Below are 55,961 nucleotides of genomic sequence, written 5' to 3'. Positions count from 1 at the left end.
GCGTTGCCGTAGAACTGCATCAGGCTGCGCTTGAAGTTTTCCTCGAAGCGCAGCATCTGCGCAGGCGTGGCCTTGCGCGAGTACTTGACGGTCATGATGCTGCGGGAGATGCCATCTGCGTCGACCACTGGCCCCACAATCCCGTTGAGGGCATCGTAGAACGCGCTTGGGCTCTGCTTGTACTGCTCCTTGTTTGCCGCAAGGTCAGCCAGCAACTCCTTGGTGGTTCTATCAATAATGTCGTGCGCCGACGGCGCCGCCACGGCGTTAGCCATCAATGGCAAGGCTGCCAACAGCACCAACAGGCCACGTCGCAAGGTAGAGATCATGAACAAACTCCTCATTTGGCGTCTTTACTAACCGTATTAAGCAGGAATTTACCGATCAGGTCCTCCAATACCAGCGACGACTGTGTGTCATGAATGGTCGAACCATCCTTGAGCAAGGCTTCTTCCCCGCCCACGCTGATACCGATGTACTTTTCGCCCAGCAGACCCGCCGTGAGGATAGACGCCGTGGAGTCAGTCGGCAGGTTATCTACCTTCTTGTCCAGTTGCAGGGTCACTCGGCCGGTGAAGCTGTCGCGGTCCAGATCGATTGCCGTGACCTTGCCGATGGTCACACCGGCCATGGTCACTTTAGCTCTGACCGTCAAACCGGCGATATTGTCGAAGTAGGCGTAAAGTTTATAGGTATCGGCGGCCGGGCTGGCCGACAAGCCGCTGACTCGCAGGGCGAGCAACAGTAAAGCCAGGATGCCAGCCAGCAAGAAAAGGCCGACACCGATTTCCACAGTGCGGTTTTGCATCAGAAATCTCCAAACATCAAGGCGGTCAAAATGAAGTCAAGGCCCAGTACCGCCAGCGAGGCGTACACAACGGTCTTGGTGGTGGCTCGACTGATCCCTTCTGAAGTGGGCTCACAGTCATAGCCTTGGAATACGGCGATCCAAGTCACGACAAAGGCGAAGACGATGCTCTTGATAATGCCATTGAGCACGTCACCGCTGAAGGTCACGCTGTTTTGCATATTGGCCCAGTAGGAGCCGTCGTAGACTCCCAGCCAGTCCACCGCCACCCAGGAACCGCCCCAGATCCCGACCACGCTGAAAATCATCGCCAGCAGTGGCAAGGAGATGAAGCCGGCCCACAGGCGCGGGGCAACAATGTACTTGAGCGGGTCCACGCCGATCATTTCCAGGCTGGACAGCTGCTCGGTGGCCTTCATATTACCGATCTCGGCAGTCAAGGCAGAACCGGCGCGCCCGGCAAACAGCAATGCTGTGACTACCGGCCCCAGTTCACGCAGTAGCGTCAGCGCAACCATCTGCCCTACCGCCTGCTCTGAACCGTAGCTGGACAGGATATTGAACCCCTGCAACGCCAGCACCATGCCGATGAACACCCCGGAGACCACGATGATCACCAGGGACATCACGCCAACCGAATGCAACTGCTTGAGCAGCAAGCCAAAACCGCCGCCGATGCCGCCGCGGCCAAGCAAGGCGTGAAACAGGAAAATCGTCGAACGCCCGAGCACTTCGACGATGTCGATGCCCGAGCGACCGAAAAGGCGAACCTTCTCGATTAAAGATGTCTTGCGCATCAGCGCTTCCCCAGAAGATCTGAGCGGTAGTCCGCTGCCGGAAAATGAAAAGGCACCGGGCCATCAGGATCGCCGGTCATGAATTGGCGGATGCGCGGGTTATCAGCATTCATCAGCTCTTCAGGCGTGCCCTGCCCCAATACCTGGCCATCGCCGACGACATAGAGATAGTCGGCGATGCTCGCGGTTTCGGCCAGGTCATGGGAAACCACGATGCTGGTGATGCCCAGCGCATCGTTGAGCAGGCGGATCAGGCGCACCAGTACGCCCATGGCGATAGGGTCCTGACCGACAAACGGCTCGTCATACATCAGGATCTGCGGGTCGAGAGCAATCGCCCGTGCCAGGGCTACACGTCGTTTCATACCGCCGGAAAGCTCGTCAGGCATCAAGTCGATGGCACCGCGAAGCCCTACGGCCTGCAGTTTCAACAGCACGATGTCACGAATCATTTCTTCGGACAGCTGGGTATGCACCCGCAGCGGGAACGCGACGTTTTCGAAAACATCAAGATCGGTGAACAGAGCACCGCTCTGGAACAGCACTCCCATGTGCTTGCGCGCATCGAACAGGTCGCTGCGCGACAGGGTCGGCAGGTTCTGGCCATTGACCCAGACTTCGCCGGCAGTGGGACGCAGCTGCATGCCCATCAGGCGCAGCAGGGTCGTCTTGCCGCAACCGGACGGCCCCATGATGCCCGTCACCTTGCCGCGGGGAATGCGAATATCGACATTATTGAAGATGCTGCGCGTACCGCGCTTGAAGGAAAGGCCCTTCAGCTCGACCGCGTAGGCGTTATCGGCACTCATCTAAACTCCTTGGGATGCAGCTTCTCACTCAGACACCACGTTTGGGACAACTGCTTGCGACAGTTAGACACATGTGAGCTGCGCGGACCGAACTGGCGGCGAACTATATCACTGCTGACATAAAGCGCCCAAGGCCGCAGCAGCGCTTGTTCAGAAACATGACAGGTAAACGCGTATTTGAGAGTGTTCTCACATCCGAGGCGAACAAACCCTGACGAACTTGCGTGAGGGAATTGTTCATTACCGCTATAATCGCCGACTTTTCGTCAGGCTATACGATTTCAGACATGAGCCAATCCAGCGACCTTATTCAATCCGCACAACGCACCATCCGCCTCGAGCTTGAAGCCGTAGAAGGCTTGCTGGCCCATATCGACGCAGATTTCGTACGCGCCTGCGAGATGATCCTGGCCAGCAAAGGCCGGGTTGTCGTGGTCGGCATGGGCAAGTCTGGCCATGTCGGCAACAAGATTGCCGCCACCCTGGCCAGCACCGGCACCACGGCGTTTTTCGTGCACCCGGCCGAAGCCAGCCATGGCGACATGGGCATGATCACCCGTGATGACGTGATTGTGGCCCTGTCCAACTCCGGCACCACCAACGAAATCGTGACCCTGCTGCCGCTGATCAAACGCCTGGGCATCAAGCTGATCAGCATGACCGGCAACCCGGACTCGACGCTGGCCAAGGCCGCCGAAGTGAACCTGAACGTGCATGTGGCCCACGAGGCCTGCCCGCTCAACCTGGCGCCGACCTCTTCCACCACCGCCGCCCTGGTCATGGGCGACGCGCTGGCCGTGGCCCTGCTGGAAGCCCGCGGCTTTACCGCCGAAGACTTCGCCTTTTCCCACCCAGGTGGCGCCCTTGGCCGTCGCCTGTTGCTGAAAGTGGAAAATGTGATGCATGCCGGCGACGAACTGCCCCAGGTACAGCGCGGCACCCTGCTCAAGGACGCGCTGATGGAAATGACCCGCAAGGGCCTGGGCATGACCGTGATTCTGGAGGCCGACGGCCGCCTGGCCGGGGTCTTCACCGACGGCGACCTGCGCCGCACCCTGGATCGCGCCATTGATATCCATACCGCGACCATCGATCAGGTCATGACCCCTCATGGCAAGACCGCCCGCGCCGAAATGCTCGCCGCCGAAGCCCTGAAGATCATGGAAGACCACAAAATCGGCGCCCTGGTGGTGGTCGACGATGCCGATCATCCGATTGGCGCCCTGAATATGCACGATTTGCTGCGCGCAGGAGTGATGTAAATGAACACCGACCTGTTGCAACGGGGCAAGGCCATCAAGCTGGCGATTTTCGACGTCGACGGCGTACTGACTGACGGCCGCCTGTACTTCCTCGAAGATGGCAGCGAATTCAAGACGTTCAATACGCTGGACGGCCAGGGCATCAAGATGCTGATGGCCTCTGGCGTGCAGACTGCGATTATCAGTGGTCGCAAGACCCCGGTCGTGGAACGCCGCGCACAAAACCTGGGGATTCCTTACCTCTATCAGGGCCGCGAGGATAAACTGGTGGTTCTGGATGAGCTTCTTGGCAAACTCAACCTAAGCTATGAGCAAGTCGCCTATCTGGGCGATGACTTGCCTGACCTGCCGGTGATCCGGCGCGTGGGCCTGGGCATGGCCGTGGCCAATGCCGCATCGTTTGTTCGCGAACACGCCCACGGCATTACCCAGGCCCGTGGCGGCGAAGGTGCCGCCCGCGAGTTCTGCGAGCTGATCCTGCGCGCCCAGGGCAGCCTTGAAGCGGCCCACGCCGCCTACCTATAGAGCCTTCTATGCTGAGCAAAAAGATTCGCAACTTCCTGATATTCGGAGCCATTGCCGCACTGTTCCTCGCGGTGGGCTACTGGAATATCAGCCCGGAGCGCTTCCTCGATCAGCCTGTCGTGCAGGCCGACCAGGGCGCCATCGACTATTACGCCACCAACGCCTACAGCGTGCAGTTCCTGCCTGACGGCAAGGTGCAGTACGAAATGACGTCGGACAAGGTCGAACACTTGAAGGCTTCGGAGGTCACATTGCTGACCAATCCGGACCTGAATCTGTATCGCGGCACCGAATTCCCGTGGCACGTCACCAGCAAGCGTGGCGAGGTCAACCCGGACGGTACCGAAGTGGAACTGATCGACTCGGTGCGCGTTGCGCGTACTGACGCCCAGAACCGCGACACCATCATTACCAGCAGTCGCATGACCGTATTCCCACAGAAGCAATATGCGCAGACCGAGCAAGACGTTAGAATCGACGGCGCTGGCGGTGTATCGACTGGCAAGGGAATGAAAGCGTATTTGAAAGAAAGCAGGATACACCTGCTATCGAACGTAAGAGGACAGTATGAGGCTCGTTAAAACCCTCCCTATTTTGCTCGGTCTGGGCGCAGCACTGGGAAGCGTGAGCGCCTGGGCTCTGCCGAACGATAGCCAGCAACCGATCCACATTCAGGCTGACGATGCGCAACTGGATGACAAGCAAGGTATCGCGACCTACAAGGGCGACGTAATCATCACTCAAGGTTCGATGAAGATTACCGGCAATACCGTCACCCTGACCCGCACCCCGGCCGGCGACATCGACGTCGTGACCTCGGTGGGCAACCTTGCCTATTTCGAACAGAAACAAAACGCCGCCGATCCAGGCCCGATCAAAGGCTACGGCGTAACCATCCAGTACCACGCGCCGCAGAACCGCATCGTACTGACTGACCGCGCCAAAGTGATCAGCAGCGACGGTAACTCGACCGAAGGCGAGAAAATTGTCTACGACACCGTCAAGCAGGTCGCCACTGCTGGCCGCGCCAATGGCACCAAGGTCACCGCGCCACGTCCGCGCATTGACATGGTTATCCAGCCGAAGAAGAAGGCCCAGTAATGGCAACCCTGAAAGCCCAGCATCTGGCCAAGGCCTATAAAAGCCGTCAGGTCGTGCGCGACGTCAGCCTGTCGATCGACAGCGGCCAGATCGTCGGCCTGCTTGGCCCCAACGGTGCCGGCAAGACCACCTGTTTCTACATGATTGTCGGCCTGGTCCAGGCAGACCAGGGCCGTGTATTGATCGATGACCTGGACGTGAGCCACCAGCCAATGCACGGTCGTGCACGGGCCGGTATCGGCTATCTCCCCCAGGAGGCGTCGATCTTCCGCAAACTGTCAGTGTCCGACAACATCATGGCGATCCTTGAGACCCGCAAGGAACTGGATCGCGATGGGCGCCGCCAGGAGCTGGAAAGCCTGCTGCAGGAGTTCCACATCAACCACATTCGCGACAACCTCGGCATGAGCCTGTCCGGCGGCGAACGTCGCCGCGTGGAAATCGCCCGCGCCCTGGCCACTGCACCGAAGTTCATCCTGCTGGACGAACCCTTCGCCGGTGTCGACCCGATTTCGGTAGGCGACATCAAGCAGATCATCCATCACCTCAAGGCCAAGGGGATCGGCGTGCTGATCACCGACCACAACGTGCGTGAGACCCTGGATATCTGTGAAACCGCCTACATCGTAAACGACGGCCAACTGATTGCCGAAGGCGACTCCGCCACCATCCTGGCCAACGAACTGGTCAAGGAAGTGTATCTGGGGCACGAGTTCCGCCTGTAACCACTGTGATGTCAGGACATTCGCCATCGGGCGCGGGAGTCAATAAAAACCTCATTATTTTTATTGTTACCGCGCTCTAGGCAAAGCCCCCGATATCAGGCATATAATTTGCTTATGTTTGGCGCTCACGCGCCCTGTCGTGGATGGCGCATTGCGCCGGCGAATAAGGTGTTAAGCCCCTGCCATGAAACCATCGCTAGTCCTGAGAATGGGCCAGCAGCTGACGATGACACCGCAGCTGCAACAGGCCATCCGCCTGCTCCAATTGTCGACCCTGGACCTGCAACAGGAAATCCAGGAGGCCCTGGAGTCCAACCCGATGCTCGAACGCCAGGAAGAAGGCGACGACTTCGATAATGCCGACCCACTGGCCGACAACATAGAGCAAAAACCCAATCCCGACGTCCAGGAACCGTCCTACCAGGAAGCCGCCCCCACGGTGGATAACCTGGAAGAAGGCGAATGGAACGAACGCATTCCCAATGAACTGCCCGTGGACACGGCCTGGGAAGATGTCTACCAGACCAGCGCCAGCAGCCTGCCCAGCAACGACGATGACGAGTGGGACTTCACCACCCGCACCTCCGTTGGCGAGAGTCTGCAGAGCCATCTGCTGTGGCAACTGAACCTTGCCCCGATGTCCGACACCGATCGCCTGATCGCCGTGACCCTGATCGATTGCATCAATAATCAGGGCTACCTGGACGAGACCCTTGAGGAAATCCTCGAGGCCTTCGACCCGGAACTGGACATCGAGCTGGACGAAATCGAAGCGGTGCTGCACCGCATCCAGCAGTTCGAGCCTGCCGGCATTGGCGCGCGCAATCTCAGCGAGTGCCTGTTGCTGCAACTGCGCCAGCTACCCGCCAAGACCCCGTGGCTGACCGAGGCCCAACGCCTGGTCACCGACTACATCGACCTGCTGGGCAGCCGCGACTACAGCCAGTTGATGCGCCGGATGAAGCTCAAGGAAGATGACCTGCGCCAGATCATCGAGCTGGTACAGAGCCTCAACCCGCGCCCCGGCTCGCAGATCGAGTCCAGCGAAGCCGAATATGTCGTGCCTGACGTGATCGTGCGCAAGGACAACGAGCGCTGGCTGGTGGAACTGAACCAGGAATCGGTGCCACGCCTGCGGGTCAACCCGCAATACGCCGGGTTCGTGCGCCGGGCCGATACCAGTGCCGACAACACCTTCATGCGCAACCAGTTGCAGGAAGCGCGCTGGTTCATCAAGAGCCTGCAAAGCCGCAACGAGACCCTGATGAAGGTAGCCACCCAGATCGTCGAGCATCAGCGCGGCTTCCTGGAGTACGGCGACGAGGCGATGAAGCCGTTGGTACTGCATGATATTGCCGAAGCCGTTGGCATGCATGAGTCGACCATTTCCCGGGTAACCACCCAGAAATTCATGCATACCCCACGGGGTATATATGAGCTGAAATACTTTTTCTCCAGCCACGTCAGCACCTCCGAAGGCGGCGAATGCTCGTCCACGGCGATCCGCGCGATCATCAAAAAACTGGTTGCCGCGGAAAATCAGAAAAAGCCGTTGAGTGACAGCAAGATCGCTGGTTTACTGGAGGCACAAGGCATTCAGGTCGCCCGTCGAACCGTCGCCAAGTACCGCGAGTCCCTTGGGATCGCGCCTTCCAGCGAGCGTAAGCGGTTGATGTGACGGGCGGGCCACAGCGTTCCAGTGGCGGGTATTCCTACCCGCCGCTTTATGCACTGGCAACGAAGGAGAAGCTGTATGCAAGTCAACATCAGTGGACACCAACTGGAAGTGACCGAACCGCTGCGCGCCTACATCAGCGAGAAACTCAAACGAATTGAGGGGCATTTCGACAAGATCACCAATGTGCAAGTCATCATGTCTGTCGAAAAGCTGAAGCAGAAAATCGAAGCCACCTTGCGTATACCCGGCGGGGAAGTAGTCGCCAATGCAGAGCATGCAGATATGTATGCCGCTATTGACGACCTGACCGACAAGCTGGATCGCCAAATCAAAAAGCATAAGGAAAAGCAGCAGAGCCTTCTTCAAGGCACAGGCCGCTAACACTCCCCACCCATGATTCGACTTGAAACCATCCTGACCCCCGGCCGTTCCCTCGTGAACGCGCCGGGCGGCAGTAAAAAGAAAGCCCTCGAACAGATTGCCAACCTGATCAGCCGCGAAGTGCCTGAACTGGTGATGCAAGACGTGTACGAGGCTCTGATTGCCCGTGAAAAACTCGGCTCGACCGGTTTTGGCAACGGCATCGCTATTCCTCATTGCCGCCTCAAAGGCTGTGAAACTCCGGTAAGCGCCCTGTTACACCTGGACGCCCCCACTGATTTCGACGCCATCGATGGCGCCCCGGTTGACCTGCTGTTTGTCCTGCTGGTCCCGGAGGCCGCTACCGATGCGCACCTGGAACTGCTCCGGCAGATCGCCAGCATGCTCGACCGTGAAGAAGTACGTAAGAAACTGCGTAGCGCCAGCACCAATGAAGCGCTGTATCAGGTTGTCCTGGATGAGCAAAGCGGGCAGTAATCATGCGTTTGATCATCGTCAGCGGGCGTTCCGGCTCAGGTAAAAGTACTGCCCTCAACGTGCTTGAGGACAACGGTTTTTATTGCATCGACAACTTGCCGGCGGGCCTGTTGCCCGAGTTGGCCGAACGCGCGCTGATCCACACCGAGCTGGCGCAACCGCTGGTGGCGGTATCGATTGACGCCCGCAACCTGCCCAGCCACCTCACGCGATTCCCGGAATTGCTTGAAGAGGTACGCGCCAAGCATATCCATTGCGACGTGCTGTACCTGGATGCCGACGAAGAAACGCTGCTCAAGCGCTTCTCGGAAACCCGTCGCCGCCACCCGCTGAGTAGCTCGAACCGCTCGCTGGCGGAAGCCATCGAGGACGAGACCAAGCTGTTGGGGCCGATCATTGATTTGGCCGACCTCAAGATCAACACCACCAGCCTGAACCTTTACCAACTGCGTGACGCCATCAAGCTGCGCCTGCTGAACCAGCCAGAGCCCGGCACGGCATTCCTGGTTGAATCCTTTGGTTTCAAGCGGGGCATGCCGATAGACGCCGACCTGGTATTTGACGTGCGCTGCCTACCCAACCCTTACTGGAAGCCGGAACTGCGCGATCAGTCAGGGCTGGACCAACCAGTTGCCGAGTACCTGGCGGCTCAACCGGATGTCGAGGATATGTTCCAGGATATCTCCAGCTACCTGCTCAAGTGGCTACCGCGCTTTGCCGCCAGTAACCGGGCTTATGTCACCATCGCTATCGGCTGTACCGGCGGGCACCACCGCTCCGTCTACCTGACCGAGCGCCTGGGCCAGGTCTTGCAGAAAACCCTCAAGAATGTCCAGGTTCGCCACCGCGACCTTAGCTGAAAGGAACACCTTCGCGATGCCCGCTCTGGAAATTGAAATCATCAACAAACTGGGCTTGCACGCCCGCGCGTCGGCCAAATTTGTCGGGGTTGCGGGCAAGTATCCTTGCCAGGTCCGGGCCGGACGTACGCCAGAATCCATGGTCGACGGCAAAAGCATCATGGCGATGATGATGCTGGCTGCCGGCAAAGGCACCACGATTCATCTGAAGACCGAAGGTGAGCAGGAACAGGAAGCGCTGGATGCGCTGGTGAAGTTGATCAACAACTACTTCGATGAAGGCGAATAGCCCTTTGCCCAACATAAATCCCATGTGTACGGGCTTGTGTGGGAGCTGGCTTGCCTGCGATAGCTGTGGATCAGCCAACATTTTTATCGACTAATACACCGCTATCGCCGACAAGCCAGCGCCTACATTGGTTTTGCGCTAAAAGTCAGCCCAGCGCTGTATCCATCGCCATCATCAGGCAAAACCCGATGCATAGCCCCAGGCTCGCCAGCTTGTCATGGCCATTACGCCGCGACTCGGGAATGACCTCATGAGTCACCACCAATAACATCGCCCCAGCCGCCAGGGCGAGGCCCAGGGGCAACAGCATTTCGGCCAGGCTGACCAGCCAGGCACAGAGCACGGCAAACACCGGTTCCACCAGCCCGGATGCAGCGCCGATCAGGAATGCCTTGACCCGCGACATCCCCGCCCCTGCCAGCACCAATGCAATCACCAGCCCCTCGGGCACATCCTGCAACGCGATACCCATGGCCAGGCTATCGGCATCGGGCATACCGCCACCAGCCGAGACACCTACCGCCATGCCTTCGGGAATGTTGTGGGCAATGATGGCAAACACAAATAGCCAGATGCGCGGTGGGATTACCGGTTTGTCAGGCGTGCCGACCAGCATTTCCGGGCTGGCACCGGAGACCTTGCGGTCCACCAGGAACAAACCGAATGCGCCCAGCATGATGCCAAAACTGATCAACCCGCTGGAGGCCCAGGGCGTCAGCCCCAGGTTTTCGGCAGCGGCGATTCCCGGCACGACCAGCGAAAACGCCGTCGCCGCCAGCATCACCCCGGCGCCAAACCCCAGTAATGTATCGCTGACCGCCAGCGGCATCCGCCGGATCACCAGCACCGGCACCGCACCCAGTGCCGTGCCTAGGGCACAGATTGCACCACCTTGCAGGGCGCGCAGGATGCGCGGTTCCAGGTCCAGCCAGGCCAGCCCGTGGGCCACCAGCAATGCAGTTCCCGCCAATAGCAGCAGCGAGCCAAACGCATAGCGGAACATTCGCACGCTGCTGATCGCCAGTGTTTCAGTGCCCATAGTCGGCCTTAGGTCTTGTTATGAGAGGGCATTAAGCCAGTGCAGCCTGGTAGCGCTCAGCGACTTCCGGCCAGTTGATAACACTGTAGAAGGCGTTGATGTACTCAGGGCGACGGTTTTGATAGAGCAGATAGTAGGCGTGCTCCCAGACGTCCAGGCCGAGGATCGGCGTATTGCCGTTCATCAATGGGCTGTCCTGGTTGCCACTGCTTTCGACGACAAGGGTCTTTTGCGGGGTGACGCTCAGCCAGGCCCAACCACTGCCAAAGCGAGTCAGCGCGGCCTTGGTGAATGCATCCTTGAATGCGTCAAAACCACCCAGCTGCGCGTCAATCGCCTGACCCAAGGCGCCCTCGGGCTTACCACCACCCTTGGGCGACATGACCGACCAGAACAACGAATGGTTGGCATGCCCACCGCCCTGGTTGATCACTGCCGCACGCAGTTTTTCCGGTAGTTGCTGGACGCTGGAGACCAGTTTTTCCACCGGCCAGCCTGCAAACTCGGTGCCTTCGACGGCAGCATTGAGGTTATTGATATAGGTCTGATGGTGCTTGGTGTAGTGGATTTCCATGGTTTGCGCATCGATATGCGGCTCCAGGGCATCGTAGGCGTAGGGCAAGGCAGGCAAGGTGTAGGACATATCAATGTGCTCCATAAAAAGGGCTGTTGCGGGTCGGCGTATCCGTCTGCACCGTATTGCTGCCCAGCAAGCGATGGGTACGGGGGTACTCGCCGTGATCGCTGATGAAATTCAACAGTTCGACGTAGGTCTTGCTGCTCTGGCGCAAGGCCGCCTCGCGCAAGGCTTGAGGCAGCCGGGTGTCCTGCATCGTCTGCAGCAAGCGCTGGTGAATGGCGCAGAGGTATTCGGCGCTTTCCTCAGGCTGATTCAGGCGCAGGTGCAGGTCCGCCAGGTTGTGGTGGGAAATAACGCAAGCTGCCACGGCCTCGTCGGCATCACCCCAGCGCTCAAACAACACTTGGGCCAGGGCCAGGGCCTGCAGGTAATGCTCGCGGGCATCCACCAGTTCGCCCTGCATAAAGCAGCGATTGGCCCGTTCGATCGTGCGTTTCCAGTGCTCCATGGTGAGCCTCCAAAGCAGGGTCGGTAATTACACGCCACCCGCCGTGAGCTTTTCCGGGTCCAGCAGGACTTCCAGTTGGCTGCGCGGCAAGTCGGTGTGCTCGAGCGCCACATCAATCACCGGCCGGCCTTGTTGGTAGGCTTTCTTGGCGATTTCAGCGGCCTTTTGGTAACCAATGATCGGGTTGAGTGCAGTGACCAGTATCGGGTTGCGCGACAGCGCTTCCTTGAGCTTGGGTTCGTTGACCTTGAAGCTGGCGATGGCCTTGTCCGCCAGCAGGCGGCTGGAGTTGGCCAGCAACTCCAGGCTGCCGAGCAGGTTCTGGGCGATGATCGGCAGCATCACGTTGAGTTCGAAGTTGCCGGACTGGCCTGCGATGGTGATTACGCTGTCATTGCCGATAACCTGCGCTGCAACCATCGCGGTGGCCTCCGGGATCACCGGGTTGACCTTGCCGGGCATGATCGACGACCCCGGCTGCAGGCCTTCGAGCTCGATTTCACCAAGGCCTGCCAGTGGGCCGGAGTTCATCCAGCGCAGGTCGTTGGCGATTTTCATCAGTGTTACGGCAATGGCTTTGAGTTGGCCGGAAACGGCGACGGCAGTGTCCTGGGAGCCAATCAAGGCGAACAGGTTCTTGCCCGGTGTGAACTGCACATGGGTCAGACGGCTCAGTTGCTGGCTGAAACGTGCAGCGAATTCTGGGTGTGCATTGATCCCGGTCCCAACCGCGGTGCCGCCCTGAGCCAGGGCTTGCAGACTTGGCAACAGGCCTTGCAGGTGACCGATATTGGCCTTGAGTTGCTGCGCCCAACCCTCCAGGACCTGGCTCATGCGCACCGGCATGGCATCCATGAGGTGCGTACGCCCGGTCTTGATGAACGGATGGACTTCAACCGCCTTGCGCTCGATCACTTCAACCAAGTGCAGCAACGCCGGCAAAGTCTGCTCATGCAGCACCAGCGCGGCGCTGACATGGATGGTGGTCGGGATGATGTCGTTGCTGCTCTGCCCGCAGTTGACGTGGTCGTTCGGGTTGACCGCCTCGCCCAGCAGGCGGCTGGCCAGGGTCGCGATCACTTCGTTGGCGTTCATGTTGGAACTGGTGCCGGAACCGGTTTGGAAAATATCCACCGGGAAATGCTGCATGAAGTCGCCTTCCAGCAAGCCCTGGGCGGCCTCGACGATGGCTTTGCCCTGGCCTTCGCTGATCTGCTTGAGGTCGACATTGGCCTTGGCGGCCGCAGCCTTGGCCAGGATCAGGGCGCGAATGAACTGGGTCGGCATGCGTTGGTGGCTGATCGGGAAGTTGTTCACCGCACGCTGAGTCTGGGCGCCATACAAAGCTTCTGCGGGTACTTGCAACTCGCCCATGCTGTCGCGTTCGATACGGGTATTACTCATCGGAAGATCCTTGCACCAAGTCGGAGTGAGAAATAGACGGCAACAATTCACAGGTCGCCAATTGCCAGGCAAAGGTCTGCCAGCGCTTGAGGCGGCAGGCACAGTGAGAGAGGTTTTCCAGGTCGCGTAGCGGGCGCCAGGCCTGGTCCAGGCACGTGGACCGCCAATGCCAGGGCAAAGCGATATCGGTGGCGGTATCGATCAACAGGCGAAACGAGGTCTCAGCGATGGTCCACGGGTGCGTGGCCGTGCAGCAGGCCAGATAACGCCCTTCGTTTAAGTAATGTTCGATCAGGCGTGGCTCGTCAGGGTTGAGCCCACAGCGAATCTGGCGACTCATCCAGCGCCAGCTTTCCAGGTAGGGATCCTCGTGCAGGACAGAACTCATGATCCAAGCTCACTCGATAATGATATTTATTATTAAATGATATTGAGAATCAAAACAAGCTATTGAACCTATAGCTTTGTCGGCCTTGTGAGATTCCAGGCAAAAAAAAGCGCCACCCTTGGGGTGGCGCTGCGGTGTAAGGAATAGTGTTTAGCTGCCGGCAACGGTCATCCGTTCGATCAGCACCGAACCGGTGCGGATATTGCTGCGCAGTTCCAGATCGTTACCCACGGCGACGATCTGCTTGAACATATCGCGCATATTGCCGGCGATGGTCACTTCCTGGACGGCGAACTGGATTTCACCATTCTCCACCCAGAAACCCGCCGCGCCTCGGGAATAATCACCCGTCACCATGTTCAAGCCGTGCCCCATCAACTCGGTCACCAGCAAGCCACGACCCATGCGCCGCAGCAGCGCCGCCTGGTCTTCATCGCCATGGGTCACGAATAGGTTGTGAACGCCACCGGAGTTCGCGGTACTGGGCAAACCAAGCTTGCGCCCGGCGTAGGTGCCGAGCACGTAGGACACCAGCTCACCATTTTCGACAAACGGCTTGGCGTAGGTCGCCAGGCCATCACCATCAAAGGCCGAGCTACCCATGGCGCGCATCAGGTGCGGACGCTCATCCAGGGTCAGCCACTCAGGAAACAACTTCTGCCCCATCGCCCCCTCAAGGAACGACGACTTGCGGTACAGGTTCCCCCCGGAAATCGCCCCCAGGAAGCTACCGAACAGACCGCCGGCCAACTCCGCCGAAAACAGCACCGGCACTTCGCAAGTCGGCACCGGGCGCGCGCCCAGGCGGCTCGCGGCCCGTTGCGCAGCGCGCTGGCCAATGCTCACCGGATCCGCCAGCAACTCACCCTGGCGGCTTACGTCATACCAGTAGTCACGCTGCATCTGGCCATCGGCCTCGGCGATCATCACGCAGCTCAAGCTATGGCGTGTCGACGCATAGCCGCCGATAAAGCCATGACTGTTGCCATACACACGGCAACCCTGATGAGTGCTCAGGGTGGTGCCATCGGCATTCTTGATCCGGCTATCGGTATCGAATGCCGCAGCTTCGCAGGCCAGGGCCTTTTCGATGGCCTGCTCGGGAGTGATATCCCAGGCGTGATACAGATCGAAATCTTTCAGGTCGCGCGCCATCAAGGCCGCATCCGCCAAACCGGACGCCTCGTCTTTGGAGGTGTGCTTGGCAATTGCCAGGGCGGCAGCAACGGTTTCGCGAATGGCTTCCGGACCGCTGGCCGAGGTACTGGCCGACCCCTTGCGCTGCCCTACATACAAGGTGATGCCAAAACCCTGGTCACGGTTGAACTCAACGGTTTCCACTTCCCGCTGGCGCACTGAAGTCGACAAGCCCTGCTCCAGCGACACCGCCACTTCACAGGCACTGGCGCCCTGGCGCTTGGCCTCGGCAATGATCTGCTCAACTTGTTCCTGCAGTGCCGGTAACGCTTGTGGACCGACGCTTTGGGCTGCACTCATGGTTTTCTCCACTCAAATTCTGCTTTCGGTTAAGGCCATCGAGCGACCGGGCCGGACAAGCGGCCCCCGACTGGTTATCATGGCGGCGTTTCTTTGCGGACTGCCACCATGGTTGATTCTTACGACGACTCCCTCGATGGGGAGAAAAGCAAAACCCAGGTCAAACGCGAGCTGCATGCTCTGGTTGATCTCGGCGAGCGCCTTACAACACTCAAGCCGGACTTGATTGCCAAACTGCCATTGACCGACGAAATGCGCCGGGCCCTGGCAGATGCACCCAAGCACACCGCGAACATCGCGCGTAAACGGCACATCATGTTTATCGGCAAGCTGATGCGCGACCAGGACACTGACGCCATTCTGACTTTGCTCGACCAACTCGATGCTTCCACCCGCCAGTACAACGAACGCTTCCATAACCTGGAACGTTGGCGCGACCGCCTGATCGGCGGTGACGACGCTGTATTGGAGAAGTTCGTCCTGGACTATCCGGATGCCGACCGCCAGCAACTGCGCTCCCTGATCCGTCAGGCCCAGCACGAACTGGCACAGAACAAGGCGCCGGCCACCAGCCGTAAAATCTTCAAGTACATCCGTGAGCTGGACGAGACTCAACGCGGCCTGCGCTGATCCTCTTCCCCGGGTGGCGGTCTTCGCCACCCGAAGCTCCACGCCTTACGATCCCGTGCCACCCACGGTGATCGCATCAATTTTCAGGGTTGGCTGGCCGACACCGACCGGCACCGACTGCCCATCCTTGCCACACATCCCTACACCACTGTCCAGCGCCAGGTCGTTACCGACCATCGACACCTTGCTCATGGCCTCCGGGCCGTTGCCAATCAAGGTTGCGCCCTTGACCGGTGCGGTGATCTTGCCGTCCTCGATCAAATAGGCTTCGCTGGTAGAGAACACGAACTTGCCGCTGGTGATATCCACCTGGCCGCCACCCAGGTTGGCGCAATAGATCCCGCGTTTGACCGAGGCAATGATCTCTGCCGGGTCGCTTTCACCCGCCAGCATGTAGGTATTGGTCATGCGCGGCATCGGCAAATGCGCGTAGGACTCACGCCGACCGTTGCCGGTGCGCGCCACGCCCATCAGGCGCGCGTTGAGCTTGTCTTGCATATAACCCTTGAGCACACCGTTTTCGATCAGCGTGGTGCACTCGGTGGGCGTGCCTTCGTCGTCGACGCTCAGGGAGCCACGACGACCGGCCAATGTACCGTCATCGACGATGGTGCAGAGCTTCGAGGCGACCATTTCGCCCATGCGCCCGCTATAGGCGGAACTGCCCTTACGGTTGAAATCGCCTTCCAGGCCGTGCCCCACCGCTTCATGCAGCAATACACCGGACCAGCCCGAACCCAGCACCACCGGCAGCGTACCGGCCGGCGCCGGGATGGCTTCCAGGTTGACCAGCGCCTGGCGCAACGCCTCGCGGGCATAGCCCATGGCTCGGTCTTCGGTGAGGAAATAGCGATAATCCGTACGCCCGCCGCCGCCATGGCCGCCACGCTCGCGACGGCCGTTCTGCTCGACGATCACACTGACATTGAAGCGCACCAACGGCCGCACATCCGCCGCCAGGCTACCATCGGTGGACGCCACCAGGATGCGCTCCCAGACACCGGCCATGCTCACACTCACCTGCTGGATACGCGGGTCGAGGGCACGGGTTGCGGCATCCACACGCTTGAGCAGCTCGACCTTTTCGGCCCGGCTGATCACTTCCAGCGGGTTGTCCGGGCCGTACAACTGGGTCACGTCCTGGGTGCTGAACGCCTGCACGGTACCGTTCTGGCCGGCACGGGAAATCGAGCGCGCCGCACGGGCTGCCAGGCCCAGGGCTTCCAGGGTAATGGCATTGCTATACGCAAAGCCGGTCTTCTCACCGGACTGCGCACGCACCCCAACCCCTTGGTCCAGGTTGAAACTGCCGTCCTTGACGATCCCATCTTCCAGGGACCATGACTCGGAGATCTGCCCCTGGAAATACAGGTCGGCGGCATCGATGCCAGGCCCGGCCAGGTCGCCCAGTACGGTTTGCAGACTTTCGATGGTCACGCCACCGGGCGCCAGGAGGTGTTCACTGACTGAGGACAACAACTCGCTCATAGGTTCGGCCTTAAATTCATCGTTCTGAAGCAGGTCGCTGTGCGCCCTGCGAGAAAAAGCGCCGGTGGCCTGCCACCGGCATGCGCGCCCGTATCGACGCTTGTTCGCTACTATCACGTTCGGCCAACAACACCGCTTCGCCTTGATCCTGTTGTGCCAACACCCGCCCCCACGGATCAACAATCGCCCCATGGCCATAGGTTTCCCGCGGCCCCGGATGCACGCCACCCTGTGCGGCCGCCAGCAGGTAACACTGGGTTTCGATGGCCCGCGCACGGATCAACACATCCCAGTGCGCCGCGCCCGTTACCGCCGTAAAAGCCGAGGGTGCGGTAATCAATTCGGCACCCGCAGCACGTAATTCGCTGTATAGCTCCGGGAAGCGCAGGTCATAACAGACCGTCAGCCCCAGGCGCCCGACCGGCGTATCGGCCACCACCACTTGGTTGCCGTAAGCATAGTCGTCGGATTCACGATAACGACCGCGCGCGTCAGCCACATCCACGTCAAACAGGTGCAGCTTGTCGTAGCGGGCGACGATCTGACCCTGCGCGTCGATCAACAACGAGCAGGCATTGGACTTGGCATCGGGGTGATCCAATGGAGGCAACGGCAATGTGCCGGCCACTATCCATAAGTTGAGGTCACGGGCGGCCAGTTTCAACCAGGGCAGGATCGGCCCATCGCCCAAGGCTTCGGCGCGGCCGATGGCGGCCACATCGCGCCGGCCCATGGCGGCGAAGTTTTCCGGCAGGACCGCCAGTTGCGCGCCCCCTGCCGCCGCCTGCTCCAACAAGCGCCTGGCCTGGGCCAGGTTGGCCAGGACATCGCTCTGGCTGACCATCTGGATTACCGCAAAGGACATGGGCCGACACTCCATAAAAAGCATGGGGCCATGCTACTCCACAGGCGCTTATTGTGGTTTTTCAAATGGCTTGTCGAAGGTGATTTTTGGATCTTTCCATGGCCCTTCCACCTTGTACTGGACGCTGGCAAAACGCGAAACCCGATCACCGATCAACTTGTCGATCAAAAACAACGCGCCACCAATGGCCGGCGCGCCGACGATCAATGCGGCGATAGGCAGGTTGTTGGTCACCGGCAAGGTCACCAGTAACTTGGCATCGACGCGATCAGCCACCAGGTCCAGGGTACCGTTGAGTTCCAGGTTGCTCGACGGCCCCGTGAGGATTATCGGCTCGCGGGTCACAAACACACCATTGCTGGCAGCCAGCAGGCCCTTGACCCGGTCATAGCTCAGGCCCTTGCCAAGCAAGTCCGAGAAGTCCAGGCGCAAACGCCGGCCAATGGAGTTGAAGTTCAGCAGGCCAAACACCCGCAACGCCTGGGCACCGCCCTCGACCTCGACAAACTGGCCCTTGCGGAACGACGCATCCAGACTGCCGGAAAAACGCTTGGGCCCAACCCACGCAGGCGAACCCGGCCAGCGCCCGTCTACATCCAGATGAAAATCCTGGCTGGTCACGGTTGGCGCAAAGCCCCAGCCCTTGAGCACATCGGCGATATTCTTGCCGTCCAAGCGCCCCTTGTACCAGCTGTTGCTGGCGCCAGGTGCCCCTTCCCAACCACCAGCGCCCTTGAGCTGCATGCCCTTGAGACCCAGGTCGAGGTTGTTGAAGGCCATGCCCTTGGCTGTCGGACGCACCTTCAAGGACCAGGCGCCGATCAGGTCGGGGCCCTGGAACAACTGGGCAATGGCGATATCCAGCGCGGGAATATCCTTGGGATCGATGCCGGCCAGGGGATCAGGCGCGTTTTCATCGGCCTGTACCGTAGGGTCGACCGCCGGCAGCTTCACATACTGCAGGTTGATGGCAATGGGCGCGCCCTTGGCATCTGGCAGGCCAACAGTGCCCTTGGCCTGCTGGCTGTCGAGCTGCAAGCCCCAGGCGGCGGGCTTGCGGTCCAGTTTCAGGGTGACCTGATCGAGTTGGGTCCCAAACCCGGTCAGCTTGCCAATCTTGAAATCGGCACTGCTCAGCAGTTGCTTGGCATTGCCGCCCGGATCATTGCCGGCGTAGCGCTCCACCAACTTCTTCCAGGGATCGATATCCAGTTCCGACAGCACCCCGCGAATCCGCAGGCCCTTGCCACCGGGCAACAAGGCATCGCCATCACCGAGGAACAGCTCGCCCCGGCCCTGGGTAAAGTTGTCCGCCGGGGCTGCAAAGGTAAAATTCGCCAACTCGCCGTAATCAAACCAGTAACGCCGCTCCGCGCCTTGCAAAGTCATGCGGAACACACTCTCACGACCCTGGCTGGCGGGCATGCCAAATGGCGCAGGCAAGTCCACCGCCACGCCCTTGAGGTTGGAGCTGACCCGCAACTGGCTGTCGGCGCCATCCAGGTCAAGCTGCAGTTGATACGGGATATCCCCGGATACCGGCAGCGGCTGGCTGACTTTCAGCCAGTCGGTAAGGCGCTTGACCGTTACCTGGCCCTTGGCGGTGACCCGAGTGCTGAGATTGCCCGGCTTGCCCCCAGGCGCAATCTGCGCCGTGATCGGCCGGTCGAAGGCTTGGGCGCTGATGTTCTGGCCACTCAGGCCCTTGGCGCTGTCGAAGCGGAACTCGCCCTTGAGCTGGTTCAGGTCCAGGGTCGGCTCGGCCAGCTGCAGGCGCGCCTTGTCGGTCTTGAAGTCCACTACAATTTTCGGCTCGGTACCCTTCGCCATGGGAATATCCAGGTCCAGGGAACCCTGTAGGTCGCCCTCGCCTTTCCAGCCGGCAAACGTCGACGCCGTGCCGATGGGTGCGTCCTGGAGGATCTTCAGGCCGTCCCCCAGACCGCCGGCAAAACCGCCCGTCAGCAGCAAATGGCTGTCATGACCAGGCAGCGCATGGGGAATGTTGACGTAGATATCCTTGACCTTGGTATCGAGCAGTTGCCCCTTGCTGGCCAGAATGCGCACGCCGGTCTCTTCGACGAACACTTCACCGGCCACCTTGCTGACATGGGGCCAGCCCGGCTGGAACGCCAGCTCGGCGTCATGCACCTTGAAGAACAGGCTGATATTGCGCGCCGCCGTCACCGCATCGTGGTTCAGCGAGCCTTGGTACTGGAAGAAACCTTCATCGACCGCGCCCTTGAGAATCGCAGTACGCAGCCACTCATCCAGGGCCGGGCTCAACACAGCCGGCAAGTATTTGGAAGTAAAACGCCCATCGCCATCGACCATGCCGACCCGCAGGTCCATGTAGTCTTCCTGGCTATGATCGAAATGCAGGCGAATCAGGAAATCCGCCGCGACCTTGCCCTCTTCCCCAAGCACCTTGATATACGGCGCGATCAGGGTGAAGCCTTGCTTATCCAGCTTCCACGTCAGGCGTGCATTGGCCTGGATGTACTGCCAGGGCTTGGCGAAAATCGGGTCCAGGTGCAGGACGAAATCCTTGCTGTCCATGCGCAACTCGCCCTGGCCCAGGTCGCCACTGATACTGCCGGATACATTGCGGGCCGCCGGCGCGCCGAAATAGGCGTCAAAGCCTACGCGCTCGAGGTTGGCAGCGAAGCTGACGCGCTGGTCGCCGGCCTCCTGCGGGCGATAATCGACCCGCACATTGCGCAGTACGCCCGTGGCCTTCAACGCTTCCACGGTCTTGGCAAAACCTTCCGGCAATGGCGCCAGGGCGTTGAGCAAAGGGGTAATCGGCGTCAGGTCCAAGCGGTCGGCCTGCAGGTTCCAGGTCTCTTGTGCCTTGTCGGTAGCCAGGGTTTGCTGCAATTGCAGGTGCGACTCCCAACGGGTATCGCCCAGGTTCATGGCCAACGAGTCGAAGACCACCTTCAGGCCACTGTCACTGCGCTGCAGGTAGGCCGTCAGCCCCAGATTCTGGATGCTCGTGGATTTGCGCTGGGCGTAACGAACCTTCACCTGCGGCGCATTGAGACGCGCGGCCGCGCTTTGCAGCGTGCCATTGGCCCAGGTCAGCCAGAATTCACCACCGGCTTTCAACTCGCTGAGCTTCCAGTCCCGGGTCAACTTCGCCGGAACCCATTGCGCCCAATTGCTCTGGGGCAGGCTCAGGTAAGCCTGGACCTCGCCGTCGCGCCACTGGCTGGCACGGATCCGCGTGCGCAGGCTCAGGGCCAGCGGTTGCCCGTCGGGCAAGGTCAGGCGGGCATCCAGGCGCTGGCGAGTGGCACCGGTTTGCAGGCTCAAGCCCACGTAGGTCAAGGTCAGCGGCGCTTGGTCGAACGGCTGCAAGGTAACCTGGCTGTCCAGCAGCGAGACCTTCGCCACCGCTTGCATGCGCTTGAGCAGTTGCTCCGGGTCCAGGGGTTGGTCATCCTGTACCGGCAGGCCTTGCAATGCCCAATGGCCGTCCTGGTCCTCCTTGACGCTGAGCTGCAAGCCGCTGACTTCCAGATGGGCGATGCGCACATCCCACGCCAGCAGGCTGGCCCAGAGATCGGGCACCACTTGCACCTGGTCCAGGCGCAGGGCGCTAGGGCCTTCGCCGACCATCACATCATGGGCGAGCAATACCGGGGCAAAGCCGCTCCAGCGCCCTTCCAGGCTGCCGATGCTCAGCGGCATGTCGACCGCCGCCTGTGCCTTGGCCTCGACTTCGCCGCGGTACTCCGCAACCAATGGCGTCAATTCACGGCCCAGGCTGACGTAGACCGCCGCCAGTACCAACAGCAATGCACACAGGCCAAGGCCCCAACGGGTCAGTGCGGCAAAAAAGCGTTGCAGACGCTCCATGTCAGGCGACCCTCAAGGTAATAGTCGGACGGCAGATCAAGGTTTGCCGGTCTCGTTGAAAAGGACTGATGCGGATCAGAGCAGCACCACGTCGTATTGTTCCTGGGAATACATGGTTTCGACCTGGAAACGGATGGTGCGGCCAATAAACCCCTCCAACTCCGCAACGTTGCCCGACTCTTCGTCCAGCAATCGGTCCACCACCTTCTGGTTGGCCAAAACTCTGTAACCCTCGGCCTGGTAAGCGCGCGCCTCACGTAGGATTTCCCGGAAAATCTCGTAGCAAACCGTTTCCGGGGTCTTCAACTTGCCGCGCCCCTGGCAACTGCTGCACGGCTCGCACAGCACTTGCTCAAGGCTTTCGCGAGTACGCTTGCGGGTCATCTGCACCAGGCCCAACTCGGTGATACCAATGATGTTGGTCTTGGCGTGATCGCGCTCCAGCTGCTTCTCAAGGGTGCGCAACACCTGGCGCTGGTGCTCTTCATCTTCCATGTCGATGAAGTCGATGATGATGATCCCGCCCAGGTTACGCAGGCGCAGTTGACGGGCAATGGCAGTGGCGGCTTCGAGGTTGGTCTTGAAGATGGTTTCTTCAAGGTTGCGATGGCCAACGAAGGCGCCGGTGTTCACGTCAATGGTGCTCATGGCTTCCGCCGGGTCCACCACCAGGTAGCCGCCGGACTTGAGCGGCACCTTGCGTTCCAGGGCCTTCTGGATTTCGTCCTCGACGCCATACAGGTCAAAAATCGGCCGCTCGCCGGGATAGTGTTCAAGGCGGTCGGCGATTTCCGGCATCAGTTCGGCGACAAATTGCGTGGTTCGCTGGAAAGTTTCCCGCGAATCGATGCGAATTTTCTCGATCTTCGGGCTGACCAGATCACGCAGGGTACGCAGGGCCAGGCCTAGGTCTTCATAGATGACGCTCGGCGCGCCGATGGTCTTGATCTGGGCAGCGATCTGATCCCACAGGCGCCGCAGGTAGCGGATGTCCATGAGGATCTCGTCGGCACCGGCGCCCTCGGCGGCGGTGCGCAGGATAAAGCCGCCCGCTTCCTTGATGCCTTCGGCCGCCACGCAATCGCTGACGACCTTTTTCAGACGCTCACGCTCACCTTCGTCTTCGATTTTCAGGGAAATGCCGACATGGGCGGTGCGTGGCATGTACACCAGGTAGCGCGATGGAATCGATAGTTGCGTGGTCAGGCGCGCGCCCTTGGAGCCGATCGGGTCTTTGGTGACTTGCACCACCAGGCTCTGCCCTTCATGCACGAGGGCGCTGATGCTCTCGACCGCCGGACCTTCGCGCAGGGAAATTTCCGAGGCATGGATAAACGCAGCACGGTCCAGGCCGATATCCACAAAAGCCGCCTGCATGCCCGGCAATACCCGCACGACCTTGCCTTTATAGATATTGCCAACAATCCCGCGCTTCTGGGTGCGCTCGACGTGCACTTCCTGCAAAACACCGTTTTCTACCACCGCCACGCGCGATTCCATCGGCGTGATATTGATCAGAATCTCTTCACTCATGGCTGGGTCTCGTTCAGGCGTTTTCACAATAGTGGCCGATCGCTTAAATGTGGCGCTGGAGTAACGCGTTCAGCGCACGGAAAGGTGTTGCCAACAGGGTATGCCGAAACGGCCCAGCAGTTCTGCTGTTTCGCAGACCGGCAGGCCAACGACTGCGGAGTAACTGCCATTGAGGCCGGCGACGAATACTGCCGCCAACCCTTGGATAGCATAGCCGCCCGCCTTGTCCTGGGGTTCCCCGCTGTGCCAGTAAGTCGTTGCCTCGTGTGTGGAAACCTTGCGAAAGCGCACGCGGCTACTGACCAGGCGCGTTTCGCAGCGCTGGCCATCGAGCACGGCAATGGCGGTGAGGACTTCGTGTTCACGATCAGAAAGGGCCAGCAACATGGCAAGGGCATCGGCCTGGTCCAGGGGCTTGCCCAGGATCCGCCCATCGAGGATGACGGCGGTATCGGCGCCCAGCACGCAGGCATTCGCGGTATCGGTCAATGTCGCCAGGCCTGCGGCGGCTTTGCCACGGGCCAGACGTTCGACGTAGGACGCGGGCGATTCGTCGCCCAGGGGTGTTTCATCGATGGCGGCGTTGACCACGGTGAACGGCACGCCGATCTGGGTCAGCAACTCGCGCCGCCGAGGAGAGCCGGAGGCCAGATAAAGCGCATGCATTGCAGACTCTCCCTGTGGGTTCGATAACCAGGCAGAGCCTCGCGACCCACTCAATTGATTTTATAGCGGCGACGCAACCCACGCAGGCCGAAACTGATCCATGGCCACAACAGCGCACTGACCAGAGCCGGCAAGACCAGCGCCAAGGTGGGTTGGCGGTTGCCGGTCAAGGCACTGAGCCACAGCTGCACCAGTTGGGCCAGGCCGAAGATCACCAGGATGACCAGGCACTGTTGCCACATCGGGAACATGCGCAAGCGTTGCTGCAACGACAGCACCAGGAAGGTAATCAGCGTAAGAATCAACGCATTCTGCCCGAGCAACGTGCCATACATCACGTCTTCAGCCAGCCCCAGGCACATCGCGGTGACCATACCGACCTTATGCGGCAGGGCCAGGGCCCAGAATGCCAGGAGCAATGCCAGCCATAGCGGGCGCAGGATTTCCATGAATTGCGGCATCGGCGAAACGCTGAGCAGCATACCGATGGCGAAGGTCAACCAGACCATCCAGCCATTGCGTGAATGAGTACCGGCCATTATTGCGCCCCCTGTCGAGTGGTTGCCGGCGTGGGCGCCGCAGCAGGCGCAGTCGCCGCTGGTTTGACTGGCCGAGCAGGTTGGGCCACCGGCTTGGCCGGTGTCGCGGCAGCAGGCGTAGCGGGTACAACCGGTGTCGCCACAGGTGCCGCTGGCTTGGGTACGGTTGCCGGGATGATCGGCGTCGCAGTGCCGTCTTGCTTGTCCTGTGCTTCCTGGGCCTGGGCGGCGTCGTTGGCGCGCTCTTCCGGGGTGCGCGTGTCACTGAACACCAGCAACAGGTAGCGGCTGCGGTTCAGCGCAGCCGTTGGCACCGCACGCACAATCGCAAAGGGCTGCCCGGAATCGTGGATCACTTCCTTGACCGTCGCCACCGGGTAGCCTGCCGGGAACCGCTGGCCAAGGCCGGAGCTGACCAGCAGGTCGCCTTCCTTGATGTCGGCAGTGTCTGCCACATGCCGCAGTTCCAGGCGCTCCGGATTGCCCGTGCCACTGGCAATCGCCCGCAGGCCGTTGCGGTTGACCTGCACCGGAATGCTATGGGTGGTGTCGGTCAGCAGCAGCACGCGGGAGGTATAGGGCATCAACTCCACCACCTGGCCCATCAGGCCACGGGCATCGAGCACCGGCTGGCCAAGGACCACACCATCGCGCTCGCCTTTATTAATGATGATGCGATGGGTGAAGGGGTTGGGGTCCATGCCGATCAACTCGGCCACTTCAACCTTTTCGTTGACCAGCGCGGAAGAATTGAGCAACTCGCGCAGCCGCACGTTCTGCTCGGTCAGGGCCGCCAGCTTTTGCATGCGCCCCTGCAACAGCAGGTTTTCGGTCTTGAGTTTTTCGTTCTCGGCAACCAGCTCGGTACGGCTGCCAAACTGGCTGGCCACACCTTGCCATAGCCGTTGCGGCAGGTCAGTGATCCAGTAGGACTGCATCAATACCAGCGACATTTGGCTACGCACCGGCTTGAGCAGTGTGAAGCGGGCGTCGACCACCATCAGCGCGACCGATAGCACGACCAGCACCAACAAGCGCACGCCCAATGAGGGGCCTTTAGTGAAGAGCGGTTTAATAGGCCGCTCCTCCCGGGCAGATATTCTCTTTATTCATACGGCATCAAACCGGCCTGGATGCAGATTGAAGAAGATAAACGCCAACAGGCAGCACTGCAAAGTGCTGCCTGTTGGCGAAACATGGCGTAACCAACGATCTTATTCGCTGGAGAGCAGGTCCATGGTGTGTTTATCCATCATTTCCAGTGCACGACCACCGCCACGGGCCACGCAGGTCAGCGGGTCTTCGGCGACGATCACCGGCAGGCCGGTTTCCTGGGCCAGCAACTTGTCGAGGTCGCGCAGCAAGGCGCCACCACCGGTCAGCACCAGGCCACGCTCGGCGATATCGGAAGCCAGTTCCGGCGGCGATTGCTCCAGGGCGCTTTTTACCGCCTGAACGATAGTAGCCAGGGACTCTTGCAGAGCTTCCAGCACTTCATTGGAGTTCAGGGTAAAGGCACGTGGCACGCCTTCGGCCAGGTTGCGACCGCGCACATCGACTTCGCGTACTTCGCCGCCCGGGTAAGCGGTACCGATTTCCTGCTTGATGCGCTCGGCGGTGGATTCGCCGATCAGGCTGCCGTAGTTACGACGCACATAAGTGATGATCGCTTCGTCGAAGCGGTCGCCGCCAACCCGTACGGATTCGGCATACACCACGCCATTGAGGGAGATCAGGGCGATTTCAGTAGTACCACCACCGATATCCACCACCATCGAACCGCGCGCTTCTTCAACCGGCAGGCCGGCACCGATGGCCGCAGCCATTGGTTCTTCGATCAGGAACACTTCGCGGGCACCGGCACCAAGGGCCGATTCACGGATGGCACGACGCTCCACCTGGGTGGATTTGCATGGAACGCAGATCAGCACGCGAGGGCTGGGCTGCAGGAAGCTGTTTTCGTGAACCTTGTTGATGAAGTACTGCAGCATCTTCTCGCAGACGCTGAAGTCGGCGATCACGCCGTCTTTCATCGGACGAATGGCGGCAATGTTGCCAGGTGTACGGCCGAGCATGCGCTTGGCCTCGGTGCCCACGGCAACGACACTTTTCTGATTACCATGGGTCCGAATGGCCACAACCGATGGCTCATTCAGGACGATACCGCGCTCGCGCACGTAAATAAGGGTGTTGGCAGTGCCCAGGTCGATGGAAAGATCGCTGGAAAACATGCCACGCAGTTTCTTGAACATGGGAAAGGGACCCTAGGCAACGCGTGGGTAAAAAAGTGCGGCAAACTCTAACAACGACAGGGATTTTGGGCAAGGCGCCAATGTGCTAAATTGGCCGACTTTCTGTGCACCTAACCCCACAATCGCGGCCTTATGACCGTAGAAATGCGGTAGTGTTCCGACAATCTAACACACGGATAGCTTCCGTTCTGTTTTCCACTGGAGAATCCCATGGCGCTTGAACGCTCCGACGTGGAAAAAATCGCTCATCTGGCCTGCCTGGGCCTCAATGAAGCCGATCTTCCACAGACCACCGCAGCCCTGAACAGCATTCTCGGGCTGGTCGACCAGATGCAAGCGGTGAATACCGACGGCATCGAACCCCTGGCCCACCCACTGGAAGCCAGCCAGCGCCTGCGCGCAGACGTCGTGACCGAACGCAATAATCGCGAGGCCTACCAGTCCATCGCACCAGCGGTCGAAAACGGCCTGTACCTGGTTCCGAAAGTCATCGACTAAAGGGAAAGAGCCTGCAATGCATCAATTGACTCTGGCCGAGATCGCCCGCGGTCTCGCCGATAAAAAGTTTTCGTCCGAAGAGCTGACCAAGACCCTCCTGGCGCGCATCGCCGCACTGGATCCGAAGGTCAACAGCTTCATCAGCCTCACCGAGGAGCTGGCCCTGGGCCAGGCCAAGGCCGCCGACGCCCGTCGCGCCAACGGTGAAAGCGGCGCGCTGCTGGGTGCGCCAATCGGTCACAAGGACCTGTTCTGCACCCAGGGCATCCGCACCAGCTGCGGCTCGAAGATGCTCGACAACTTCAAGGCGCCCTACGACGCCACCGTCGTCGCCAAGCTGGCCGAAGCCGGGGCCGTGACCCTGGGCAAGACCAACATGGACGAATTCGCCATGGGCTCGGCCAACGAATCGAGCTACTACGGCGCGGTGAAAAACCCGTGGAACGCGGAGCACGTGCCCGGCGGTTCGTCCGGTGGTTCGGCCGCAGCCGTTGCCGCGCGCTTCCTGCCAGCCGCCACGGCCACTGATACCGGCGGCTCGATCCGCCAGCCCGCCGCCTTCACCAACCTCACCGGCCTGAAACCGACCTACGGTCGCGTTTCCCGCTGGGGCATGATTGCCTACGCGTCCAGCCTCGACCAGGGCGGCCCTCTGGCCCGCACCGCCGAAGACTGCGCAATATTGTTACAAGGCATGGCCGGTTTCGATGCAAAGGACTCCACCAGCATCGATGAGCCGGTGCCGGACTACAGCGCCAGCCTCAACACCTCGCTCAAAGGCCTGCGCATCGGCGTGCCGAAAGAGTACTTCAGCGCCGGTCTCGACCCGCGTATCGCCGAACTGGTGCACAACAGCATCAAGGCGCTGGAAAAGCTCGGCGCGGTGATCAAGGAAATCAGCCTGCCGAACAACCAGCACGCGATTCCGGCTTACTACGTGATTGCTCCGGCCGAAGCCTCCTCCAACCTGTCGCGTTTCGACGGCGTGCGCTTTGGCTATCGCTGTGAAGACCCGAAAGACCTCACCGACCTGTACAAGCGCTCCCGTGGCGAAGGTTTCGGCGTGGAAGTACAGCGCCGGATCATGGTCGGGGCCTACGCCTTGTCGGCTGGCTACTACGACGCGTACTACCTCAAGGCGCAGAAAATCCGACGCCTGGTAAAGAACGACTTCATGGCGGCCTTTAATGAAGTCGACGTGATCATCGGCCCAACCACGCCAAACCCGGCCTGGAAACTCGGCGCCAAGAATGGCGACCCGGTGGCCGCGTATCTGGAAGACCTGTACACCATCACCGCCAACCTCGCGGGCTTGCCGGGCTTGTCCATGCCAGCCGGTTTCGTCGATGGCCTGCCGGTGGGCGTGCAGTTGCTTGCCCCGTATTTCCAGGAAGGCCGCTTGCTCAATGTGGCGCACCAGTACCAGTTGAATACTGACTGGCACACTCGCACCCCAACCGGCTTCTGAGGAGAACACTATGCAATGGGAAGTTGTGATCGGGCTGGAGATTCATACCCAGCTTGCCACCCAATCGAAGATTTTCTCCGGTAGCGCCACCACGTTCGGCTCAGAGCCCAACACCCAGGCCAGCCTCGTAGACCTGGGCATGCCTGGCGTATTGCCAGTGCTGAACCAGGAAGCGGTGCGCATGGCGGTGATGTTCGGCCTGGCGATTGACGCCGAAATCGGCCAGCACAACGTGTTCGCGCGCAAGAACTACTTCTATCCGGACCTGCCCAAGGGCTACCAGATCAGCCAGATGGAATTGCCGATCGTCGGCAAGGGCTACCTGGATATCCCCCTGGAAGACGGCACCATCAAGCGTGTTGGCGTGACCCGTGCGCACCTGGAAGAAGATGCCGGCAAGAGCCTGCATGAAGAATTCAATGGCGCCACCGGCATCGACCTGAACCGCGCCGGCACGCCGCTGCTGGAGATCGTGTCCGAGCCGGACATGCGCAGTGCCAAGGAAGCGGTGGCCTACGTCAAGACCATCCACGCACTGGTGCGCTACCTGGGCATTTGCGACGGCAACATGGCCGAAGGCTCCCTGCGTTGCGACTGCAACGTGTCGGTGCGTCCTAAAGGCCAGGTTGAGTACGGCACCCGCTGTGAGATCAAGAACGTCAACTCGTTCCGTTTCATCGAAAAGGCGATCAACACCGAAGTCCGTCGCCAGATCGAGCTGATCGAAGACGGCGGCAAGGTGATCCAGCAGACGCGCCTGTACGACCCGAACAAAGACGAAACCCGCGCCATGCGCAGCAAGGAGGAAGCCAACGACTACCGTTACTTCCCCGATCCGGACCTGTTGCCGGTGGTCATCGAGGATTCGTTCCTCAATGACGTGCGCGCCACCCTGCCGGAATTGCCACCGCAAAAACGCGAACGCTTCCAGGCGCAGTTCGGCCTGTCGGTGTATGACGCCAGCGTCCTGGCATCGAGCCGCGAGCAGGCCGACTACTTCGAAAAAGTCGTGAGCATCGCTGGCGACGCCAAGTTGGCGGCCAACTGGGTCATGGTCGAACTGGGTAGCCTGTTGAACAAACAGGGCCTGGAAATCGACGAAGCCCCGGTCTCGGCCGAACAACTGGGCGGCATGTTGCTGCGCATCAAGGACAACACCATCTCCGGCAAAATCGCCAAGACCGTGTTTGAGGCCATGGCCAGCGGTGAAGGCAACGCCGACGAGATCATCGAGAAGCGCGGCCTCAAGCAAGTCACCGACAGCGGCGCCATCTCGGCCGTTCTTGATGAAATGCTCGCAGCCAATGCGGAGCAGGTCGAACAGTACCGTGCGGCCGACGAAGCCAAGCGCGGCAAGATGTTCGGCTTCTTTGTGGGCCAGGCGATGAAGGCCTCCAAAGGCAAGGCCAACCCGCAACAGGTCAACGAATTGCTCAAGAGCAAGCTCGAAGGCTGATAACGGTTGCCGCCCTGTGGGAACCGGCTTATGTGGGAGCTGGCTTGCCTGCGATAGCATCACCTCGGTACATCTGAAAAACCGAGGCGCCCGCATCGCAGGCAAGCCAGCTCCTACAGGGGTCGGTTCCCATATCAATTTTGGGGACACCTTGAAAATGAAGCGTCTACTCGGCCTTTGCGCCCTGTTCTCCCTGCTCACCGGCTGCGCCAGCGGCATGATCGACCCCAACGGCTACGACGAAACCGGCACCGCGTCCTACTACGGCGCCAAGCACCATGGCAAGAAGACCGCCAGCGGTGAACCCTTCAACCAACACGCCCTGACCGCCGCCCACCGGCGCCTGCCATTCGGCACGCGGGTCAAGGTCACCAATCTTGCCAGCAACAAAACCGTGGTGGTGCGCATCAATGATCGCGGCCCGCATACCCGTGGGCGGCTGATCGATCTTTCACGCCAGGCCGCCGAGCAGTTGGGTATGCTGCGCAGCGGAACCGCGCGTGTGCGCGTGCAAGCCCTGAGCAACTGACTGACGGAGCCCGGACCATTTTCGGATTAAGCGCCCTTTCGCCCATAAGCCTGATTGAACTGACCAGCGGCCTGCTGCTGCTGATTGCCGGTGCCGAAATGCTGGTACGCGCCGCCGTGCGCCTGGCCGCCAGCCTCAAAGTCCGGCCACTGATCATTGGCTTGAGCATCGTCGCCTTTGGCAGCAGCGCGCCGCAAATCGCCGTCAGCCTGCAGGCCACCCTCGCCGGCAATACCGATATTGCCGTGGGCAGTGTGATTGGCAGCAGCATCTTCAATATCCTCGTCACCCTGGGTCTTTCGGCGCTGATTATTCCCCTGCGCGTCTCGCGGCAACTGGTGCGCCTGGATATCCCGGTGATGATCGGCGCCAGCATGCTGCTGTTTATTCTCGCCAGTGATGAAGCACTGACACCGCTCGACGGCCTGACCTTGCTTGCCGCCCTGCTCGCCTACCTGGGCCTGTTGCTGTACCAGACCCGCCATTCGCGCCGCCCGCGGACCCGCGACACGGTGGTACAAGCGCCGTGGCTGAGCAGTTTGCTGTGGATGATCGGCGGGCTCGTGTTGCTGGTGTTCGCCGGGCATCTGGTGCTGGGCGCAGCGGTGGAAGTGGCCAGCGACCTGGGCCTGTCCGAGCGGGTGATCGGCCTGACCATCGTCGCCGTCAGCACCTCGCTGCCGTGCCTGGCGACCTCGCTGATCGCCGCCCTGCGCGGCGAGCGGGAGATTGCGGTGGGGAACGTGATCGGCAGCAACCTGTTCAACCTGTTGGGGGTTCTGGGTTTTACCGCGCTGGTGGCGCCGCTGCCCTTGTCGGTGTCGCCCAACGCCCTGGATTTTGACCTGCCGGTGATGCTCGGCGTCGTGGTGTTGTGCCTGCCCGTGTTTTACACCGGCTACCGCATCACCCGCGCCGAAGGCTTGCTGCTGCTGGGGCTGTACCTGGCGTACGGGCTGCACGTGGTGTCATTTACCACCGGCATGCCACTGGCCAACAAACTGGAACAACTGATGCTGTATTACGTCCTGCCAGCGCTGGTGGCCTTCCTGTTGTTCACCTCGCTGCGAGCCTGGCACCGCCAACACAAGAGGGAGTCGCAATGACCGATAAAGCGAAATCCGGCGTTGAAATACGCCGCCAGGTAATGGGCGATGCATTTGTCGACCGCGCCCTAGGCAATGCCACCGAATTCACCCAGCCGTTGCAGGACTTCGTCAACGAACATGCCTGGGGCGGGGTGTGGAACCGTGAAGGCTTGCCGCTGAAGACGCGCAGCCTGATTACCCTCGCTGCGCTGACCGCCTTGAAGTGCCCGCAGGAGCTCAAGGGCCATGTACGCGGTGCGCTGAACAACGGCTGCACTGTTGAAGAAATTCGCGAAGCGCTGCTGCATTGCGCGGTGTATGCCGGCGTGCCGGCGGCGATCGATGCGTTTCGGGCGGCGCAAGAAGTGATCGAGGCGTATCAGCCAGCTCAGCAGTGACTGCAAGAGAGCTATCGCGGGCAAGCCCGCTCCCACATTTTGAGTTGTGAACATACTTCAAGTGTAGGAGCGGGCTTGCCCGCGATTGGCCCTGAGACCACCCCTCATTTCAGATCCAGCCACCCGCCTGCAGCACAAAGATCCCGATATTGGTGGTCACCGCCGCCATCAATGTGGTGATCACGATAATCGCCGCCGCCAGTTCATGGTTACCCTGGGCCGCACGGGCCATGACAAAACTGGCAGCGGCCGTCGGTGCGCCAAAGTACAGGAACAGAATCCCCAACTCCGGCCCCCGGAAGCCATACAGCCAGGCGCCGACGGTCGCCACGAGCGGCAGGCCGATCATCTTCACCAGGCTGGCGCTCAATGCCATGTTGCCGCTTTGGCGCAATGCGGCCAGCGACAGAGTGCCGCCAATGCAGATCAGCGCCAGGGGCAGCGTCATATCGGCCAGGTACCGCCCGGAGGTTTCCAGCCAATTGGGCAAGCCAATCTGGAAATAGGCAAACGGTGTCGCAGCAATCACACTGAGGATCAGCGGGTTGGCCAGTACGCTCTTGCAGATACTCCACGGGTCAGACTTGATCACTGGGCTGTAGACCGCCAACACAATGGTCGACAGGGTGTTGTAGAACAGGATCACCAACCCCGCGAGGATCGCCCCGAGGGAAATGCCGTAGTCCCCATACATGCTGGCCGCCAGTGCCAGGCCGATCACCCCGTTGTTACCGCGAAATGCCCCTTGGGTATAGATACCCCGGTCCTCACGCGGGCAGCGAAAAATCGCCCAGCCCCAGGCCAGAGCAAAGCCGACCAGCGTGGCGACAGAGAAATAGATCAGCAGTTCTGGCTTGAGCGCCGAATGCAGGTCGGCGTGCAGAATCCCCAGAAACAGCAACGCCGGCATGGTGACGTTGAACACCAGGGACGATGCGGTGTGGATAAAGTTGTCGTTGATCCAATTGATGCGCTTGAGCAGGACGCCCAGAAACAACATGGCAAATACCGGCGCGGTGATTGTCAGGGTTTGCAGGAATATAGCCAGCATGCTGGGGAGAACCTTGGGTGAGCTTCGGTAGGTGGCTAATGATAAGCCAAACAGCCCAGCGCCGCCTGACAGACCGCTTTCGCGAGCAAGCCCTCTCCCACATTTTTGTCCGTGCTCCTACAGGAATGTGTGAAGCGGGCTTGCTCGCGAATACAGGCAACTCGGTCTCAGGTAATAGGCGCCGGGTTGAACAAGGTGATGTCATTGTGCAGCTTATGCTGCTCGGCCCAGGTCTGCTTTTTGCCGCTGGCCACGTCCAGGTAGAAGTGGAACAACTCCCACCCCAACTCCTCGATGGTCGCACGCCCAGTCGCGATCCTTCCGGCATCGATATCGATCAGGTCTGGCCAGCGCTGCGCCAACTCCGTACGGGTCGAAACCTTCACCACGGGGGCCATCGCCAACCCATAGGGCGTGCCCCGCCCCGTGGTGAACACATGCAGGTTCATCCCCGCCGCCAGTTGCAAGGTGCCACAGACAAAATCGCTGGCCGGCGTCGCGCAAAAGATCAGGCCTTTGCCCTTGAACCGCTCACCCGGCCCGAGCACACCATTGATCGCGCTGCTACCGGACTTGACGATGGAGCCCAGAGACTTCTCGACAATGTTCGACAGGCCGCCCTTCTTGTTGCCCGGCGTGGTGTTGGCGCTGCGATCGGCCTCGCCCTTGGCCAGGTAGCGGTCGTACCAGTCCATTTCCCGCACCAGTTCGCGGGCGACTTCCTGGTTTTCGGCGCGGGAAGTCAGCAGGTAAATGGCGTCGCGCACTTCAGTCACTTCGGAAAATATCACCGTCGCCCCGGCCCGCAGCAACAGGTCCGAGGCGTAGCCCAGCGCCGGGTTGGCGGTGATCCCGGAAAACGCGTCGCTCCCCCCACATTGCATGCCGAGGATCAGTTGCGCAGCCGATACCGTTTCCCGCCGGCGCAGGTCGAGTTTTTTCAGGCGGGTTTCGGCCAGTTCCATGATCTGTTCGATCATTTCGGTAAAACCGTGGCTGGCGTCCTGTAGGCGATACAGCCACGGTTCACTGAGGTCCACCGAGCTGTCGTTGTCGTGCATCACCTGCCCGGCCTGCAACTTCTCGCAGCCCAGGCTGATCACCAACGCTTCGCCACCCAGGTTCGGGTTGCGCGCCAGATTGCGCACGGTGCGGATCGGGATATAGGCGTCGGCGGCGGTGATGGCCACGCCGCAACCATAGCTGTGGGTCAGTGCCACCACGTCATCGACATGCGGGTACTTGGGCAGCAACTCGTCCTTGATGCGCTTGACCGCATGGTCCAGCACGCCGGTCACGCACTGCACAGTAGTGGTGATGCCAAGGATATTGCGCGTGCCCACGGTGCCATCCGCATTGCGATAGCCCTCGAAGGTGAAACCTTCCAAGGGCGCCTGGGCGTCGGGCACTTCGGTGGACAGCGGCAAGCTGTCCAGCGGCGGCGCGGTGGGCATACGCAGTTGGTCTTCCTGGACCCAACTGCCGCGCGGTATCGGCTGCAAGGCGTAACCGATAGTTTGGCCATAGCGAATGATCTGACCGCCTTGGGGGATATCTTCCAGGGTCACCTTGTGGCTCTGGGGAATGAACTCCACGGTCACCAGGCCGTCCGGGAACTCGGTCCCGGCCGGCACGCCCTGGTCGTTGACCACAATCACTACATTGTCGCGCTCGTGCAAACGGATGGAGCGCGGCGAGTCGGCATGTTCAATCAACTGCATCACACGGCCCCTTCAGGATTGCGCTTGGGAAAGGTTAGTCAACTCGGGGCCTTTGCTCGGCGGCTCATTGAGCACCACACGCTTGATCGGGCCGACAATCACCAGGTAACTGAATACTGCTACCAGCGCATTGGCGCCGACGAACACCAGGGCCCACTTGAACGAACCGGTGGTGCTGATGATGTAGCCAATCACGATTGGCGTGGTGATGGAAGCCAGGTTGCCAAACGTGTTGAACAGGCCGCCGCTGAGGCCGGCGATTTGTTTTGGCGAGGTGTCAGACACAACCGCCCAACCCAGTGCGCCAACGCCTTTGCCGAAGAAGGCCAGGGCCATGAAGCCAACGACCATCCATTCCACATCCACGTAGTTGCAGGCAATGATGCTGCTGGAAACCAGCAAGCCGGCAATGATCGGTGCCTTGCGCGCGAAAGTCAGGGAATGGCCCTTGCGCAACAGGTAGTCGGAAATCACCCCGCCCAGCACGCCGCCGATAAAGCCGCAGATCGCCGGGAGCGACGCGATGAAGCCGGCCTTGAGGATGGTCATGCCACGGTCCTGTACCAGGTACACCGGGAACCAGGTCAGGAAGAAGTAGGTAATGCCGTTGATGCAGTACTGGCCCAGGTACACCCCGAGCATCATGCGATTGGTCAGCAACTGACGGATGTAATCCCACTTCGGCCCGTCGGTTTTCTTACCCTTGGCCTTGTCCTGATCCATATCGACCATCGCCCCATTGGCAGCGATGTGATTGAACTCGGCCTCGTTGATCAGCGGGTGCTGACGCGGGCTGTAGATCACTTTCAGCCAGATCAGGGAGAACACGATGCCGATCACGCCCATCACGATAAATACGTGCTGCCAGCCGAAGCTGTATACGATCCACCCCATCAAGGGTGCAAACAATACCGTGGCGAAGTACTGCGCCGAGTTGAAGATTGCCGAGGCCGTGCCGCGCTCGGCGGTGGGGAACCAGGCCGCGACAATGCGCGCATTGCCGGGAAAAGAAGGTGCCTCTGCCAGGCCCACCAGGAACCGCAACATAAACAGCGCAACCACCGCGGTGGAGACCCCGAATTCACCGACATAGCCTTGCAGCACGGTGAACAGCGACCAGGTGAAGATGCTCAGGGCATAGACTTTTTTCGAACCGAACCGGTCCAGCAGCCAACCGCCAGGGATTTGCCCGGCCACGTAGGCCCAACCGAAAGCAGAGAAGATGTAACCGAGGGTGACGGCGTCGATGCCGAGGTCTTTTTGCAGGCTGGAACCTGCGATGGCGATGGTGGCGCGGTCGGCGTAGTTGATCGTCGTCACCAGGAACAGCATGAGCAAGATCAAATAACGGACGTGCGTCGGCTTGGTCGCTTGCATGTAGATGTACTCCCACTAATTATTTTTTTTGCGGGTAATTGTTGTGTGTTGCGTAACGCTGGCTCTTGAAGGAGCGAGCTTGCTCGCTCCTACAGAAATCCCCTCTTTCCAGGGCTGGGTTTATGAGCCGATGTAGCTGGTTTTCACCACGGTGTAGAACTCTTGCGCATAGCGACCTTGCTCACGCGAACCGTAGGATGAACCCTTCCGGCCACCAAAGGGAACGTGATAATCCACACCTGCGGTCGGCAGGTTGACCATCACCATCCCGGCCTGGGAGTGGCGCTTGAAGTGGTTGGCATACTTGAGCGAGGTGGTCGCGATGCCCGCCGACAGGCCGAACTCGGTGTCATTGGCCATGGCCAGCGCCGCCTCGTAGTCCGCTACGCGCACCACGTTGACCACTGGGCCGAAGATTTCTTCACGGCTGATACGCATGGCGGCCTCGCTGTCGGCAAACAGTGTCGGCGCCAGGAAATAGCCCTCGGTGTCGCAGGTCACCAGGCCACCACCGCTGACCAACCGCGCGCCTTCGCCTTGGCCGATATCGATGTACTTCAAGTCCTGGTCCAACTGGGCCTGGGACACGACCGGGCCGATATCCGTACCGGCATGCAGGGCATGGCCGACCTTGATCGATTGCATACGCTCGGCCATGGCCGCGACAAACCGGTCATGAATCCCGGCCGTCACGATAAAGCGACTCGATGCCGTGCAGCGCTGGCCAGTGGAGTAGAAGGCACTCTGCACCGACAGTTCGACGGCCTGCTTGAGGTCAGCGTCGTCGAGAATGATCTGCGGATTCTTGCCGCCCATTTCCAACTGCACCTTGGCCTGGCGCGACACGCAGCTGACCGCGATCTGCCGCCCCACGCCCACGGAACCGGTGAAGCTGATGCCATCGACCTTCGAACTGTTGACCAGCGCATCGCCGACCACGCGACCACTGCCCATCACCAGGTTGAACACGCCACTGGGGAAGCCGGCGCGGGAGATGATTTCTGCCAGGGCCCAGGCGCAGCCGGGCACCAGGTCGGCCGGTTTGAGCACCACGCAGTTGCCATAGGCCAGGGCCGGGGCGATTTTCCAGGCGGGGATGGCAATCGGGAAGTTCCACGGGGTGATCAGACCCACCACGCCCAAGGCTTCACGGGTGACTTCGACATTCACCCCTGGGCGCACCGACGGCAGGTAATCACCGGACAGGCGCAGGCACTCACCGGCAAAGAACTTGAAGATATTGCCGGCGCGGGTCACCTCGCCGATGGCTTCCGGCAGGGTCTTGCCCTCTTCGCGGGCCAGCAGCGTACCGAGTTCTTCGCGACGGGCGAGGATCTCGCTGCCGACTTTATCCAAGGCGTCATGCCGGGCCTGGATGCCGGAAGTCGACCACGCCGGGAACGCCGCGCGCGCGGCGTCGATGGCGGCGTCGACCTGGGCCAGATCGGCCTTGGCAAATTCGCCGATCACATCCGACAGGTCCGAGGGGTTGATATTGCTTGAGTAGTCAGCACCGGCCACCCACTGGCCACCGATGTAGTTGTCAAAACGCTTGGCTTGGGACACGAATCTTCTCCTGACGCAAAAAGCCGCTGATCACTCAGCGGCTTTATTCATGGGTTATTGCGCACCTTGCTTGTCGATCAGCGCGGCCAGGGCTTCATATTCTTCTGGCAGCAGATCGGTCAGCGGGGTGCGCACTGGGCCTGCGTCATAGCCGGCGATTTTTGCACCCGCCTTGACGATGCTCACGGCATAGCCGGCCTTGCGGTTACGGATGTCGAGGTAAGGCAAGAAGAAGTCGTCGATGATCTTGTCGACAGTGGCGTGATCTTCCCGGGCAATCGCGTGGTAGAAGTCCATCGCGGTTTTGGGAATGAAGTTGAACACCGCCGAGGAATACACCGGGACGCCAAGCGCCTTGTAGGCAGCGGCGTAAACCTCGGCGGTCGGCAGGCCGCCCAGGTAGCTGAAACGATCGCCCAGGCGACGGCGGATCGACACCATCAGTTCGATATCGCCCAGGCCATCCTTGTAGCCGATCAGGTTCGGGCAACGTTCGGCCAGGCGTTCGAGCAGTGGCGCGGTCAGGCGGCAGACGTTGCGGTTGTACACCACCACACCAATTTTTACCGACTTGCACACCGCCTCGACGTGGGCGGCGACGCCGTCCTGGCTGGCTTCGGTCAGGTAGTGCGGCAGCAGCAGCAGGCCCTTGGCCCCCAGGCGCTCGGCTTCCTGGGCGTATTCGATGGCTTGGCGCGTGGAGCCGCCGACACCGGCGAGGATCGGCACGCTGGTGGCGCAGGTATCAACGGCGGTTTTCACCACTTGGGAATATTCACTGGCTGCCAGGGAGAAAAACTCACCGGTGCCGCCTGCCGCGAACAAGGCAGTGGCGCCGTAGGGGGCCAGCCACTCCAGACGCTTGATGTAACCCGCCTGGTTGAAATCACCCTGGGCATTGAAATCGGTGACCGGGAAAGACAGCAGACCGTGGGAAAGGATGGACTTCAGTTCTTGTGGATTCATTATTCGAACACCCTGGATAACGACTGATACTGGGGAATGGTTTTTGTTGTCGTACGTCATCGTACAACTATAAAAATATTCGTCAACACTATTTGGTCGACTTGCATGGGTCTCGAGGACGTTTACTGACAAGCCCCTTGACGTAGGAAATTGCTCCGCTATTCTTGCGATAGCTGTATATACACACAGCTATCAAGGAAGAATCCTACGACATAGCAAGGAGCTAACATGTCAGAACTTGAATCGGTCATCACCCGCAAGCCCCTCCCCTCCCTACGCTTCGAAGGCGGCGAGCACACCGCTATTGGCGATGAGACGCTACTGCGGTTCGTACAGGGCGAGCCCTCTATTCCGGGGGCTCAGGTCAAACTGCATCTGCCTAATGGCCTGGCTTTGACCTATGGCCAGATCATCGCCCTGAGCGGTGATTTCTATGGGATCCCCGGCCAGCCCATCAGCGACGGTGCATCGCCAGCCGAGCGCGTGCAGCGCTTTACCGCCGCGTTCAACTCCCTGGCCACGCTGCCGGCGTCGCGGGACGAAGCGGGCAAAATTCTCGCGGTCATGCAAAAGGAGATCAACGCGGTCAAGCAGGCCATCAAGGAGGGTAAGCAGGCCCATGAAGCCTATGACGCACTCGGAGATACGTTGTCTGAAGAGTGGAACCGCATCACCGGCGGCGGCAGCGTCGTTTCAGCCATGGTGCCCTTGGGGCGCTACCTTAAGCTGGCCGCCGACAACGCCGATCATTTCGGCGAATGGGCGCTGTCAGCCTATCTGGCAGGGCATACCGGCGCCCTGCAACAAGCGGTCGTCGCCCACCAAAGTGGCAGCGACCAGCAATTGGAACTGGCTTATGCCATGAACAGTTTTGCTGATCACTTTTTGACCGACCTGTTTTCCGCGGGGCACCTGCGCGTACCGCGCAAGCAACTGGCTCGCGTAGTCACACCGGGTGAGCTGGGGTCGTTGATCAGCCGCTTTATGCATGACGAAGACAGCAAGTTCGGGCTCAAGGTACGCAACGCACTGGGCGATGAGTGGCACGCCTATGGCGACAAACGCTATTTCGACAGCAATGATGCGGCCAACCGCGCTCAGGTCAAACGCGCGGTGCAGGTCTCGGCCGATGAGATTTTCGAGGCCTATGTCAGTGGCATCCTGCCCTCCCCGGCCACGTACAAGGCACCGCTGTATGTGCCGGACCTGAATGCGGTGAACAACCCGAGCACTAACTTCTCACCGCTGTTCAAGGCCGAGGGCGACAAGGTGCTGCGACGCAAGGACGTCAACAACCTCAACGACAAACAGTGGACGAATGATTGGTGGGGCTGGAGCACCTACCTGCTGCTGCAAAACTACACACCCAATACGCCAGCCTGAAACCAGGCGCAGATGCCGGGACGCCGGCGTCTGCGCCATCGACGAGCATCAGCCGCGCTGCGCCTGCGCCTCTTCATGTGCCTGGCGCAACCGCTCGCGGCTGTTTGTCAGGTGCAGGCGCATCGCCGCTCGCGCCGCATCCGAATCCTGGCGGGCGATCGCTTCGTAAATTTCTTCGTGCTCACGGCTCAGGCGGCTCATGTAGTGCTGCTGGTCATCATGGGCCAGGCGCGCTGAGTTCAGGCGGGTGCGCGGGATAATGCTGGTGCCCAGGTGCGTCATGATATCGGTGAAGTAGCGATTGCCGGTGGACAACGCAATCTGCAGATGGAACTGGAAGTCCGACGCCACTGCATCGCTGGCGTGCGCCGCACTTTCATTCAAGGCATCGAGGGCGGCGCGCATCGCGGCCAACTGTTCGTCGCTGCGACGCTGGGCCGCGAGGCCGGCGGATTCCACTTCCAGGCTGATGCGCAGTTCCAGAATCGCCAACACATCGCGCAACGTCACCACCGTCGCCGGATCGATCCGGAACCCGCTGGGGCTCGGTGTATCCAGCACAAAGGTGCCGATGCCATGCCGGGTCTCCACCTGCCCGGCCGCCTGCAGGCGCGAGATCGCCTCGCGCACCACCGTACGGCTGACCCCATGGGCTTCCATGATCGCCGACTCGGTGGGCAACTTATCCCCACGATTGAGCTGGCCGTCGCGGATCTGCTCGGACAACACCGTGACCAGTTCCTGGGCAAGGCTGCGACGCTTGCGGGGAAGACGCGGGGCGGTGCTGAGGTTTTCCATGGGTAACCAATTATCTCGATGATCTGAAGGCGCATCATAGCCCAAGCAGGTTGTACGATCACCGCTCACCGCGACTTTGTAGCGCGCAAAAAAATACCCCGGCCAAAGCCGGGGCACTTTTTCAGCACGTGCCCGCAGGCGCATGCTCCATCACTTCACCACTTTCAAGCTCGGCCGGCCCGTAGGGCGCGGCGGCTCGGAGTCAGGCGGCGGCAGGTCGTCATCTTCAACTTCGATCGCTTCGTCGTCGTCAAGCGACGACTCCAGATCAAACACCATGCCCTGGCCATTTTCCCGGGCATAAATGCCCAGGATCGCGCCGATGGGCACATAGAGCGTATGGGGTACCCCACCAAAACGCCCTTCAAAGCTGACCGCTTCATTGTCCATGTGCAGTTGGCGTACGGCACTGGGCGAAACGTTCAGGACAATCTGTCCGTCACTGGCAAAACCTTGTGGCACCTGCACCGCAGGAAACTCGGAATTGACCAGCATGTGCGGGGTGCAATCGTTATCCACAATCCACTCATAGAGCGCGCGGACCAGATAAGGTCGACTGGAGTTCATCAACGGCTCCTTAAGCCTTAGCGCATATCACGTTCGACGCCAGACAGACTTGCCTGGAAAGCCTCACGCGCAAACTGGCGCTCCATGTAATCAAGCAGCGGCTTGGCAGGCCGCGGCAATTCAATGCCCAAAATCGGCAAACGCCAGAGTATGGGTAATAGGCAGCAATCCACCAGGCTTTGTTCCTCACTGAGGAAAAAAGGTTTGTCGGCGAACAACGGTGAAACGCCGGTCAGGCTCTCGCGCAATTCCTTGCGCGCCTGCACACGGGCCGCTTCTTTGCTGCGTGTATCCAGAATCAGATCCACCAGCCCACACCAGTCACGCTGGATCCGATGGATCAGCAAGCGGCTGTTGGCACGCGCCACCGGATACACCGGCAGCAAAGGTGGATGGGGGTAACGCTCATCCAGATATTCCATCACCACGGTTGACTCCCACAACGCCAGGTCACGATCGACCAGGGTGGGCAAGCTGCCGTAAGGGTTCACTTCGATCAGTTTCGGCGGATGACGACCCACCTCCACACTGATGATCTCGGCGCTGACACCCTTCTCTGCGAGCACGATGCGTACTCGGTGGGAATAGTGGTCGGCGGGGTCGGAGTAACAGGCCAACCGGTTGGTCACGCCCATGGCGGTCCTCCTCGCTTGTTGAAATTATCGAAAGCTCAAAAACGAGCGCGCCCAGAAAGCATCTCCCGTAACACCTGGATCAACCAGAGCGTTACCCGTTCAGAGACGTCGCTGGGCGCGCAAGATTAACAGCAATTGCCTAAGGTTGGATCAATGCACATCCTTCCAGTATTCACGCTTGAGCAAATAAGCGAATACGAAGAAGAAAGCCAGGTACAGCAACACATAGGTACCGATGCGTTGATGCTCCAGTTTGACCGGGTTGGCGGAGTACGCCAGGAAGGTCACCAGGTTCTTGACCTTCTCGTCGAACTGCTCCTCGTTCAGCGCCCCGCTCTTGGGCACGATGGTCAGTTGATCACAGGCCTCATGGGTCAACGGTGTGCCGGTCAGCGGGTCATATTGCTTCTTGCCGTTTTCCACGACTTGAACCTGCTTGCATCCTACCACCTGACGCCCTTGCAGGCCGACCAGCACGTTAGGCATACCGACGTTCGGGAACACCTTGTTGTTCACGCCCCATGGACGTGTAGGGTCTTCGTAGAACGACTTCAGGTAGCCATACAGCCAGTCGGTGCCGCGTACGCGCGCTACCAGGGTCAGGTCGGGCGGTGCAGCCCCGAACCAGGCCTTGGCGTCGGCCGGTTGCATGCCGATGTTCATGTGGTCACCAATCTTGGCGCCGGTGAACACCAGGTTCTTGAGCATCAGCTCATGGGGGATACCCAGGTCGTCGGCAACCCGCTCGTAACGCTGGAACTTGGCGCTGTGGCAGCCCATGCAGTAGTTGGCGAACGTACGGGCGCCGTCTTGCATGGCAGCCTTGTCAGAAACGTCGATGTCGACTTTTTCCAGTTCCGCGCCGTGCTCGGCCGCGAAGGACAATACCGGCAGGGCAGCAAGAATCAATGCAGCAAATAATTTTTTCATCAGCCAGTCACCCTTTCCGGAACCGGTTTTGTCTTCTCGAGCCGGGTGTAGAACGGCATCAGAATGAAGTAGGCGAAGTACAGGAAGGTGCAGACCTGCGACAACAACGTCCGCTCAGGGGTTGGCGCCAATACGCCCAGCACGCCCAGGATCACGAACGAGATGCAGAACACCCACAGCCAGATCTTGCTCAGCCAGCCTTTGTAGCGCATGGACTTGACCGGGCTACGGTCAAGCCACGGCAACACGAACAGCACGGCAATGGCTGCACCCATGGCGATAACGCCCATGAGCTTGTCGGGGATCGCCCGCAAAATGGCGTAGAACGGCGTGAAGTACCAGACCGGGGCAATGTGTTCCGGGGTCTTGAAGGCGTTCGCCTGTTCGAAGTTCGGCTTCTCAAGGAAATAGCCGCCCATTTCCGGGAAGAAGAACACGATCGAGCAGAACACAAACAGGAACACCACCACGCCGACGATATCCTTGACGGTGTAGTAAGGGTGGAATGGAATGCCGTCCAGCGGAATGCCGTTCTCGTCCTTGTGCTTCTTGATGTCCACGCCGTCCGGGTTGTTCGAACCCACTTCGTGCAGCGCCAGGATGTGCAGCACTACCAGGCCGAGAATCACGATCGGCAAGGCCACCACATGCAAGGCAAAGAAGCGGTTCAGGGTGATGCCCGAGATCAGGTAGTCACCACGGATCCACTGGGTCAGGTCATTGCCGATGACCGGGATCGCGCCAAACAGCGAGATGATCACCTGGGCACCCCAATAGGACATCTGGCCCCAAGGCAGCAGGTAGCCCATGAAGGCCTCTGCCATCAGCGCCAGGTAGATCAGCATGCCAAACACCCACACCAGCTCACGTGGCTTCTGGTACGACCCGTAGAGCAAGCCACGGAACATGTGCAGATAGACCACGATGAAGAACGCCGAAGCGCCAGTGGAGTGCAGCAGGCGCAGGATCGAGCCGTACTCGACATCACGCATGATGTATTCGACGGAGGCGAATGCTTCTTCCGCCGACGGGGTGTAGCTCATGGTCAGCCAGACACCGGTAACGATCTGATTGACCAGTACCAGCAATGCCAGGGAACCAAAGAAATAGAAGAAGTTGAAGTTCTTCGGCGCGTAATACTTGCTGAGATGGTCTTCCCACATTTTGGTGGCGGGGAAGCGCGCATCCACCCAATCCATGAACTTGCTCATTACGCGCTCTCCTTATCGACACCAATGACAATAACGTCGTCAGATTCGTAGTTGTGCGGCGGAACCGGCAGGTTCAACGGGGCAGGCTGGGATTTGTAGACGCGACCGGCCAGGTCGTAGTGGGAACCGTGGCAAGGGCAGAAATAGCCCCCGACCCAGTCCTTGCCCAGATCCACTGGCGCGACTTCCGGGCGGAAGGTCGGCGAGCAGCCCAGGTGGGTGCAAAGACCGACCAGCAGCAGGATCTCTGGCTTGATCGAACGCACTTCGTTTTGGGCGTAGGCGGGTTGTTCGGAATTCTTGGACTCGGGGTCAGACAGCTGGCCCTCGATCTTCTTCAGATTCCCCAGGATTTCCTCGGTACGACGAACGATGAATACTGGCTGGCCGCGCCACTCAGCAATCATCTGCTGGCCTGGCTCGATCTTGCTGACATTCACCTTCACCGGTGCACCTGCGGCTTTCGCCTTGGCACTGGGAAACCATGACCCCACGAACGGGACCGCAGCCCCCACCGCTCCTGCAGCACCCACCACGGATGTGGCTGCTACCAAGAAGCGACGCCGGCCTGCATTCACGCCGTCATTGCTCATTCAGTCCTCTCCCATCAGCTTTTTGGCCTGTTAAATCAGGCGTCTACTAAGTATTAAATCTGAACTTATAAAAATTTTGCCGAATGGTAATGAAAAGCCCCACCTCTGACAAGGTAATTACCCGGAGCCTAAGCCCCAAGCCTTGTAGTATAGGGGGTCTACGGATGTGGCAAGTTGTCACACAGAAAAAACCCGCACAAAACGCGGGCAATAAAAAACGCCCAGCTCCGTGAGGAGGCTGGGCGTTTTTGTGGAACGTAAAGCGAATTAACGCTTCGAGTACTGCGGACGCTTACGCGCTTTACGCAGACCGACTTTCTTACGTTCAACTTCACGGGCATCACGAGTCACGAAGCCAGCTTTGCGCAGAGCGCCGCGCAGGGTTTCGTCGTACTGCATCAGAGCGCGAGTGATACCGTGGCGGATTGCGCCAGCTTGACCACTTACACCGCCACCGATAACGGTGACGTAGATGTCGAACTTTTCAACGGTCTCGGTCAGTTCCAGCGGCTGACGAACTACCATGCGGGCAGTTTCGCGGCCGAAGAAGTTGTCCAGAGTGCGGTTGTTGATCGAGATGTTACCAGTGCCCGGACGCAGGAAAACGCGTGCGGTTGCGGTTTTGCGACGGCCAGTGCCGTAATTTTGAGTCGCCGACATAATGAACTATTCCGTTAAAACTTCAGTTCTTGGGGCTGCTGAGCAGCATGAGGGTGAGCAGCGCCCGCATAGACTTTCAGCTTGCGATACATGTCGCGACCCAGTGGGCCCTTCGGCAGCATACCTTTAACCGCGATCTCGATCGGGGCTTCAGGCTTCTTGGCAATCAGGCCTTCGAAGTTCGAAGACTTGATACCGCCTGGGAAACCGGAGTGACGGTAGTACATTTTGTCGCTTGCTTTGTTGCCGGTTACACGAACCTGCTCAGCGTTGATGATTACGATGTAGTCACCGGTATCAACGTGAGGGGTGTACTCAGGCTTGTGCTTGCCACGCAGACGGCTGGCGACTTCAGTGGCCAGACGACCCAGGGTCTGACCAGCGGCGTCGACGACAAACCAGTCGCGCTGAACTGTTTCCGGTTTTGCAGTAAAAGTTGTCATTCTTTAATAGCCTCAGGGGCCGCCCTGTAAATTAGACGGCGGATCTTACTGAATAGTGCGTACTTTGACAAGTCAAAGGCAGCCGGATACAGACGCTATCGGGGGCTCGGGTCAGCGCGTCCGTTCAACGGCAAGATTCTTCGGCAGGCGGCGCATCACTTCCACTGCAGAAAGAGGTGGGCAATTATGCAGATTGCGAAAAAAAATTCAACCTGCTTTTATGATTGTTTTCCCGAAGGAGCACCCGATGAAGTATCGACAGCTGGGCCGGACCGATCTGAACGTGAGCGAGATCTGCCTCGGGACCATGACCTGGGGTGAGCAGAACACCGAGGCAGAGGCCTTCGCGCAGATTGAGCGGGCCAAAGGCGCGGGGATCAACTTCCTCGATACCGCAGAGATGTACCCGGTGCCGCCCAAGGCCGACACCTATGCCACCACCGAGCGCTACATCGGCAATTACTTCAAGAGCCGTGGCGACCGCGCCGACTGGATCCTCGCCAGCAAGATCGCCGGCCCCGGCAATACCATCGACTACATCCGCGATGGCCACCTCAAGCACAACCGCAAACATATCGTCGACGCCCTGGATGCCAGCCTCAAGCGCCTGCAGACCGACTGGATCGACCTGTACCAGTTGCACTGGCCGGAACGCAGCACCAACTTCTTCGGCCAACTGAGCTACAAGCACCAGGAAGAGCCCGACCTGACGCCCCTGGAAGAAACCCTCGAAGCCCTCGACGAGCAGGTCAAGGCCGGCAAGATCCGCCACATCGGCCTGTCCAATGAAACGCCCTGGGGCACCATGAAGTTCCTGGCCCTGGCCGAGGCCCGTGGCTGGACCCGCGCAGTGTCGATCCAGAACCCCTACAACCTGCTCAACCGCAGCTTTGAAGTGGGCCTGGCGGAGATCGCCATCCGCGAGCAATGTGGCTTGCTGGCTTACTCGCCCCTGGCGTTCGGCATGCTCAGCGGCAAGTACGAAGGCGGCGCACGGCCGGCCAAGGGCCGCTTGAGCCTGTACAGCCGCTTCAGCCGCTACTTCAACCCGCAATCGGAAGCCGCGTGCAGCCGTTACGTGGCCCTGGCCCGCGAGCACGGCCTGGACCCGGCGCAGATGGCCTTGGCGTTTGTGACGCAGCAGCCGTTTGTGACCAGCAATATCATTGGCGCCACGACGCTTGCGCAGTTGGATAGCAACATCGCCAGTGCCGACCTGAAGCTGTCGAAAGAGGTGCTGGAGGGGATTGAGGCGATTCAGAAGGATCATCCCAACCCTGCGCCTTGATTGACCTTTAGGCCGCCTTCGCGAGCAAGCCCGCTCCCACATTCGAATGTGTTCACACATCAAAATGTGGGAGCTGGCTTGCCTGCGATAGCGCCCTCAAAAGCACTAAAGATTCAAAGCGCCCGCGCAATGATCTCCTTCATGATCTCGTTGGTCCCCGCATAAATGCGCTGCACGCGCGCATCCGCCCAGGCCCGGGCGATCGGGTATTCCCACATGAAGCCGTAGCCGCCGTGCAACTGCACGCACTCGTCGAGCACCTTGCATTGCAGGTCAGTGGTCCAATACTTGGCCATCGCCGCCGTAGGCACGTCCAGCTTGCCTTGCAGGTGCTGTTCCAGGCACTTGTCGACAAACACCCGGCCGATCTGCACCTCGGTGGCAATCTCCGCCAGCTTGAAGCGGGTATTCTGAAAGTCCGCAATCGCCTTGCCAAACGCCTTGCGCTCGCGGGTGTAGTCCAACGTCCATTGCAATGCAGCTTCGGCCGAGGCCAGGGCGCCGATGGCCACGGTCAGGCGCTCCTGGGGCAATTCCTGCATCAGGTAGGCAAAGCCCATCCCCGCCTGGCCCAGCAGGTTCTCCTTGGGCACGCGCACATCCTGAAAGAACAGCTCGGAGGTGTCCTGGGCCTTCATCCCGACCTTTTCCAGGCGCTTGCCCTTGTCGAACCCCGGCGTATTGGCCTCGACCAGAAACAGGCTGGTGCCTTTGGCGCCAGCCTTGGGGTCGGTCTTGGCCACCACAATCACCAGGTCCGCCAGGAAGCCGTTGGTGATAAAGGTCTTGGAGCCGTTGATCACATATTCGTCGCCATCCAACACGGCGGTGGTCTTGACCCCTTGCAGGTCGGAGCCGGCGCCCGGCTCGGTCATGGCAATCGCGGTGACCATTTCCCCGGACACCAACTTGGGCAAGTACTTGTGCTTCAGCGCCTCGCTGCCGTAATGCAGGATATACGGCGCAACAATGTCCGAATGCAGGGAGAAGCCAATCCCGGTCAGCCCCAGGCGGCCGATCTCTTCGATCACCACGGTGCTATAGAGAAAGTCGGCGCCCAGGCCGCCGTATTCTTCCGGCAGATGGGAACAGAGCATGCCCGCCTCCCCCGCCTTGCTCCACAGATTGCGATCAATATGCCCCTGCTTTTCCCATTGCGCATGGAACGGCACCGCGTCCTTTTCAAGGAAGGTGCGCACGCTCTGACGGAAGAGTTCGTGCTCGGAGCTGAACAAGGTTCTGGGAATCATGGGTCACCTGCGTCGATTGTCAGACAAAAACAAGATCACAGAGCCTAAGCTGCACGGACGTCACAGGACACTGGACACATGCGACAAAAAATAAGACGATCCAGCCGTTAGTTGACCACTTTCCCCTATAAGAATAATCGAAATTATGTCTAGCCTCGTCTCCACGCCCCTGCGGCGCGTCAGCATTTTGGCCATTGATCGGGTGTTTGCTTCAACCCTCATGCAAGCCAAGGATTTTTTCCACCTCGCCAGCCTGCGTTACGGCAAACAGCAAGGCCTGGGCCTCACGCCAGCCTTTGAAACCCGCCTTGTCAGCCCCGACGGGCAACCGGTATGTAGCTTCAGCGATGTGATCATGCCGGTGGACGGCGGCCTGGAAAACGCCGACATCATTGTGCTCCCAGCCTTCTGGGATGACTTCGACGCCCTGAGCAAACGCTACCCGCAGATCCTGCCATGGCTGCGTGAGCAGCATGCCCGGGGTGCAGTGCTGTGCGGTGAGGCCACCGGGGTGTTCTGGCTCGCCGAAGCCGGCCTGCTTGATGGCAAGGAGGCGACCACCTACTGGCGCTTCTTCAATGCGTTCAGCGAGCGCTTCCCCAAGGTCCAGCTCAATCAGGACAAGCACCTGACCGACGCCGACAACCTGTACTGCGCCGGCGGCACGACATCGGCCTGCGATCTTTATATCTATCTGATCGAGCGTTTCTGCGGCGCCAACATCGCCCAGGCCGTGGCCCGCGACATTCTCTACGAAGTGCAGCGCAGCTACGCACCGGGGCGCATCGGGTTTGGCGGGCAAAAGCTGCACCAGGACGTGATCATCCTGCAGATCCAGCATTGGCTCGAAGAGCACTTCGCCGACAAGTTCCGCTTTGAAGACGTCGCCCGCGAACACGGCATGAGCATCCGCAACTTTATGCGCAGGTTCCAGACCGCGACCGGCGACAAGCCGCTGCACTACCTGCAACGCCTGCGGATCGAGACCGCCAAGGGGTTGTTGTCGGGCAGCCGCAAGAGCATCAAGACCATCAGCTACGAGGTGGGTTACGACGATGCGAGCTTCTTTGCGCGGCTGTTCAGGCAGCACACGGAGTTGTCGCCGAACCAGTATCGCCAGCAGTTCCAGCAGGCCGCCTAACTAAAGCCGGGCACAATCAAATGTGGGAGCGGGCTTGCTCGCGAATGCGGTGTGTCAGTTAACGAATAAGTCGACTGATACACCGCATTCGCGAGCAAGCCCGCCCCCACATTTTGGTTCGGTGTTTGCCTAAGGCTTGTGCGCCCGCGCCAGGAACTCGTGGGACTGCATTTCCAGCAAACGACTCAAGGTGCGCTGGAATTCGAAGTTCAAGCGACCGCCGGTGTAGAGGTCCTTGAGTTCGACTTCAGCTGAAATGATCAGCTTGACGTTACGGTCGTAGAACTCATCGACCATGTTGATAAAGCGCCGGGCGATGTCGTCGGTGGTGACGCTCATTTGCTCCACGCCACTCAAGATCACGGCATGGAAGATCTTGCCCAGTTCAATGTAGTCGTTCTGGCTGCGCGGGCCGTCGCACAGTTCGCGGAAGTCGAACCAGGCCACGTCGTCACAGGTGCGCAGGGCGATGATCTGGCGATTTTCGATGATCAACTTATCGTTTTCCACCGCCTGGGTGCATTCCGGCGTCAGCGCGCGAAAGCTCTTGCGCAGGCTTTCATGGGCCGCTTCGTCGAGGGGGAAGTGGAACAGTTCCGCCTGCTCAAGGTGACGCAGACGGTAGTCGACGCCGCTGTCGACGTTGACGATATCGGTGTGCTGCTTGATCAGGGCGATGGCCGGCAGGAAGCGCGCGCGTTGCAGGCCGTCCTTGTACAGGCCGTCGGGCACGATGTTCGAGGTGGCGACCAGGGTCACGCCGTTCTTGAACAACTCTTCCATCAGGGTGCCAAGGATCATCGCGTCGGTGATATCGGACACGAAGAACTCATCGAAGCAGATCACCCGCGCCTCTTGGGAGAAGCGTTTGGCGATGATGGTCAGCGGGTTTTTCTCGCCGTGCAGGGTCTTCATCTCTTCGTGCACACGCTTCATGAAGCGGTGGAAGTGCGTGCGCGATTTTTCCTTGAACGGCAGCGCTTCGAAGAAGGTATCGACCAGGTACGTCTTGCCCCGGCCCACGCCGCCCCAGAAATACAGGCCCTTGACCGGCACCTGGTCTTTCTTGCCAAACAACTTGCTGAGCATCCCGGGCTTGCTCTGCGAGGCCGCGACCAGGTCTTCGTACAGGCGCTGCAAATGGCGCACCGCCGTTTCCTGGGCCGCATCATGGAAGAAGTCGGGGCGCTTCAGATCAGCTTGATATCGTTCTAGGGGCGTCATAATTTCGTTAGCAAGGCAACAAAAACGGGCCGTCACTGTAACGACGGCCCCGGATAATGGCAATCAACCCTTGGTCGGGTCAGTCCTCGATGGGGGTCAATGCCACACGCACAGCTTCGATGGCGGCATCCCGCGCAGCCGCATCGGCAAAGGCCGGGCTGTCGGCGACACAGGCGCCTTCGAGCCACACACTGAAGCCCAGGGCCTCACTGCGCACATCCAGCGCCTGTCCGGACTGCAACTGCTTGGTGGCAGCACCCGCCGCCTTGCCGTCGGCAAAGTTGCGCGACAACAGCAGTTGCTCGCCGTCAGCCGCCAGCAGGCGGAAACGGAAGCTGCCGTCGTCTTCACGGAAGCTGACAAACCGTGCGGCCTTGACTGCCTTCTTCTTGACGCTGGCAGCTTCGCTCGCCTGGTTGACGAACGAACGCAGGCCCACGGCTTCGCGCAGCTCTTGCAGGAATGGAGCGGCCACGGCGCGGGCTTTCTTGGCGCCGACCAGCAACAGGTCTTCCATGTCCGAAGGGCGCGACATCAATTGATGGTAGCGCTCGCGGGCTTCGCCCAACTGGCCGTCCAGCAGTTGGAACAGACGGTTCTTCGCCTCGCCCCAACCCAGGCCATCGAGCAGTTCGCGGCGCAGTTGCTGTTCCTGTTCAGGGGTGGCGAACGCCTGGTACAAGGTGAACAGGTGCGAGTTGTCCGGATCCTTGGCCTCACCCGGCGCGCGGGAGTCGGTGACGATCCGCGAGATCGCGTCCTTCATGTCCTTGGCGGTGGTGAACAACGGGATGGTGTTGTCGTAGCTTTTCGACATCTTGCGCCCATCCAGGCCCGGCAAGGTGGCGACGCTTTCTTCGATCAACGCCTCGGGCATGGTGAAGAACTCACGGCCCTTGCCAAACAGGTGGTTGAAACGCTGGCCGATATCACGGGCCATTTCCACGTGCTGGATCTGGTCGCGGCCGACCGGCACCTTGTGCGCGTTGAACATCAGGATGTCTGCTGCCATCAGCACCGGGTAGCTGTACAGGCCCATGCTGATCCCGGCATCCGGGTCTTCGCCGTTTTCCAGGTTCTTGTCCACCGAGGCCTTGTAGGCGTGGGCGCGGTTGAGCAGGCCCTTGGCCGCGACGCAGGTCAGCAGCCAGGTCAGCTCGGGGATCTGTGGGATATCGGACTGACGATAGAACGTCACCCGGTTCACATCCAGGCCACCCGCCAGCCAGGTCGCGGCGATTTCCATACGCGAGCGCTGGATGCGCTGCGGGTCATCGCACTTGATCAGGGCGTGGTAGTCGGCCAGGAAGTAGAACGAATCGGCATTGGCATCCTGGCTGGCGAGGATCGCCGGGCGGATGGCACCGGCGTAGTTGCCCAGGTGCGGGGTGCCGGTGGTGGTGATGCCGGTGAGGATACGGGTACGAGTCGTCATGGGTAATCGCTTATCAGACTGCTATCAATTCGAAAGGCGCGGCAGCACCAGATCCTTGAGATCGGTGAGCTTGCCATGAAAAAAGTGCCCGCATTCTGCCACTTTCAGCAGCTCATGGGGGCGTTTCAGGGCCGCGGACCAGTCGTAGACGGTCTGCGGGTCGACCACTTCGTCGGTTTCCGGCTGGATCAGGGTCAACGGGCAGTCCTGTGGCAGCACGTCCTCATCACGCAAACGCATGACCGCCGCAGCCACCATGAACAGGTGCGCGAGTTTTTCGCCCTTGGCTTCCAGGCGCCCGCCCAGGCTTGCAGCAACAAAACCACCGAACGAGAAACCCAGCAAGGTGATGGGCAGGCCCGGGTGCTTTTCACGCAGCCAACCGGCCGCCGCTTCGGCGTCGTCCACTTCACCACTGCTCATGTCGTGGGTACCGGCACTGGCACCCACGCCACGGTAATTGAAACGCAAAGTAATCAAACCGGCATCGCGGGCGGTGCGCTGCAAGGTCGATACGACTTTATTGAGCATGGTGCCGCCCTGCACCGGGTTGGGGTGGCAGATCAGCGCCAGGCCACGTGGCTCGGGGTGATCCAGATACAGGGCTTCCAATTGGCCTACCGGGCCATCGATCAAAACGGGGGTTTCACGCATGAGCAAGGAATGAACTCCGTGACCTCTCAAGGGGTCGACTCGTCTAGCTAAAAGTCTGTGCATGGCATCATTGCGAGCTTAATCGCGGTATACAGCGCAGGTCCGAGCCGTTAACGTAAAGCAAAGCCGTTTATAGAGGAAGGACTCGTGGAACACTCGCTCTTAGTTTGGTTGTTGCCGACTCTTGCCCTGGTTGCCGGTGTCGCCATTGGATTCCTGGTTGCTCGCCTGCTGCCGAATGCCGCGCCTAACCGCACGCAGCGTCAGTTGGATGACATTCAGGAACGTTTTGACAGTTATCAGAACGAGGTTGTTACCCACTTCAACAGCACCGCGACCCTGGTCAAGAAGCTCACCCAGAGCTACCAGGAAGTACAGGATCACCTCGCCGATGGCGCCAACCGCCTGGCCCTGGACGACATCACACGTCAGCGCCTGCTGGCCGCGCTGCATTCCGATGCCACGCAAGCCCCGCGGGAGCGCCTGACCCCGCCAAGGGAAAATCAGGAGCCGCCACGGGACTACGCGCCAAAAACGCCGAACGCCCCCGGCATGCTGGATGAGCATTACGGTTTGAAGAAGTAAGTCGTTTTCAAGCGTAAAAAAAGCCCGGCTGATCGATGATCAGCCGGGCTTTTTGTTGAATGCACGCAACTCAACATGTAGGAGCCGGCAAGCCGGCTCCTACATGTTGAGTTGGCGGCCCTCAGCGGCGTACCGGGCGCTTCTGCAACTTGCGCTGCAAGGTGCGACGGTGCATGCCCAACGCTCGGGCGGTAGCCGAGATGTTGCCTTCATGCTCGGTCAACACACGCTGGATGTGCTCCCACTGCAGGCGGTCCACCGACATCGGGTTTTCCGGCACCAGGGTGTCGAGGTCGGCGTGTTCGGAGAGCAGCGCTGCCAGTACATCATCGGCATCGGCCGGCTTGCACAGGTAATTGCAGGCGCCGCGCTTGATCGCCTCGACGGCGGTGGCAATGCTGGAATACCCGGTAAGGATCAGCACGCGCATTTCCGGGTCCAGTTCCAGCAGCTTGGGCAGCAGCACCAGGCCGGAGTCGCCGTCCATTTTCAGGTCCAGTGCCGCGTAGTCCGGCAGGTCGGCCTGGGCGATGGTCAGGCCTTCTTCGGCGGAGCCTGCGGTGCTGACGCGAAACCCGCGGCGGCTCATGGCTCGCGCCATTACGCGGGTAAAGGTGGCGTCATCATCTACCAGCAACAGGTGCGGCAGTTCTTCGCCTTCGACTTGGATCTCGTCACTCATCGATGTCTCCTCGTGCAGCACGGGGCAGGCGCAGCTCGGTGAGCGTGCCGCCTTCCTCATGGGGGTAAAGTTTCACCGAGCCGCCAGCGCGGGTCACGCTGGCCTTGCTCAAGAACAGGCCCAGGCCGAAGCCCTTGCCCTTGGTGGTAAAGAATGGCTTGCCGATCTGTTCGGCAATCGCCAGCGGCACACCGGCACCGTGGTCGCGAATGCTGATGGTGAGGTTTTCCGAATCCCAGTCCAACTGCACTTCCAGCCCTTCCGGGCAGGCATCGGCTGCATTGTTCAACAGGTTCAGCAACGCCTGGGTCAGATCCGGCGGTGGCGCCATGCGAGGCACTGCACCCTGCCCCAACAGGTGGAAGCGGTAACTGGCTTCGGGGCGCATCAGGTGCCAGCGGTTCAAGGCTTCGTCCAACCACTGGGTGACGTCCTGCATATCCACCGCCAGGCGCCGGTTGGCTTCCGCGGCACGCACCAGTTGTTGCAAGGTTTGCTTGCACTGCTTGACCTGTTCCTGCAGCACGCCGAGGTCGTCCTGTAGCGCCGGGTCGTGATGGTCCTGGCGCATTTCCTTGATCAGCACGCTCATGGTTGCCAGCGGCGTACCCAGCTCATGGGCCGCGCCGGCGGCCTGGGTCGCCACGGCCAACAGTTGCTGGTCACGCAAGCCTTCTTCGCGACGGATAGCACGCAGTTCTTCCTGGCGCCGCAGCTCTTCGGCCATACGCGCAGCGAAAAACGTGATCACGGCTGCCGACAGCGCGAAGCTCAGCCACATGCCGTAGATCTGCAGGTTTTCCCGGGCGATCGGGAAGGTTTCCAGGGGATAGAATTGCGCCAGCAACAAGGTGTAGAGCGCCAGGGCAATACCCGACAGGATCACCGAGTAGCGCCACGGCAACGTCACGGCGGCAATGGTCAGCGGCACCAGATAATAGGAAACGAACGGGTTGGTGGAGCCACCGGAGAAATACAGCAACACACTGTGGATAAACAGGTCACAGGCCAGTTGCAGGGCATACTCCAGCTCTGTCACCGGCCACGTGGTGCGCAGGCGGATGGCCGTGAACACACACAACACCGTGGAAAAAGCCAAAGTCACCCACAGTTGCAGCCAGGGCAACGGCAGCAGCTCAAACCAATAGGCAAGCCCCACGGAACCGGCTTGGGCGGCCAGGACCAGGGTGCGGATAAACGTCAGGCGCCAGAGGTTCTGGCGAGTGGCGGAAGTCAGTTGTACGGGGGCGAGCATGAGCTCTCCTGATGAGCGCTCCAGGCGGATCGCAAGGAGTATAAACGAAGCCAGGGTATCGACAGCGTGTGTGTGGCCCTTTGACGCAGGTCACACAATCAGGAACGCCGGACGCAAAATGACCGTTCGTCGGCATTGCGCCAA

Annotated in this window: 58 protein-coding genes (1 of these 58 running past the window's edge); 21 read left to right on the top strand and 37 right to left on the bottom strand. The window is 60.2% G+C overall.

Annotated features, from left to right (window positions below):
- The 4 genes in view from HKK57_RS14615 to HKK57_RS14600 are tightly spaced (at most 11 nt apart) and all read right to left on the bottom strand, a layout consistent with a single transcriptional unit that may run on beyond the window.
- Nucleotides 1-329 carry the 5' portion of an MlaC/ttg2D family ABC transporter substrate-binding protein gene (locus tag HKK57_RS14615; RefSeq protein ID WP_169390335.1) on the bottom strand. It extends 325 nt beyond the left edge of the window, so 329 of the gene's 654 nt are visible here — the first part of the coding sequence; its start codon is at nt 327-329; its stop codon lies beyond the left edge, outside the window.
- An 11-nt stretch (nt 330-340) separates the two neighbouring features.
- A complete protein-coding gene (mlaD, locus tag HKK57_RS14610) occupies nt 341-808 on the bottom strand; it encodes an outer membrane lipid asymmetry maintenance protein MlaD (protein ID WP_029291777.1) in 468 nt (155 codons plus the stop codon).
- On the bottom strand, nt 808-1,605 hold the full coding sequence (mlaE, locus tag HKK57_RS14605; RefSeq protein WP_029291779.1) for a lipid asymmetry maintenance ABC transporter permease subunit MlaE: 798 nt from the start codon (nt 1,603-1,605) through the stop codon (nt 808-810). The genes mlaD and mlaE overlap by 1 nt, the downstream gene beginning before the upstream one ends.
- A complete protein-coding gene (locus tag HKK57_RS14600) occupies nt 1,605-2,414 on the bottom strand; it encodes an ATP-binding cassette domain-containing protein (RefSeq protein ID WP_029291781.1) in 810 nt (269 codons plus the stop codon). Before HKK57_RS14600 ends, mlaE begins: the two co-directional genes overlap by 1 nt.
- 287 nt (nt 2,415-2,701) lie before the next feature.
- Here HKK57_RS14600 and HKK57_RS14595 point away from each other — a divergent pair, with 287 nt between their 5' ends.
- From HKK57_RS14595 to HKK57_RS14550, 10 genes are all read left to right on the top strand, one after another.
- On the top strand, nt 2,702-3,676 hold the full coding sequence (locus HKK57_RS14595) for a KpsF/GutQ family sugar-phosphate isomerase (RefSeq protein ID WP_029291783.1): 975 nt from the start codon (nt 2,702-2,704) through the stop codon (nt 3,674-3,676).
- Complete coding sequence (locus HKK57_RS14590; protein WP_029291786.1) at nt 3,677-4,201, top strand: KdsC family phosphatase; 525 nt, start codon at nt 3,677-3,679, stop codon at nt 4,199-4,201.
- 8 nt (nt 4,202-4,209) lie between these two features.
- Entirely contained in the window at nt 4,210-4,782 is a 573-nt protein-coding gene (gene lptC, locus HKK57_RS14585; protein WP_029291788.1) for an LPS export ABC transporter periplasmic protein LptC, read from the top strand.
- Nucleotides 4,769-5,302 carry a lipopolysaccharide transport periplasmic protein LptA gene (gene lptA / locus HKK57_RS14580; protein ID WP_029291790.1) on the top strand — a complete coding sequence of 178 codons (534 nt, stop codon included), beginning with the start codon at nt 4,769-4,771 and terminating at the stop codon, nt 5,300-5,302. Before lptC ends, lptA begins: the two co-directional genes overlap by 14 nt.
- Nucleotides 5,302-6,027 carry an LPS export ABC transporter ATP-binding protein gene (lptB, locus tag HKK57_RS14575; protein ID WP_029291791.1) on the top strand — a complete coding sequence of 242 codons (726 nt, stop codon included), beginning with the start codon at nt 5,302-5,304 and terminating at the stop codon, nt 6,025-6,027. The genes lptA and lptB overlap by 1 nt, the downstream gene beginning before the upstream one ends.
- A 184-nt stretch (nt 6,028-6,211) precedes the next feature.
- Nucleotides 6,212-7,705 (top strand): RNA polymerase factor sigma-54, encoded by a 1,494-nt coding sequence (locus tag HKK57_RS14570; RefSeq protein WP_029291792.1) that lies wholly within the window; start codon nt 6,212-6,214, stop codon nt 7,703-7,705.
- A gap of 75 nt (nt 7,706-7,780) precedes the next feature.
- Complete coding sequence (gene hpf, locus HKK57_RS14565) at nt 7,781-8,086, top strand: ribosome hibernation-promoting factor, HPF/YfiA family (RefSeq protein ID WP_029291794.1); 306 nt, start codon at nt 7,781-7,783, stop codon at nt 8,084-8,086.
- A gap of 12 nt (nt 8,087-8,098) precedes the next feature.
- Nucleotides 8,099-8,563 carry a PTS IIA-like nitrogen regulatory protein PtsN gene (ptsN, locus tag HKK57_RS14560; RefSeq protein ID WP_029291796.1) on the top strand — a complete coding sequence of 155 codons (465 nt, stop codon included), beginning with the start codon at nt 8,099-8,101 and terminating at the stop codon, nt 8,561-8,563.
- 2 nt (nt 8,564-8,565) lie between these two features.
- The gene (gene rapZ, locus HKK57_RS14555; RefSeq protein ID WP_029291798.1) at nt 8,566-9,423 is read left to right on the top strand and encodes an RNase adapter RapZ; all 858 of its coding nucleotides are present in this window, start codon (nt 8,566-8,568) and stop codon (nt 9,421-9,423) included.
- A gap of 16 nt (nt 9,424-9,439) precedes the next feature.
- Nucleotides 9,440-9,712 (top strand): HPr family phosphocarrier protein, encoded by a 273-nt coding sequence (locus HKK57_RS14550; RefSeq protein ID WP_070994104.1) that lies wholly within the window; start codon nt 9,440-9,442, stop codon nt 9,710-9,712.
- 145 nt (nt 9,713-9,857) lie between these two features.
- On the opposite strand, the gene HKK57_RS14545 is transcribed toward HKK57_RS14550, so the two are convergent.
- From HKK57_RS14545 to pmbA, 6 genes are all read right to left on the bottom strand, one after another.
- On the bottom strand, nt 9,858-10,751 hold the full coding sequence (locus tag HKK57_RS14545) for a ZIP family metal transporter (protein WP_029291803.1): 894 nt from the start codon (nt 10,749-10,751) through the stop codon (nt 9,858-9,860).
- Between the two features lie 31 nt (nt 10,752-10,782).
- On the bottom strand, nt 10,783-11,394 hold the full coding sequence (locus HKK57_RS14540; RefSeq protein ID WP_169390334.1) for a superoxide dismutase: 612 nt from the start codon (nt 11,392-11,394) through the stop codon (nt 10,783-10,785).
- A gap of 1 nt (nt 11,395) precedes the next feature.
- On the bottom strand, nt 11,396-11,839 hold the full coding sequence (locus HKK57_RS14535) for a hypothetical protein (RefSeq protein ID WP_169390333.1): 444 nt from the start codon (nt 11,837-11,839) through the stop codon (nt 11,396-11,398).
- 27 nt (nt 11,840-11,866) lie between these two features.
- On the bottom strand, nt 11,867-13,243 hold the full coding sequence (locus HKK57_RS14530) for a class II fumarate hydratase (RefSeq protein ID WP_169390332.1): 1,377 nt from the start codon (nt 13,241-13,243) through the stop codon (nt 11,867-11,869).
- Nucleotides 13,236-13,631 (bottom strand): hypothetical protein, encoded by a 396-nt coding sequence (locus HKK57_RS14525; RefSeq protein WP_029291811.1) that lies wholly within the window; start codon nt 13,629-13,631, stop codon nt 13,236-13,238. Before HKK57_RS14525 ends, HKK57_RS14530 begins: the two co-directional genes overlap by 8 nt.
- A gap of 150 nt (nt 13,632-13,781) precedes the next feature.
- Nucleotides 13,782-15,128 (bottom strand): metalloprotease PmbA, encoded by a 1,347-nt coding sequence (gene pmbA / locus HKK57_RS14520; protein WP_169390331.1) that lies wholly within the window; start codon nt 15,126-15,128, stop codon nt 13,782-13,784.
- A gap of 108 nt (nt 15,129-15,236) precedes the next feature.
- On the opposite strand from pmbA, the gene yjgA reads away from it, so the two are divergent.
- Complete coding sequence (yjgA, locus tag HKK57_RS14515) at nt 15,237-15,758, top strand: ribosome biogenesis factor YjgA (protein WP_029291815.1); 522 nt, start codon at nt 15,237-15,239, stop codon at nt 15,756-15,758.
- A 45-nt stretch (nt 15,759-15,803) separates the two neighbouring features.
- Here the strand turns inward: yjgA and tldD are convergent, their stop codons facing one another.
- From tldD to mreB, 8 genes are all read right to left on the bottom strand, one after another.
- Nucleotides 15,804-17,246 carry a metalloprotease TldD gene (gene tldD / locus HKK57_RS14510; RefSeq protein WP_029291818.1) on the bottom strand — a complete coding sequence of 481 codons (1,443 nt, stop codon included), beginning with the start codon at nt 17,244-17,246 and terminating at the stop codon, nt 15,804-15,806.
- 16 nt (nt 17,247-17,262) lie between these two features.
- Nucleotides 17,263-18,111 carry a carbon-nitrogen hydrolase family protein gene (locus tag HKK57_RS14505; RefSeq protein WP_092238265.1) on the bottom strand — a complete coding sequence of 283 codons (849 nt, stop codon included), beginning with the start codon at nt 18,109-18,111 and terminating at the stop codon, nt 17,263-17,265.
- A 48-nt stretch (nt 18,112-18,159) separates the two neighbouring features.
- Nucleotides 18,160-21,975, bottom strand: a complete 3,816-nt coding sequence (locus tag HKK57_RS14500) for a YhdP family protein (RefSeq protein WP_169390330.1) — start codon at nt 21,973-21,975, stop codon at nt 18,160-18,162.
- Nucleotides 21,976-22,050: 75 nt separating this feature from the next.
- Nucleotides 22,051-23,508 carry a ribonuclease G gene (rng, locus tag HKK57_RS14495; protein ID WP_029291823.1) on the bottom strand — a complete coding sequence of 486 codons (1,458 nt, stop codon included), beginning with the start codon at nt 23,506-23,508 and terminating at the stop codon, nt 22,051-22,053.
- Between the two features lie 69 nt (nt 23,509-23,577).
- A complete protein-coding gene (locus tag HKK57_RS14490; protein WP_169390329.1) occupies nt 23,578-24,174 on the bottom strand; it encodes a Maf family protein in 597 nt (198 codons plus the stop codon).
- A gap of 50 nt (nt 24,175-24,224) precedes the next feature.
- Nucleotides 24,225-24,713 (bottom strand): rod shape-determining protein MreD, encoded by a 489-nt coding sequence (gene mreD, locus HKK57_RS14485; protein WP_029291827.1) that lies wholly within the window; start codon nt 24,711-24,713, stop codon nt 24,225-24,227.
- The gene (mreC, locus tag HKK57_RS14480) at nt 24,713-25,789 is read right to left on the bottom strand and encodes a rod shape-determining protein MreC (protein WP_071609992.1); all 1,077 of its coding nucleotides are present in this window, start codon (nt 25,787-25,789) and stop codon (nt 24,713-24,715) included. The genes mreD and mreC overlap by 1 nt, the downstream gene beginning before the upstream one ends.
- A 138-nt stretch (nt 25,790-25,927) precedes the next feature.
- Nucleotides 25,928-26,965 (bottom strand): rod shape-determining protein MreB, encoded by a 1,038-nt coding sequence (gene mreB / locus HKK57_RS14475; RefSeq protein WP_002555108.1) that lies wholly within the window; start codon nt 26,963-26,965, stop codon nt 25,928-25,930.
- 210 nt (nt 26,966-27,175) lie between these two features.
- Here mreB and gatC point away from each other — a divergent pair, with 210 nt between their 5' ends.
- From gatC to HKK57_RS14445, 6 genes are all read left to right on the top strand, one after another.
- Nucleotides 27,176-27,463: an Asp-tRNA(Asn)/Glu-tRNA(Gln) amidotransferase subunit GatC gene (gene gatC / locus HKK57_RS14470; protein WP_003216077.1), complete on the top strand. Its 288-nt coding sequence runs from the start codon at nt 27,176-27,178 to the stop codon at nt 27,461-27,463.
- A 16-nt stretch (nt 27,464-27,479) separates the two neighbouring features.
- The gene (gatA, locus tag HKK57_RS14465) at nt 27,480-28,931 is read left to right on the top strand and encodes an Asp-tRNA(Asn)/Glu-tRNA(Gln) amidotransferase subunit GatA (protein WP_029291874.1); all 1,452 of its coding nucleotides are present in this window, start codon (nt 27,480-27,482) and stop codon (nt 28,929-28,931) included.
- Nucleotides 28,932-28,941: 10 nt separating this feature from the next.
- Nucleotides 28,942-30,387, top strand: coding sequence for an Asp-tRNA(Asn)/Glu-tRNA(Gln) amidotransferase subunit GatB (gatB, locus tag HKK57_RS14460; protein WP_104910904.1), 1,446 nt, complete (start codon nt 28,942-28,944; stop codon nt 30,385-30,387).
- A gap of 157 nt (nt 30,388-30,544) precedes the next feature.
- Nucleotides 30,545-30,916, top strand: coding sequence for a septal ring lytic transglycosylase RlpA family protein (locus HKK57_RS14455; protein ID WP_029291879.1), 372 nt, complete (start codon nt 30,545-30,547; stop codon nt 30,914-30,916).
- 59 nt (nt 30,917-30,975) lie between these two features.
- Nucleotides 30,976-32,022, top strand: a complete 1,047-nt coding sequence (locus tag HKK57_RS14450) for a calcium/sodium antiporter (protein ID WP_032866451.1) — start codon at nt 30,976-30,978, stop codon at nt 32,020-32,022.
- A complete protein-coding gene (locus HKK57_RS14445) occupies nt 32,019-32,402 on the top strand; it encodes a carboxymuconolactone decarboxylase family protein (protein ID WP_169390328.1) in 384 nt (127 codons plus the stop codon). The genes HKK57_RS14450 and HKK57_RS14445 overlap by 4 nt, the downstream gene beginning before the upstream one ends.
- A 109-nt stretch (nt 32,403-32,511) precedes the next feature.
- Here HKK57_RS14445 and HKK57_RS14440 read toward each other — a convergent pair whose 3' ends face one another.
- The 5 genes from HKK57_RS14440 to kdgD all read right to left on the bottom strand — a co-directional run bounded on the left by HKK57_RS14440 (nt 32,512) and on the right by kdgD (nt 39,083).
- Nucleotides 32,512-33,453: an AEC family transporter gene (locus tag HKK57_RS14440; protein ID WP_070994111.1), complete on the bottom strand. Its 942-nt coding sequence runs from the start codon at nt 33,451-33,453 to the stop codon at nt 32,512-32,514.
- A 167-nt stretch (nt 33,454-33,620) separates the two neighbouring features.
- A complete protein-coding gene (garD, locus tag HKK57_RS14435) occupies nt 33,621-35,174 on the bottom strand; it encodes a galactarate dehydratase (RefSeq protein WP_169390327.1) in 1,554 nt (517 codons plus the stop codon).
- 12 nt (nt 35,175-35,186) lie between these two features.
- The gene (locus HKK57_RS14430) at nt 35,187-36,551 is read right to left on the bottom strand and encodes an MFS transporter (RefSeq protein ID WP_029291889.1); all 1,365 of its coding nucleotides are present in this window, start codon (nt 36,549-36,551) and stop codon (nt 35,187-35,189) included.
- A 120-nt stretch (nt 36,552-36,671) separates the two neighbouring features.
- The gene (locus HKK57_RS14425; RefSeq protein ID WP_169390326.1) at nt 36,672-38,117 is read right to left on the bottom strand and encodes an aldehyde dehydrogenase family protein; all 1,446 of its coding nucleotides are present in this window, start codon (nt 38,115-38,117) and stop codon (nt 36,672-36,674) included.
- A 54-nt stretch (nt 38,118-38,171) separates the two neighbouring features.
- On the bottom strand, nt 38,172-39,083 hold the full coding sequence (kdgD, locus tag HKK57_RS14420) for a 5-dehydro-4-deoxyglucarate dehydratase (RefSeq protein ID WP_029291893.1): 912 nt from the start codon (nt 39,081-39,083) through the stop codon (nt 38,172-38,174).
- A gap of 228 nt (nt 39,084-39,311) precedes the next feature.
- Here kdgD and HKK57_RS14415 point away from each other — a divergent pair, with 228 nt between their 5' ends.
- Nucleotides 39,312-40,466 carry a phospholipase gene (locus tag HKK57_RS14415; RefSeq protein ID WP_169390325.1) on the top strand — a complete coding sequence of 385 codons (1,155 nt, stop codon included), beginning with the start codon at nt 39,312-39,314 and terminating at the stop codon, nt 40,464-40,466.
- Between the two features lie 48 nt (nt 40,467-40,514).
- Here the strand turns inward: HKK57_RS14415 and HKK57_RS14410 are convergent, their stop codons facing one another.
- The 8 genes from HKK57_RS14410 to rplM form a co-directional block, all read right to left on the bottom strand.
- Nucleotides 40,515-41,264, bottom strand: a complete 750-nt coding sequence (locus HKK57_RS14410) for a FadR/GntR family transcriptional regulator (protein WP_029291897.1) — start codon at nt 41,262-41,264, stop codon at nt 40,515-40,517.
- 150 nt (nt 41,265-41,414) lie between these two features.
- Complete coding sequence (locus tag HKK57_RS14405; protein ID WP_029291899.1) at nt 41,415-41,831, bottom strand: ClpXP protease specificity-enhancing factor; 417 nt, start codon at nt 41,829-41,831, stop codon at nt 41,415-41,417.
- A 17-nt stretch (nt 41,832-41,848) separates the two neighbouring features.
- On the bottom strand, nt 41,849-42,466 hold the full coding sequence (locus HKK57_RS14400; RefSeq protein WP_027604841.1) for a glutathione S-transferase N-terminal domain-containing protein: 618 nt from the start codon (nt 42,464-42,466) through the stop codon (nt 41,849-41,851).
- A 150-nt stretch (nt 42,467-42,616) separates the two neighbouring features.
- A complete protein-coding gene (locus tag HKK57_RS14395; RefSeq protein WP_029291902.1) occupies nt 42,617-43,396 on the bottom strand; it encodes a cytochrome c1 in 780 nt (259 codons plus the stop codon).
- On the bottom strand, nt 43,396-44,607 hold the full coding sequence (locus HKK57_RS14390) for a cytochrome b (RefSeq protein WP_003188526.1): 1,212 nt from the start codon (nt 44,605-44,607) through the stop codon (nt 43,396-43,398). Before HKK57_RS14390 ends, HKK57_RS14395 begins: the two co-directional genes overlap by 1 nt.
- Nucleotides 44,607-45,200, bottom strand: coding sequence for a ubiquinol-cytochrome c reductase iron-sulfur subunit (petA, locus tag HKK57_RS14385; protein WP_029291905.1), 594 nt, complete (start codon nt 45,198-45,200; stop codon nt 44,607-44,609). Before petA ends, HKK57_RS14390 begins: the two co-directional genes overlap by 1 nt.
- 267 nt (nt 45,201-45,467) lie before the next feature.
- Nucleotides 45,468-45,860: a 30S ribosomal protein S9 gene (rpsI, locus tag HKK57_RS14380; RefSeq protein WP_003171743.1), complete on the bottom strand. Its 393-nt coding sequence runs from the start codon at nt 45,858-45,860 to the stop codon at nt 45,468-45,470.
- Nucleotides 45,861-45,874: 14 nt separating this feature from the next.
- Entirely contained in the window at nt 45,875-46,303 is a 429-nt protein-coding gene (gene rplM / locus HKK57_RS14375; RefSeq protein ID WP_029291908.1) for a 50S ribosomal protein L13, read from the bottom strand.
- A gap of 247 nt (nt 46,304-46,550) precedes the next feature.
- Here rplM and HKK57_RS14370 point away from each other — a divergent pair, with 247 nt between their 5' ends.
- Nucleotides 46,551-47,591, top strand: coding sequence for an NADP(H)-dependent aldo-keto reductase (locus tag HKK57_RS14370; protein WP_029291910.1), 1,041 nt, complete (start codon nt 46,551-46,553; stop codon nt 47,589-47,591).
- A gap of 113 nt (nt 47,592-47,704) precedes the next feature.
- On the opposite strand, the gene HKK57_RS14365 is transcribed toward HKK57_RS14370, so the two are convergent.
- On the bottom strand, nt 47,705-48,841 hold the full coding sequence (locus HKK57_RS14365; RefSeq protein WP_029291912.1) for an acyl-CoA dehydrogenase family protein: 1,137 nt from the start codon (nt 48,839-48,841) through the stop codon (nt 47,705-47,707).
- Nucleotides 48,842-49,061: 220 nt separating this feature from the next.
- On the opposite strand from HKK57_RS14365, the gene HKK57_RS14360 reads away from it, so the two are divergent.
- A complete protein-coding gene (locus HKK57_RS14360; protein ID WP_169851207.1) occupies nt 49,062-49,982 on the top strand; it encodes a GlxA family transcriptional regulator in 921 nt (306 codons plus the stop codon).
- Between the two features lie 129 nt (nt 49,983-50,111).
- Here HKK57_RS14360 and zapE read toward each other — a convergent pair whose 3' ends face one another.
- The 3 genes from zapE to HKK57_RS14345 all read right to left on the bottom strand — a co-directional run bounded on the left by zapE (nt 50,112) and on the right by HKK57_RS14345 (nt 53,295).
- Nucleotides 50,112-51,206 (bottom strand): cell division protein ZapE, encoded by a 1,095-nt coding sequence (zapE, locus tag HKK57_RS14355; protein ID WP_029291916.1) that lies wholly within the window; start codon nt 51,204-51,206, stop codon nt 50,112-50,114.
- Between the two features lie 79 nt (nt 51,207-51,285).
- Nucleotides 51,286-52,641, bottom strand: a complete 1,356-nt coding sequence (locus HKK57_RS14350) for a tryptophan--tRNA ligase (protein WP_169390324.1) — start codon at nt 52,639-52,641, stop codon at nt 51,286-51,288.
- Nucleotides 52,642-52,665: 24 nt separating this feature from the next.
- Nucleotides 52,666-53,295, bottom strand: a complete 630-nt coding sequence (locus HKK57_RS14345; RefSeq protein WP_029291919.1) for an alpha/beta hydrolase — start codon at nt 53,293-53,295, stop codon at nt 52,666-52,668.
- 147 nt (nt 53,296-53,442) lie between these two features.
- On the opposite strand from HKK57_RS14345, the gene HKK57_RS14340 reads away from it, so the two are divergent.
- On the top strand, nt 53,443-53,880 hold the full coding sequence (locus tag HKK57_RS14340) for a YhcB family protein (protein ID WP_029291922.1): 438 nt from the start codon (nt 53,443-53,445) through the stop codon (nt 53,878-53,880).
- Between the two features lie 121 nt (nt 53,881-54,001).
- Here the strand turns inward: HKK57_RS14340 and HKK57_RS14335 are convergent, their stop codons facing one another.
- Together HKK57_RS14335 and HKK57_RS14330 are read right to left on the bottom strand one after the other, a co-directional pair.
- Nucleotides 54,002-54,562 carry a response regulator transcription factor gene (locus tag HKK57_RS14335; protein WP_029291924.1) on the bottom strand — a complete coding sequence of 187 codons (561 nt, stop codon included), beginning with the start codon at nt 54,560-54,562 and terminating at the stop codon, nt 54,002-54,004.
- On the bottom strand, nt 54,555-55,817 hold the full coding sequence (locus HKK57_RS14330; protein ID WP_029291925.1) for an ATP-binding protein: 1,263 nt from the start codon (nt 55,815-55,817) through the stop codon (nt 54,555-54,557). Before HKK57_RS14330 ends, HKK57_RS14335 begins: the two co-directional genes overlap by 8 nt.
- Nucleotides 55,818-55,961 lie beyond the last annotated feature (144 nt).

Origin of the sequence: Pseudomonas sp. ADAK21 (genome assembly GCF_012935735.1) — a bacterium.
GTDB classification, from domain to species: domain Bacteria; phylum Pseudomonadota; class Gammaproteobacteria; order Pseudomonadales; family Pseudomonadaceae; genus Aquipseudomonas; species Aquipseudomonas proteolytica.
The sequence above is the reverse complement of the archived record's forward strand: the minus strand, read 5'-3'. Positions and strand labels throughout refer to the sequence as shown.

Bases quoted from the DNA above. Each gene is read 5' to 3' on its own strand.
- petA (WP_029291905.1), bottom strand. From the start codon at position 45,200: ATGAGCAATGACGGCGTGAATGCAGGCCGGCGTCGCTTCTTGGTAGCA.
- mlaE (WP_029291779.1), bottom strand. From the start codon at position 1,605: ATGCGCAAGACATCTTTAATCGAGAAGGTTCGCCTTTTCGGTCGCTCG.
- hpf (WP_029291794.1), top strand. From the start codon at position 7,781: ATGCAAGTCAACATCAGTGGACACCAACTGGAAGTGACCGAACCGCTG.
- garD (WP_169390327.1), bottom strand. From the start codon at position 35,174: ATGCAGTTGATTGAACATGCCGACTCGCCGCGCTCCATCCGTTTGCAC.
- gatC (WP_003216077.1), top strand. From the start codon at position 27,176: ATGGCGCTTGAACGCTCCGACGTGGAAAAAATCGCTCATCTGGCCTGC.
- mlaD (WP_029291777.1), bottom strand. From the start codon at position 808: ATGCAAAACCGCACTGTGGAAATCGGTGTCGGCCTTTTCTTGCTGGCT.
- HKK57_RS14500 (WP_169390330.1), bottom strand. From the start codon at position 21,975: ATGGAGCGTCTGCAACGCTTTTTTGCCGCACTGACCCGTTGGGGCCTT.
- HKK57_RS14535 (WP_169390333.1), bottom strand. From the start codon at position 11,839: ATGGAGCACTGGAAACGCACGATCGAACGGGCCAATCGCTGCTTTATG.
- rapZ (WP_029291798.1), top strand. From the start codon at position 8,566: ATGCGTTTGATCATCGTCAGCGGGCGTTCCGGCTCAGGTAAAAGTACT.
- HKK57_RS14490 (WP_169390329.1), bottom strand. From the start codon at position 24,174: ATGCATGCGCTTTATCTGGCCTCCGGCTCTCCTCGGCGGCGCGAGTTG.
- kdgD (WP_029291893.1), bottom strand. From the start codon at position 39,083: ATGAATCCACAAGAACTGAAGTCCATCCTTTCCCACGGTCTGCTGTCT.
- yjgA (WP_029291815.1), top strand. From the start codon at position 15,237: ATGGTTGATTCTTACGACGACTCCCTCGATGGGGAGAAAAGCAAAACC.
- lptA (WP_029291790.1), top strand. From the start codon at position 4,769: ATGAGGCTCGTTAAAACCCTCCCTATTTTGCTCGGTCTGGGCGCAGCA.
- HKK57_RS14445 (WP_169390328.1), top strand. From the start codon at position 32,019: ATGACCGATAAAGCGAAATCCGGCGTTGAAATACGCCGCCAGGTAATG.
- HKK57_RS14530 (WP_169390332.1), bottom strand. From the start codon at position 13,243: ATGAGTAATACCCGTATCGAACGCGACAGCATGGGCGAGTTGCAAGTA.
- HKK57_RS14600 (WP_029291781.1), bottom strand. From the start codon at position 2,414: ATGAGTGCCGATAACGCCTACGCGGTCGAGCTGAAGGGCCTTTCCTTC.
- HKK57_RS14590 (WP_029291786.1), top strand. From the start codon at position 3,677: ATGAACACCGACCTGTTGCAACGGGGCAAGGCCATCAAGCTGGCGATT.
- HKK57_RS14540 (WP_169390334.1), bottom strand. From the start codon at position 11,394: ATGTCCTACACCTTGCCTGCCTTGCCCTACGCCTACGATGCCCTGGAG.
- HKK57_RS14525 (WP_029291811.1), bottom strand. From the start codon at position 13,631: ATGAGTTCTGTCCTGCACGAGGATCCCTACCTGGAAAGCTGGCGCTGG.
- mreD (WP_029291827.1), bottom strand. From the start codon at position 24,713: ATGGCCGGTACTCATTCACGCAATGGCTGGATGGTCTGGTTGACCTTC.
- HKK57_RS14330 (WP_029291925.1), bottom strand. From the start codon at position 55,817: ATGCTCGCCCCCGTACAACTGACTTCCGCCACTCGCCAGAACCTCTGG.
- rpsI (WP_003171743.1), bottom strand. From the start codon at position 45,860: ATGTCGGCGACTCAAAATTACGGCACTGGCCGTCGCAAAACCGCAACC.
- mreB (WP_002555108.1), bottom strand. From the start codon at position 26,965: ATGTTCAAGAAACTGCGTGGCATGTTTTCCAGCGATCTTTCCATCGAC.
- HKK57_RS14370 (WP_029291910.1), top strand. From the start codon at position 46,551: ATGAAGTATCGACAGCTGGGCCGGACCGATCTGAACGTGAGCGAGATC.
- HKK57_RS14390 (WP_003188526.1), bottom strand. From the start codon at position 44,607: ATGAGCAAGTTCATGGATTGGGTGGATGCGCGCTTCCCCGCCACCAAA.
- HKK57_RS14595 (WP_029291783.1), top strand. From the start codon at position 2,702: ATGAGCCAATCCAGCGACCTTATTCAATCCGCACAACGCACCATCCGC.
- HKK57_RS14440 (WP_070994111.1), bottom strand. From the start codon at position 33,453: ATGCTGGCTATATTCCTGCAAACCCTGACAATCACCGCGCCGGTATTT.
- gatB (WP_104910904.1), top strand. From the start codon at position 28,942: ATGCAATGGGAAGTTGTGATCGGGCTGGAGATTCATACCCAGCTTGCC.
- HKK57_RS14345 (WP_029291919.1), bottom strand. From the start codon at position 53,295: ATGCGTGAAACCCCCGTTTTGATCGATGGCCCGGTAGGCCAATTGGAA.
- HKK57_RS14550 (WP_070994104.1), top strand. From the start codon at position 9,440: ATGCCCGCTCTGGAAATTGAAATCATCAACAAACTGGGCTTGCACGCC.
- HKK57_RS14335 (WP_029291924.1), bottom strand. From the start codon at position 54,562: ATGAGTGACGAGATCCAAGTCGAAGGCGAAGAACTGCCGCACCTGTTG.
- HKK57_RS14415 (WP_169390325.1), top strand. From the start codon at position 39,312: ATGTCAGAACTTGAATCGGTCATCACCCGCAAGCCCCTCCCCTCCCTA.
- tldD (WP_029291818.1), bottom strand. From the start codon at position 17,246: ATGAGCGAGTTGTTGTCCTCAGTCAGTGAACACCTCCTGGCGCCCGGT.
- HKK57_RS14395 (WP_029291902.1), bottom strand. From the start codon at position 43,396: ATGAAAAAATTATTTGCTGCATTGATTCTTGCTGCCCTGCCGGTATTG.
- rplM (WP_029291908.1), bottom strand. From the start codon at position 46,303: ATGACAACTTTTACTGCAAAACCGGAAACAGTTCAGCGCGACTGGTTT.
- ptsN (WP_029291796.1), top strand. From the start codon at position 8,099: ATGATTCGACTTGAAACCATCCTGACCCCCGGCCGTTCCCTCGTGAAC.
- HKK57_RS14365 (WP_029291912.1), bottom strand. From the start codon at position 48,841: ATGATTCCCAGAACCTTGTTCAGCTCCGAGCACGAACTCTTCCGTCAG.
- lptC (WP_029291788.1), top strand. From the start codon at position 4,210: ATGCTGAGCAAAAAGATTCGCAACTTCCTGATATTCGGAGCCATTGCC.
- HKK57_RS14455 (WP_029291879.1), top strand. From the start codon at position 30,545: ATGAAGCGTCTACTCGGCCTTTGCGCCCTGTTCTCCCTGCTCACCGGC.
- HKK57_RS14505 (WP_092238265.1), bottom strand. From the start codon at position 18,111: ATGTCCTTTGCGGTAATCCAGATGGTCAGCCAGAGCGATGTCCTGGCC.
- HKK57_RS14545 (WP_029291803.1), bottom strand. From the start codon at position 10,751: ATGGGCACTGAAACACTGGCGATCAGCAGCGTGCGAATGTTCCGCTAT.
- HKK57_RS14570 (WP_029291792.1), top strand. From the start codon at position 6,212: ATGAAACCATCGCTAGTCCTGAGAATGGGCCAGCAGCTGACGATGACA.
- zapE (WP_029291916.1), bottom strand. From the start codon at position 51,206: ATGACGCCCCTAGAACGATATCAAGCTGATCTGAAGCGCCCCGACTTC.
- HKK57_RS14360 (WP_169851207.1), top strand. From the start codon at position 49,062: ATGCAAGCCAAGGATTTTTTCCACCTCGCCAGCCTGCGTTACGGCAAA.
- HKK57_RS14350 (WP_169390324.1), bottom strand. From the start codon at position 52,641: ATGACGACTCGTACCCGTATCCTCACCGGCATCACCACCACCGGCACC.
- pmbA (WP_169390331.1), bottom strand. From the start codon at position 15,128: ATGAGTGCAGCCCAAAGCGTCGGTCCACAAGCGTTACCGGCACTGCAG.
- gatA (WP_029291874.1), top strand. From the start codon at position 27,480: ATGCATCAATTGACTCTGGCCGAGATCGCCCGCGGTCTCGCCGATAAA.
- HKK57_RS14400 (WP_027604841.1), bottom strand. From the start codon at position 42,466: ATGGGCGTGACCAACCGGTTGGCCTGTTACTCCGACCCCGCCGACCAC.
- HKK57_RS14410 (WP_029291897.1), bottom strand. From the start codon at position 41,264: ATGGAAAACCTCAGCACCGCCCCGCGTCTTCCCCGCAAGCGTCGCAGC.
- HKK57_RS14405 (WP_029291899.1), bottom strand. From the start codon at position 41,831: ATGAACTCCAGTCGACCTTATCTGGTCCGCGCGCTCTATGAGTGGATT.
- rng (WP_029291823.1), bottom strand. From the start codon at position 23,508: ATGAGTGAAGAGATTCTGATCAATATCACGCCGATGGAATCGCGCGTG.
- HKK57_RS14430 (WP_029291889.1), bottom strand. From the start codon at position 36,551: ATGCAAGCGACCAAGCCGACGCACGTCCGTTATTTGATCTTGCTCATG.
- lptB (WP_029291791.1), top strand. From the start codon at position 5,302: ATGGCAACCCTGAAAGCCCAGCATCTGGCCAAGGCCTATAAAAGCCGT.